The organism is Alitiscatomonas aceti (assembly GCF_025567195.1).
GTDB classification, from domain to species: domain Bacteria; phylum Bacillota; class Clostridia; order Lachnospirales; family Lachnospiraceae; genus Alitiscatomonas; species Alitiscatomonas aceti.
This window is the reverse complement of record NZ_JAOQJF010000002.1, coordinates 1-57,671: the sequence shown is the minus strand read 5'-3', so window position 1 is coordinate 57,671 and position 57,671 is coordinate 1. Positions and strand designations below refer to the sequence as shown.

Here is a 57,671-nt window from a genome sequence, read left to right as displayed (position 1 = left end):
TAGGCCCTCTGGATCGTATTGGGATTGATCGACAGCTCCATCGCCAGGCTGCGGACGGAAGGCAGCGGCTCATTCTCTCCCAGGATCCCCAGAAGCATCAGCTCTTCCAGCTTTTCAGCCACCTGCTCGTATATGGGCCTCCGGTCTTTATAATCCAGTATGATCATACGCCCCTCTCTCCTTTCCGGCCGCTTTCTGTTTCCGGCCTTTTATAAGTGTATTAACACTCTTAATACACTTAGTATAATAAAAAGACCCGGCACCGTCAATGACGATACCGGGTCAAATTTCTTACAAATTTCTAACGAAACACGTCTTATTTCTCACTGTCGTCGTAAAGAGCGACCAGCTTCTCCAGATGTGCGAATTTATCCTTGGCATTCTGCTCAGCCTGTGCGAACAGAGTCTTTGCTCTCTCCGGATTCTTCAGTGCAAGAGAGGTGTAACGAACCTCGCCATTGATGAAGTCCTGATAGGATACGGTAGCGGGCTTGCAGTCCAGAGTGAACTTCTTCTCTGCAGCCGGGTTGTAACGGAAGATGTTCCAGTAACCAGACTGAACAGCCAGCTTCTCCTCTGTCTGGGCCTTTGCCATACCCTTCTTGATACCATGGTTGATACACGGAGCGTAAGCGATGATCAGGGACGGTCCCGGATATGCCTCAGCCTCAGCGATGGCCTTGATGGTCTGGTTCATATCTGCGCCCATGGAGATCTGTGCAACGTATACATAGCCGTAGCTCATTGCGATGGCTGCCAGATCTTTCTGCTTAACCTCTTTACCGCCTGCTGCGAACTGTGCAACAGCGCCGGTGGGAGTAGCCTTGGAGGACTGTCCGCCTGTGTTGGAGTAAACCTCTGTGTTGAATACCATGATGTTGATATCTTTTCCGCTTGCAAGAACGTGGTCCACGCCGTTGAAGCCGATATCATATGCCCATCCGTCGCCGCCGAAGATCCACTGGGACTTCTTAGCTAAGAAGTCTTTGTTCTTAACGATCTCCTTGCAGGTCGGGCAGTCGCAGCCGGAAAGAACCGCAACCATCTTATCCGTTGCAGCACCGTTTAATGCGCCTACGGAGAAGGTATCTAACCATTCCTGGCAGGCTGCTTTTGCTTCCTCGGAAGCCTCAGCGCTGGCAACAATGGATTCAACCTTTGCCTTTAAGCCGTCACGGATGGCGTTCTGAGCCAGTAACATACCGTAACCGAACTCAGCGTTATCCTCGAATAAAGAGTTGTCCCATGCCGGTCCCTTGCCTGCCTTGTTGGCGGTGTAAGGTGTGGACGGAGAGGAGTTGCCCCAGATGGAGGTACATCCGGTTGCGTTGGCGATATACATTCTGTCACCGAATAACTGGGTGATCAATTTTGCGTACGGAGGCTCACCACAGCCTGCGCATGCGCCGGAGAACTCAAGGAGCGGCTGCTTAAACTGGCTGCCCTTAACGGTCGTCTCTTTAAATTTATCGATCACGTCCTGCTTGATGTCAAGCTTCTGGCCGTAATTGAATACTTCCTGCTGACCCAGGTTCTCTTCCAGGCTTGCCATTGTAAGAGCTTTTTCGCCCTTCTTGCCCGGACATACGTTTGCACAGGAGCCGCATCCGGTACAGTCAAGAGCGGAGATGGACATAGCAAACTTGTACTGCGGCATACCAGTCATGGAAACCATCTTTGTTCCTTCCGGAGCATTGGCAGCCTCTTCCTCAGTCATTACAACCGGACGGATAACTGCGTGCGGGCAGACATAGGAACAGAAGTTACACTGGATACAGTTGTCCGGATTCCATACCGGAACATTTACTGCGATACCGCGCTTCTCATATGCGGAAGAACCAGACGGTGTGGAACCGTCAACGTAATTCTTAAACGCAGATACCGGAAGATTGTTTCCTTCCTGAGCGTTTACTGCAGCCTGTACAGTATTTACGAACTCAACAACGTCTTCTCTTCCCTCTGTGGCGTGAACCATATCAAGACCTTCGTCTTCACAGTTCTTCCAGCTTTCCGGAACTTGAACCTCATGAAGTCCCTTGGCGCCTGCGTCGATGGCAGCCCAGTTCTTCATAACGATGTCCTCGCCCTTACGGCCGTAGGTTGCCTTTGCAGCAGCCTTCATTAACTCGTTAGCCTTGTCAGCCGGGATGATCTTTGTCAGCTCGAAGAATGCGGACTGAAGGATCGTGTTGATACGTGTCGGGCCCATGCCTGTTTCAATACCAAGCTTCACACCGTCGATGGTGTAGAATTTGATGTTGTGGTCAGCGATAAACTTCTTCACCTGGCCCGGTAAGTGCTTCTCAAGACCGTCCATATCCCACGGGCAGTTAAGAAGGAATGTACCGCCGTCAACCAGCTCCTGTACCATGTTGTACTTTCTGATGTATGCCGGGTTGTGGCATGCAACGAAGTCAGCCTTGCGGATCAGGTAAGTGGATTTGATCGGTGTATGCCCGAAACGTAAGTGGGACATGGTAACACCGCCGGACTTCTTGGAGTCGTAATCAAAGTATGCCTGAGCGTACATATCGGTGTTGTCGCCGATGATCTTAATGGAGTTCTTATTTGCACCTACGGTACCGTCGGCGCCAAGACCCCAGAACTTACAGTTGGTGGTTCCTGCCGGTGTGGTAACAAGCGGAGCGCCTAACTCTAAGGAGAGGTTTGTCACGTCATCGTTGATACCGATGGTGAATCTCTTCTTCGCTGTATTCTCGTAAACAGCAACGATCTGGGCCGGTGTGGTATCCTTGGAACCTAAACCGTAACGGCCAGTGTAGATCGGAACTGCGTCAAATTTTGTATTCTTTAAGGCAGCAACAACGTCCAGGTATAACGGCTCACCGATGGAACCCGGTTCCTTTGTTCTGTCAAGAACAGAGATCTGCTTTACAGTCTCCGGGATCGCTGCGATGAAAGCCTCTGTGCAGAACGGTCTGTACAGACGTACCTTTACAACGCCGACCTTCTTGCCCTGGGCCATCAGGTAGTCGATGGTCTCCTCGATGGTGTCGTTTACGGAACCCATGGAAACGATCACATGCTCAGCATCGGCTGCGCCGTAGTAGTTGAACAGCTTGTAATCGGTACCGATCTTAGCGTTCACCTTGTCCATGTACTCCTGAACGATAGCCGGAAGAGCATCGTAGTACGGGTTGCAGGCCTCTCTTGCCTGGAAGAAAATATCCGGGTTCTGGGCAGAACCTCTCTGGCACGGATGGTTCGGGTTCAGAGCATGTGCGCGGAACTCGTCGATGGCATCCAGATCAGCCATTTCCTTCAGATCCTCATAATCCCATGTTTCGATCTTCTGGATCTCGTGGGAGGTACGGAAACCGTCGAAGAAGTTGATGAACGGAACTTTGCCCTTGATGGCTGCAAGATGAGCAACCGGTGTTAAGTCCATAACCTCCTGTACGCTGGATTCACAAAGCATTGCACAGCCTGTCTGACGGCATGCGTAAACGTCGGAATGGTCGCCGAAGATGTTTAATGCGTGGGTAGCAACGGCACGGGCAGATACGTTGAATACGCCCGGAAGCTGCTCACCGGCGATCTTATACAGATCCGGGATCATCAGAAGAAGACCTTGGGAAGCGGTATAAGTGGTTGTTAAAGCGCCTGCTGCCAGGGAGCCGTGTACGGCACCTGCTGCGCCGGCCTCGGACTGCATCTCAGTGATCTGCACCGGCTGTCCGAACATATTTGTTCTTCCATCGGTAGACCACTCATCTGTCGCCTCAGCCATTGGGGAAGAAGGTGTGATCGGGTAGATGGCTGCAACATCGGTAAATGCATAGGAAGCATGAGCTGCTGCATGGTTACCATCCATGGTTTTCATTTTTCTTGCCATAGTTGATTTTCCTCCTATAAAATGTATAAATAAAATATTATTTATTTATCAGTATCGCCTTATGGACATAAGACTACCTGTATCCTATTATAGCAATTTCCCGATAAAATGCAAATGCAAAAATGCCTGTTTTAGGTATTTTATTACGAACAATATCGCTTTTGCGCCTCTGTTTTCCGCCTTCCGGGAATGATTCCGTATCGTGGAATTTACCCGCTCACTCTTCCAGGCCCCCACCCTGCTCCCTGCCCAGCGGTACCCTTATAAACGGAAAGCAGAAAACGGCACAGCCAGGCGTTTTCGTTTTCCGCCGGCCATGCCGTTTTTATCAATCTTCTCTAGGGGCAATGAAGCCCATATCGGATGGTCCACCCGGTTCCGCCGTATCCGGGGCTGCCGATGTGTCCTCAAAGCCCGGGCCCACCTGGCTGTCTCCTCCGGGACCATCGCTGCCGCCGGGGCCTGCGTTCCCGCTGGGGCTGTTATTCTCTGTGGAGGGTTCGATCACATCGCCGGGACCTGCATTCTGGGCAGCCGGCTCCGATGAGCCCTGGGCTGCGGTGGGGCCAGTCTGGCTTCCCGTCTCCTGGGATCCTGCGGAAGAAGACTGGCTCTCTCCTGCTGTGCTGCTCTCTGAAGAACTCTCGCCTTCCGGAGCTGCCACGCTTCCAGAGGTATTCCGTTTGATGGTGGCGGGCTTTCCATTATACGTACTGTTATGGAAAAACTCGTCGCTGATCACTTCGCCGTTCTTTTTAGTGATCAGGTTGGTCACCCAGCGGCTTCCGGGAGTGGCCGCCTTGGCCTCCACCTCCACGCCTGGCTGCAGGGTGGGATCCTCTTCATAGGTGGGGGCCGGAGGGTCCAGCTCCTTCACCTTTTCTGATTTCATGGACAGGGTCACACCCTCCTCCAGGATCGGATTCCCGTAAATGGAGATGGTCAGCTTCCGGTCTGAGAAGCTGGTCTTGATGCCCACTGCCGTTTTCGAATTATTCACAAATTTCATATCCGGGCCGGAATGGCCGTCATAGCTTACCATTGCGTCCTCGCCGGGAGTCACATAGGAAGGCTCATAGCTGTGGGCATGGCGCTCGGTGGTCTTCAGTCCGGAAAATACCACTGCATTATACAGGGTGGATGAAACCTGGCACACACCGCCGCCCGGCTCCTCCACCAGGACGCCGTTGACGTATGCGCCTGCCGGCCGGTAGCCCTTATCTGTGGTCCGGTTTCCAGTGGTCAGGTTAAAGGAAAACTCCTCACCCGGCTGGATGATCTTTCCATTTAAGGCAGCTGCTGCCAGACGGACGTTTTCATTCCTGTCCTTATTGGCGGTGGTGGTGGTAGTATATGTACCCAGCTTCTGGAAATTTTCCCTGGCCTGAGCTGCGGTGATCTCCGGAGCCGTTTCCTCCACCTCCGCAGTGATCACTGCGTCATACTCTCCCGCTGCGGTGCGGGCCACGATGTCATTTTTCAGTTTTTCTTCGTTGACAGCCTTCCCGTTCTCTCCCTCAGCAAAGGTAAACTTCCCACTGGCCGCATCGAATGCGGAAATTGAGCCGTTCTTCGCCTTTACATTCCAGGCTCCGGCCAGAGATGCCGCCTGGGCTGCTGCCGCTTCTTCCAGGCCGTCGGTGGGAATCTCATAATCTGCGGACTCGCCCTTTTTAAAGGCCTCATCCACCACCTTCTCCACGCTTTCTTTTAAAAGGTTCTCCAGGGCCTGCTCCTTTTCCCCACAGACCACCTTCATCTGCCAGTCCATGGATTCCAGGACCTTTTCCACTGCAGCCGTTTTCGTCATCCCATGGACAGAAACACCGTTGACGGTGATCTCTGCTTCCAGCTCAGTCTCCGGCTCTGAGGAGGTCTCTTCTGCGGAGGTTTCCGTACCGTCCGTTTTGGAGCAGCTCCGGACTCCCACGGCCACACAGAGGATCAGGATAATGATCCCGATCAGTATAAGAAGGATCTTTGCAGCATCTGGTCCCTGGCGGCGGCGTCTGCCCCGCCTCTTATTTGAGGACGTACCCCGGCCGCTTCCCAGATTTCTGGCATTCTGGACCGCCAGGATACGGTCAGCGTTACTCTGTCTGGAGGAGCTGCGGCCCCGGTTTCCCGAAGACCCTGCCCGGCTCTGGGAGCTTTTTCCTGTTCCCCGGGACGTTCTGTTTCTGTTCAAATCGCTCATTTCTTCACACCTTCAAAGGCCCCTGACGCTTTTGGGGCGCTGTTTTCTCTACATGTCAGAATCATGCGAGTACTAGTATAACACAAATAGCGAAAAATGGAATAACAGAATTCTTAAATTTCTTTCACAGTTTCAATAATTTATGTTACACTATTGTTACATAAATTTTGAAAGAAGGGATCCCATTGAAACTGATCGATCTGCACGTCCACTCCACTGCCTCCGACGGTTCCTTTACGCCGGCAGAGGTGACGGCCCTGGCCCGTGAGGCAGGACTGACCGCCATCGCCTTAACGGACCATGATACCGTTTCCGGTGTCGGAGAGGCCCTGGCGGCCGCCGGCGATTTCCCATTGGAGGTGGTTCCCGGCGTGGAGCTCTCCTGTCTGTATAAAGAAAAAGAGATCCATATCCTGGGGCTGTATATTGACCATACAGATAAAGCCTTCCTGGATTTTCTGGATCAGGCGGAAATAAAAAGAAACAGCCGCAACCAGCTCATGCTGGCCGCCTTCCAGAAGGACGGCTTTCCTATTACTATGGAGGACCTGGTCATGGAAAATCCAGACACAGTGGTCACCCGGGCGCACTTTGCCAGGGCCCTGGTTAAAAAAGGGTGCGTCTCCTCTGTGGACCAGGCCTTTAAAAAATACCTGGATCCGGACCGGCCTTATTACAGAAAACGAGAGATCATCACGCCCGCAGAAGCCATCCAGGCCATCCGGAACGCAGGAGGCTTTCCGGTCCTGGCCCACCCCTGCCTTTACAGGCTTGGCTGGATGCAGACAGAAGAGCTGGTACGGAGCCTGAAGGAGCTGGGCCTGGGCGGCATGGAATGCTGGCACTCCTCCAATTATGCAGAGGAGAGCAGCAAGCTCTGCCGGATGGCAGACCGGTACAGCCTTCTTCCCACCGGCGGCTCCGACTTCCACGGGGCGGCCAAGCCCGATATCCGGATCGGAAGCGGACGGGGGAATCTCCGGGTCCCGGCGGAATATCTGGACGCCCTGAAGCTTGCCATGTTTCTTGGACAGTAAAAGCCCGGCCTAAGCCGGGCCCTCCTGGTCCATATTCTCCATGACCGCATCCACGGCCTTTCGGACGGCCTCTGAAAGAACGGCTGCCAGCCGGTGGTCTTCGCCGCCGGAAATGACTCCCGCCACAGCCTCCCCATGCTTTGCGATCCCCGGAAAATAAAAGCTGCAGTTTTCCTTTTCTGATGCATCGTTGACCGGGATCCCCAGGAGACGGCAGTCCCGCACCACCGTTTTATTGACTCCGGCTCCTGCGGCCGCCAGAACGAAAAGGGGGCGGGTCAGAGGACGGCCATCCATTCCCAGAGGATCGGTCTCCTCATACGTTCCCTGGAGCCACCGCACAGTCTCCGGCATTTCCTTCTCCATTTCTTTTATGTCTGTTACAGCCTCCGGAGCCACTGCCAGGATCCGGCAGCCAAATTCCCTTAAGACCCGGATCCGCCGGGCAGCAATGGGGCCGCCGCCCACCACCAGGATCTCCTGGCCCCAAAGGTCGATGAATAAAGGAAAATACGCCATTGCTTACAGATCCTTCAGATACAGGTCCGTCAGACTGTACCGGGTATTCCCTTTATAGCCTGTGACCGTATGGGCTGCCGCCAGGGAATTCAGCACTGCCTCCTCAGTGGCCTCTGCCGCCGCCTCGAACACATCATCCAGCATGGCCTCGTTCATCACCGCCGCCGGGATCACGGCCCGGTCCTCTTCCTTCCTATATACATTTCCCGTGGAGAAGCCCAGCATGATATCCCCGCTTCCATGGCCCATGAAAGAACCGCACCGGGAAAGGCCCACACCGGCACGCCGGATGATCCGCTTTAACTGACGGTCGGATACAGGAAGATCCGTTCCCACCACCATCATGATAGACCCCTCATCCTTTCTGGCCTCCTCGATCTTCCCACTGAGCAGTTCTCCCATGGGCTTTCCATCCAGGACAAAATGCTTCGTCTTTCCAAAATTAGACTGGACCAGCACGCCGACCACATACGTTTTTCCATCCAGCTCCACCAGACGGGAGGCGCTGCCGATGCCGCCCTTCATCCCAAAGCAGGTGGTTCCCTTTCCGGCTCCCACGTCGCCCTCTTCAAAATCCCTGCATGCGCCGTCGATGGCGGCGCGCACCTCCGGGATCCCGATGACCCGCTCTGTGATCTTATTGAGACTGGCGTCGTTGCACTCGCCCACCACTGGATTCATGGAGGTGAGCTCCACGCCGTCCCTTTCACACTGCTCCACCATATAATCCACCAGCGCGTCATGGACCTTTCCCACGTTCAGGGTATTGGTCAGGGCAATGGGCGATTCCAGGGTGCCCAGCTCCTCGATCTGGGGGATGCCGGCGGTTTTTCCAAAGCCGTTATGGACAAAGGCCGCTGCCGTCAGCCTGGAGGCAAAGATATTCTCCTCACAGGGAAGGATCACCGTTACCCCCGTTTTATGTTCCTCTGTGTCCACCGTATAGTGGCCCACCCGTACTCCTGGCACGTCTGTCAGCTTATTTAAAGCTCCCGCAGGGTGATCTCCAATTCTGATTCCATAGTCCCGGATCCTTTTTTTCATTTTTCCTATACTCTCCTTTTCCCGTTGACCGGTTCATTCTATTTTTAATAAATTTTCCTTCTGATATTGTTAAATTTTTATCTATTTCATCCATTGCCATCTGGCACCCACTCTGGTACAATAAAGTATGTTAAATGATTAACACAAACCACAGACTTTCCAACAGGAGGCAATGACTTATGAAATTAAAGCTGAAGAACATCTCCAACCTGGACGCATTTTTCCACGTGATCAACCAGTGTGACGGTGCCGTTGAATTAAGCCTTCCGGAAGGAGGTTCCGTAAACCTGAAATCCCGACTGAGCCAGTATTTTTCCATGGCTACTGTTTTTTCCAATGGAAACATCCGGGAGCTTGATATTACCACGCATACACTCTCCGATTCGGAGCGCCTGATCAATTACATGGTACAGGGCTCATAAATCCTTTCTCTTTTAAGATGGCCTGGAGCTGGTCCTTTGTCGCGAAGAACGTGCCCTGGGCCATTTGTGCACTTCCCCCACCTCTTCCGTTTAAGAGTCCGTTGAGCTCCCTGGAGAGCCGGCGCATATCGCCGTCCCGGCTCCCCAGTACATAGAGGAAGCTGCCCTCTGCGGCTCCTCCCAGGGCCAGGACGGTTTTTCCTTTCTTTTCCTCCAGCAGCCGGTTTACCAGATGTCTGAGCTGGATGGCCTCAAAATCCGGTTCCAGAATAAAAATATCCCCATCCCCTTCTTTTATATCCCTTACCTCACTGGCAATAAGCTTATCATAGGCTGCCACAAGTTTTTCCTGGAGCTTTGCCTCTTCATCCTTAAGCTTCTCCACAGCTCTGGAGATCTCACCAGGCCGGGCTGACAGCAGTACAGAGATCTTCTGGACCTGGTCCCGTTTCCTCTCATAATCCTCCACGGCCCGTTTCCCGCAGAGAAGAGAAATACGGACACCTCCCTTATAGTGGATCATGGAAAGGAACTTCACCAGTCCGATCTCACCGGTGCGCTCCACATGGGTGCCGCAGCAGGCACAGACGTCGCCTCCCGGAATAGACACGATCCGCACCGCCCCGGTCAGCTCCTTTTTGCTCCTGTATTCCATGGCGTCCAGCTCATCCTTTTCCGGATATACAGCGGATATCTCCAGATTCTCCCAGATCATTCCATTGGCCTTTTCTTCAATGGCCATCAGATCCCCCCACTCCAGAACTCCGTTGAAATCGATGGTCACCTCATCGGTCCCCATATGAAAGCCCACGTTGTCATAGCCGAACCGCTGGTGGATCAGGCCGGATACCAGGTGCTCTCCAGAGTGCTCCTGCATATGCTGGAATCTCCGGTCCCAGTCGATGACGCCTCTGACCATCTCGCCCACAGGCAGCGGGCCGTCCGTATAGTGGACCACCTGGCCGTCCTTTTCATGGACATCCGTTACCCGGACATTTCCCAGGAGCCCTGTATCCGCTGGCTGGCCGCCGCCCTCCGGGTAAAACGCCGTGGCAGAGAGGGTGATCTCCCATCCCTTTTTCCCCTCCTGGCAGGAAAGGACCTGGGCTTCAAATTCCTTTATATACGCAGAATCATAATACAGCTTGTTCATTGGAATTGCCTCCTCGTTCAGTTTCGCTGTCCTTCATTATACCATGTCCTCCGGACATGGTATCCCTCCGGGGGATTTGGGCGCCTGGTTTTCTGCGGTGAACGCAGAAACCAGATGCGCGATGGTATAATGTCTGTTTTACAGACATTATACCATGTCCTCCCTTCTTTCTCAATTATAACGCCGGGCAAATTTTCCTGGATTTTCAAAATTACAGGAAACTATGACAAGCAGGCCCACATATCATAGGAGTGTAAACAAATAATCCTCTGGAGGACTTAAAACATGAGTGATTTAGCAGCTACAAATTGCGGATGCGGATGCGACACCAACAATACGGCCTGCGGATGTGGATGCGGGAGCAACAGCAACATTCTCTGGATCCTGATCCTTCTCTGCTGCTGCGGCGGACATAGCGGATGTGGAAATAACTGTGGATGCGGCGGCAGCTGCGGATGCGGCTTTGACAACAGCTGCATCTGGATCATCCTGCTTCTCTGCTGCTGCGGCGGCTGGGGAAACGGCGGCGGCTTCTTCTGCTGCTGATCCGTAAGATCCAAAAAGCGGGCGGGCGCTGGTCCTGCCCGCCTTTTTCTGTCCGTTCACCGGGATCCGGTTTTTCCTTCGTCTTCCCGGTCCACCCTCTTCTGCGCCTTTTCCTCCGGCTTCCTGGATCGTTTTCCATTTCCGCCTCCCATCCGGTTTTCCCTGTACCGCTCAAAGTCTTCATCGATCTCGTAAACGCTGTTTCCATCTATAACAAGTCTGTATGACATATGATCCCCTCCTGTCTATCCATACTATTCCCCGATCCCCGATCCCGTGCCAGACTTCCGGTTTCCTGTCATTTTCTCCCTTCCGGCCGCATATATTTTCACCAGTAAAAGGAGGCTTGCCAATGAATGAAAAAGATTTAATGCTGACCGATCTGGACTATGCCATCGGGGACCGCCGCATGCAGATGCTGAAGGCTGCCATCCCCTACATGGAGATCTCACAGCAGCGGGCCCTGTCCATGTTCATCAAATGGAGGGAGCTGGTGCGGACCATGGAATTTTTCAATGAGAACGGAGACGGAATGATGAGTGTCTGTTCCCTGGAGAAGGGCCACACATCTCCGGCTGATATGCTGGCAGCCGTAAAGCCCTACGCCGGTCCCGGCGAGCAGGAGATCATCGATCTTCTGGTGAACGCGGCATCCTTTAAGGGCAGCAGGAACGGGGCCGGAGGCCGCAGCCCTTTTTCCATGGACCAGCTGATCTCCCTTCTTCCGCCGGATACCCAGTCCAGGCTGGAAACGGTCCAGCTCATGATGCAGACTCTGGGACAGGTTTAATATAAGGAGGTTTTATGAGCAGAGCATTTGAAAATGATCCAAGATTAAAGCATATGGACCCGGGCAAGCTTTCGGCCCTCCAGTCCCTGGCAAGGGAACTGGAGGCAGCCCCCGGCGATCAGAAAATGGCGGCCTTCCTGTCTGCGGGCCAGAAAGCCGCCAGGGAACACGTATCCTTTTCCGCAGAAGAACAGGAGCTGCTGATCCAGATCCTGATAGAAGGCATGTCCGGCGAGGAACGGAAAAAAGCAGAGGCCGTCCGGAAGCTGGCAGGACGGATGCAGAAAAACAGGCCCGGTGCATAACAAAAAGGGGGTGCCGCGGAAACAGGCTGTATAATCCTGTTCCGCAGCATCCCCTTATCAGTATCATTTTATAAATATCCTGTTTAACCATTGTCCAGGGCCGCGCCCTGCCGGATCACATTCCCTGCAGATCCTCCACCTCTCCGGCGATCATGATCCGGGTGTCCTGGTCGATGGACTGGATCAGCATACGCACATGGGACTGGGAAAGCTGGATACCCGAAAAGGTATCGTCCTCGGTGCTGGCCTGCTGGCAGTTCACCACCAGAGCCGGATAAGCATCTCCCTCTGTCTCTGGCTTAAGGATCATCCCATAATTGGAAAAGGCCTTCATTTCACCCAGGCGGACGGCCTCCTTCGTTCCGGGACCTTCCTCCCCGGCCGTATAAATGGCTCCAAAATCTTCATCCTCCGGATCTGTGATCCAGTAATCCTTCTGGCTTAACTGGCGGTAGGAAACCAGGCTTCCCGGATCGCTTTCCAGGCCAAAGGCACTGTCCAGCCGGTATACGCCGTAAATATCCTCGTCCTCTCCGGAGCCTCCGGAAATATAGCAGTTGACGGCAAAAACCTCTCTCCATCCTCCGTCCGCACATCTGGAATAATAGAAGAGGCGGGAATTCCCAGCCAGCTCACGGCTGGAGGACTGGCCCTTTTTCCCGTTCCGGGTCTGTACAGGGATCTCCTCACCGCCCTCGGTCTCCAGATTATTGATCACCAGGATCAGGCTTTTGGAATCGCCTGCAATGCCCATCTCGTCGATCCAGCGGCCCTTATCCTGCTGGGTCTTCCAGGAAAGATCCACCGGCACCTCATCCTCCCAGAGAGTTTCCGGCTCCAGAAGGATCGTGTCCACTGCCTGCTCCTTCACCGCACCGAAAGCAGGGACCATGAGGACCGCAGATAAAACCAGGGCTGTCACGGCTGTAAGTGATGTATATAAACGCTTATGCATAAATAAAAATCTCCTCCCATCCCGACCATATTACCATACTTTCCACGAAATGTCACTGTCAAATCCTGTCTACCACAAAATTGCCACATTTTAAACAGCCTTATTTTCCATCTCTTCCCCTGGAATCCTTATACATGGAGATGGTGCCGATGCTCTCCCGGGCCTCCAGGATCTGGTTCCGCAGCCGGGTGGTATCCTCCGGGCTGCCGACAGCTGTAAAATATGCGATCAGATTGGTCAGCGAGAAAAAACCCAGGACCGAGTTGTAATAATAGAGGTCATGGTTATCATAGGTGAGCACCACCGTTGCATAGGCAGCCACCGGCGATGAGATCTTATCGGTGATCACGATCTGGGGCACCCGCTTCTCATTGAGATATTTTACTGTATTCACCACATGCTTTGCGTACCCTGGGTTACTGAAGATCACTGCCACATCCTCCGGGCCCGCATGGATCAGGTGATCGATGTAGAGGGCGCGGCTCTGGGACCCCAGATCCTCCACCCGGATCCCGATGGTCATGAGCCTCCGGGTCAGATACGCCGTCCCCACTGCTGCCAGCTCGTTTCCAATGGCATAGACCGTGCCGGCCTGGCGGATCAGGGATACTGCCGTCAGCACCTGCTCCAGCCCGCACTGGGAATATGTATTTTTAAGCACCTGAAGCTCGTTGGCCACAAATTCCTTAAACATGGCTTCATGGTCCAACTCCCTGGTTCCCGTCATGCTGTGGGCACTGGCAGGTCTCAGAGTCTCGTTTCCCAGGAGCCTGGCCTGGAGATGGTCCCGCAGATTCTTTTTCATATCCACATAGCTGTCAAAGCCAAGCTTTCTCGCAAACCTAAGGACCGTCACCTCTGTGACCCCCAGGGCGTTTGCCATTTCCCGCAGCGAATAAAAGCAGGCCTCATCGGGATATTTATACATATAATCTGCGATCCGCTTCTGTACCGGGCTCAGTTCCCCGTATTTCTCATTTACCGCCTCCAAAAAACTCATGGGTCATCCTCGCATCTTTCTGTTTTGTAATCATTATACACAATTTCTTAACAAAAAGTCCAGTATTTTTGTAACATTTTCCCTGTTATGCATAAGAAAATATAAACCTCCATGGACAGACGCAAAGAGGCCGCTGCAAAAGGATTCTGCAGCAGCCCCTCTTTATGCTTTTTAATTATTTCTGCACAATGTTTACGATCTTTCTGGGAACGTATATCTCTTTCACAATGGTGCCTGTGAGCTTATCCTTCACAGCCTCTTTTCCTGCCGCGATGGCCTCCTCTTTGGAGATCTCGGCGGGAACCATGATCACTCCTCTGGTCTTTCCATTGATCTGGACAGCGATCTCGATCTCATCGTCCTTCATGGCCTCCTCGTCGCATTCCGGCCATGTGGCATGAAATACGCTGTCTGTGCCGCCAAGCTCTCTCCACAGCTCCTCGCCCAGGTGGGGAGCAAAGGGAGCCAGCAGGATCACGAAGGTCTTTAAGGTCTCCTTGTCGATTCCGCCCTCTTTCTTTGCCAGCTCGGAAAGCTTGTTGTTGTACTCCATAAAGCCGGAGATCACTGTATTTAAGCTGAACTGGTTAAACCGGGTCTCAATATCGTAGACCAGCTTATGGCGCAGCTTCAGCATCTCCTTTGTTTCCTTCACATCCTTGTCCTTATTGTCAAGGACCAGGTTGTAGAAACGCTTTAAGAATTTGGAAACGCCCTCGATGCCGCGGTCATCCCACTCGGCGTCTAATTCCGGCGGGCCCACGAACAGCTCGTACATTCTCAGTGCATCGCAGCCGTAGTCTCTGACCAGATCGTCCGGAGACACCACATTGCCCTTGGATTTACTCATCTTGATGCCGTTCTTTCCGGTGATCATACCCTGGTTGAACAGCTTCTTAAAGGGCTCGTCAAAATCCACCACGCCGATGTCATACAGGAACTTGGTGTAGAACCTGGAGTAAAGCAGATGGAGCACCGCATGCTCTACGCCTCCGATGTACATATCCACCGGAAGATACTTGTCTGCCTTCTCCCTGGATACCAGCTCCTTATCGTTTTTGCTGTCCACATACCGTAAGAAATACCAGGAGGAACCGGCCCACTGGGGCATGGTGTTGGTCTCTCTCTTGGCCGGACCGCCGCAGCAGGGACATGTGGTGTTGACCCACCAGTCGATGGCTGCCAGAGGAGATTCCCCGGTGCCTGTGGGCTGGTAGCTGTCCACCTCGGGCAGTGTCAGCGGAAGCTGGTCCTCGGGAACCGGAACGTTGCCGCACTTGGGGCAGTGGATGATGGGGATCGGCTCGCCCCAGTAACGCTGCCGGGAGAATACCCAGTCACGGAGCTTATAGTTGACAGTCTTTCTTCCGATGCCCATTTTCTCGATCATCACCGGCGCCTCTTTTTTAAGGACAGAGGACTCCATGCCGTTCCAGTCGCCGGAATTGATCATGGTACCGGAGGCTTCCGTATAGGCCTCGGTCATATTTTCGATCTCTTTTCCGTCCTTGGCGATGACCTGGATGATCGGGATATTGAATTTCTTTGCAAATTCAAAGTCACGGTCGTCGTGGGCCGGTACGCACATGATGGCGCCGGTACCGTAATCGGCCAGCACATAATCAGACAGCCAGATGGGAACCTTTGCGCCGTTTAAGGGGTTGATGGCGTAGGTTCCTGTGAACACGCCGGTCTTTTCCTTATCCTGGAGACGGTCCACGTTGGATTTCATGGAAGCATCGAAAATATATTTTTCAACGGCCTCCCGGGTCTCGTCAGTAGCCAGGTCCTTTGCCAGCTTATGCTCCGGAGCCAGTACCATGAAGGTAGCCCCGTGTAAGGTATCCGGGCGTGTGGTGTAGACTGTGATCTTCTCATCCCGGCCTTCCACAGGGAATTCCACCTCTGCGCCGTAGGATTTTCCGATCCACTCGGTCTGCATCTTTTTAACCTTTTCCGGCCAGTCCAGCTTGTCCAGATCGTTTAACAGCCGGTCTGCGTAGGCCGTGATCTTAAGCATCCACTGACGCAGGTTCTTTTTCGTCACCGGAGTTCCGCAGCGCTCGCAGCAGCCGTTGACCACTTCCTCGTTGGCCAGACCGGTCTTACAGGACGGGCACCAGTTGATGGGGAATTCCTTTTCATAAGCCAGGCCCTTTTTGAACATCTGGACAAAGATCCACTGGGTCCATTTATAGAAGGCCGGATCTGTGGTATTGACCTCCATATCCCAGTCATAGATGGCTGCGATCTCACCGATCTGGCGCTTGATGTTGGCCACATTGGCGGCTGTGGATTTGGCCGGATGCACGCCCATTTTAATGGCGTAGTTTTCAGCCGGAAGGCCGAAGGCATCCCACCCCATGGGATGGATCACATATTTTCCTTTTAAAAGCTGGTAGCGGCTCCACACATCAGAGATCACATAGCCTCTCCAATGGCCAACGTGAAGGCCGCTGCCGGACGGATACGGGAACATATCCAGGCAGTAATATTTTTCTTTTTTTCCATCGTTTACGTTGATGGGATTCTTTTCCCAGTTTTCCCGCCATTTTTTCTCAATGGCGGCATGGTTGTACTGTGCCATGACGATTTCCTCCATTTCCTTTGGTACGGATCACCAGTGTATATGCCTCGCCGGGAACGGAACTTCCCAGTGAAACAAAAATGCCCCAGGTCTCTATCCATTCATAGAGACGTGGGGCTTGATTCACACGCGGTACCACTCTATTTCGTGAAGGCCCTGGGCTTTCACGCACTCATTTCCTGGTAACGGTCGGACCGGCTCTGCCTACCCAGAGACTAAAAAATCCCCTTCAGCATGCAACTCCGAGGCGAGTTCAGAATTTCACGGAAACCGCTTCGCACCACCCAGCGGCTCTCTGGATCCCATTCCGTCCCTACTGCTCCTCTTCTAAGTTTTTGAACTGGAATTTAATGTATCATATTTCGGTTTTTCTGTCAAGTGCCGGAATCCATTGCCCTGCGACATACTGTTTTCTCAGTGTGGATTTTGCATGGGGATTGACATATTTTCGTTTGCCGCGTATAATAATAGTACAAGACAGGCAACGGCGTGTGTCTGTCAAAGCGTTGAAGTAAGAGGGTGCGCCGGCAGGCATTGTCTTACGGAGCTTTCAGGAGGGGTTGTGCAGTGAAACCTCAAACCGGCGTAGGCTGTTAAGGCCGAAAGAAAATGCTCCAAAAGACCCTGCTATAAGGCAGGGTCTTTTTTCATTAAGAAAGAGGAATTTTGATGGATTTATTACAGGAATGTGCAGCGGGTTTTGAACGCCTGCTGCCCTATCAGTACCATATTGTTGCCGGACGAAAAGGAAAAACACTGGAGTTTACCATTTCTTTTGATCGGGCGGACTTCCATCACTTGGCAGGCTTACATAAACTGACAGACAATATCCGCTTTCTGACCGGCAGGCGGGCGAATATTATGCAGGAGATTTTATCCGGTAAGCTGACATTCGCCCAGACACAACAGAGCGTATTTTTCCAACAGATGGAGCCACGATTGAAGCCACTTGTCCATTTGGAGGAATTTCTGGCCAAGCGCACAGGGAATGATACCCAGGTGTGCCGCACTTTCTTCCCAAAAGCGGAGAAGGACTAAGCTCAGGGCCAGCCGCGCTACACACTACTGAAGAAAGAAAAAATCAACATCGTCACTGGAGAAGTCACCGTTCAGTATGATCGGCTCACTCCCAAAACAACAAAATCATAATCACCCGTTCCATGGGTGATTTGCTCCAGAGCTATAATCCCTTGTTACCAGGCCAACGTCTCAAGGCGCTGGCCTTCTCTTTTAGCTGTTGGATTTCTGTTTACATAGCCCTTCCCACATCCCCGTTCAAGCCATATTGCTCTTGACTCGTCGTCCCTTAATGGGTATTGTTACTGCTTGGCATTAACCCTTAAAAGGGTCCTCATATTCTTTTACACTTAACTTATCCATTGCAATATCATGCTTTTCCTGGTCCTGGATATACTTTTTTATTTTATCCTCATTTAATCCGACTATACGAATATAATATCCTTCTGTCCAGAAGTTTCATCAATCAATCACAACTTTTTCTCTTGTATCTGTAAAAGCTATTTCCAATTTTTTCATGTTATCACCGCAGCACAATTTTAATTGATCGGACTGTCCGTGCAGAAAAGCACCTCCCTTCGTCATAGCGGCGGAGGAAGGTGCTTTATCGTTCCGGTCCCTCCGGAAGCCCTTACCGCTTCAAGGCCATCAGCGTTCCCACGATCCCCATGATGCACAGAAAGATCGCGGCCATCCTCTTTTGTTCTTTGCTCACGCCTTCAGCCTCCTTTCCTTCCGGTCCCAGGCAGCTTCCCCGGAGGCCGGACCCGGTGATGAATCCAAAATCATTTGACTATTTCCATGAACCAGTTTATGATGGTAGGGCACAAATGATAAAAAACAAAACCACAAGGGGGATTTTACTGCTATGGAATACGTTCACAATCTGATCTGGCTCTGTCCCATGCTGTTTGTCGCCGGATTCATCGACTCCATCGCCGGAGGCGGCGGACTCATCGCCATGCCGGCCTATATGATGTGCGGAATGCCCATGTATTACGTATATGGATGCAATAAGTTCCAATGTGCCTTCGGAAGCACCGCCGCCGCATATAAATACTTTAAAAGCGGCTGTCTGGATCTTAAGATCACAGCTGTCAGCGCCGTTTCCTCGTTCCTCTGCTCCTTTTTAGGCACCCGGATCATTTTTTACCTCACCGACGCCCAGATCCGGTCCATGCTCATGGTACTGCTGCCCCTGACCGCCGTTCTGGTGATCTTCGTGAAAAACGCCTGGAGTTACACGGCAAAGGAGCAGCCTCTGACGGCCCGGAACATTCTCATGGCCCTAATCACTGGTATGACCATCGGCCTTTACGACAGCCTTTACGGCCCCGGCGGCGGCACCATCGCCATGCTGCTCTTTACATTCCTGTTCCACTATGATATCCGCACCAGCTCCGGGAATGCAAAGATGGTCCTGATCGTCTCCAACTATACCGCCCTCATCAGCTACATCCTTTCTGGAAACGTTCCCTTTGCCATCGGCATTCCATGCGCCGTATGCAACGTCCTGGGAAATTACATCGGCGCAGGCTTTGCCGTGAAAAACGGAGCAAAGATCATCCGGCCCGTGATGATCTGCGTGGTGGTGGTGCTGATCGTAAAGCTGCTGCTGGGCAAATAAAGCAGCATCCTCTGTTCTTTTATTCTATTTCCAGAAATCTTTCCACGATCTTTACAAACATGGCTGATCCGATCCAAAGCACATCCTCGTCCACATTGAACCTGGGGTTATGATGGGGGACGTCGGTGTGCTTTTCCGGGTTGGAGGAGCTTAAGAACATGAAGGCTCCCGGCACCTGATTGAGGAAATAAGCAAAGTCCTCGCCTCCCATGTTGGGCGCGTCCACATGGTCGATGACACGGCTCTCCCCGACCACCTCTCTTGCACAATCTGCTGCCAGAGCCGCCATCTCTGGATCGCTGATCACCGGCGGAGCTCCCCAGATCATCTCATACTCCACTTCACCGCGGAAGGTCCTGGCCGTGGCCTCCGCCACCTCTTTGATCCGTCTGGCCAGCTCCTGGCGGACGTCCTCCTCCAGGGCACGGATGGTCCCCTCGATCAGAGCTTCCGATGGGATCACATTGTATGCGAACCCGGCCTCCATATGGCCGATGGTCAGCACTGCCGGCTTCGTGGCCGCGATCTCCCTGGCAACGATCTCCTGGAGATTGATCACAATATGGGAAGCGATATTAATGGGGTCCACGCCCTTTTCCGGTGTGGAGCCATGACAGCCGTTACCCTTTACCCGGATCACAAATTTATCGAAAGACGCCATACAGCAGCCCGGCGTGCATACCATGGTTCCCGACGGGATGTCTTTAGAAAGTATGGTTCCGATATGGGTGCCGAACACTGCGTCCGCCCCCTGGATCCCGCCTTCCTTTATGGTGCGCTCCGCTCCTCTGGAACCCTCCTCATCGGTCTGGAATAAAAGGCGGACTGTACCTGGGATCCGGTCCTTATTTTCACTCAATACCCTGGCTGCCCCCAGGAGCATGGCCGTATGGGCGTCATGGCCGCAGGCGTGCATGATTCCTTCATGCCGGGAGATATATTCCACTTCATTGGCCTCCTGGATGGGCAGGGCATCCATATCAGCCCGGAGGGCAATGGTCTTTCCCGGCTTTCCTCCCCGGATCTCAGCCATAAGGCCGCTGTCGCTTTTATTTTCAGTAAATGGGATCCCCATTTCTGTCAGCTTCTTCATTACGTATGCCTTGGTCTCCGGCAGGTCTCCCCCGATCTCTGGGATCTGGTGCAGGTCCCTGCGCATGGTTACGATCTCATCCTGTAAATCTTTACAAATTTCCCACATATTTTTCTCCTTTTCGTGTCCGTCCGCTCCTGTATCTGCGTTCCCAGCCTTGGCGGGCGTCTGCCGGGACCGTACTGCAAAAGTCCCCTCCCCAGGATTTCTGAAATTTTCCGAAACCCGGGAAGGGGACCGCTTATTTCTGTATCTTAGGACTCGGAAGAATCAAGGCTTGCTGCCCTTGCTTCCACTTCCTTCTTCTGAACGTCGCCGGGAGCCTGCTCGTAACGGCTGAATTCATAAGAAAATACGCCGATACCGCCGGTCATGGAACGAAGGTCCGTATTATAACCATAAAGCTCAGATACTGGCACGTCCGCCACGATCTCCTGTTTTCCGCCGTGTAAGGAATTCATTCCAAGAACGCGGCCTCTTCTGCGGTTCAGATCTCCCATTACGTCGCCGGTATATTTATCCGGAACCACGACCTTTAAGGAGGCGATGGGCTCTAAGAGCACCGGACCGGCTTCCATAAAGCCCTTCTTGAAGGCCAGGGTCGCAGCCATCTTAAAGGCCATTTCGGAGGAGTCCACCGGATGGTAGGAGCCGTCCAGAAGAGTAGCCTTGATGCCGACCACCGGATATGCGGCCAGCGGGCCCTTCACGCAGCATTCCTGAACGCCCTTTTCCACTGCCGGGAAGTAGTTCTTGGGAACTGCGCCGCCGAATACTTTTTCCTCGAATACATAAGGTGTCTCCAAATCGCCGGAGGGCTCAAAGGACATCTTAACATCGCCGAACTGACCGTGTCCGCCGGACTGCTTCTTATATCTTCCGGGAGCCTCCACTTTCTTGCGGATGGTCTCGCGGAATGCAAATTTCGGTTTGGAGAGCTCTACCTCTACCTTATAACGGCCCAGGAGCTTGCTGACAACCACTTCCAGCTGCTGGTCGCCAATACCGTAAAGAAGGCTCTGACGATTCTCTGCATCGTTGACAGCCCGCAGAGTCAGATCCTCTTCCATAAGCTTGGAAAGCGCGCTGGAGATCTTGTCTTCGTCGCCCTTGGTCTTTGCCATATAGCGCATATATGTATACGGTGTGGAGATCTTCGGCTTATGGTAAACGATGGGAGCGCTCCGCAAAGCGATGGTATCGCCGGTCTGGGTAACGCTTAGCTTCGCAACAGCGCCGATGTCTCCGGCCCTTAACTCCGGAACCTCGATCACTTCCTTACCTCTTAACATATAAACCTTGGCGATCTTTTCTTCTGCATCTTTATTTACGTTATAAATGGTGCTGTCGGGCTTTAAAATGCCGGTACAGATCTTCATCATGGAGTATTTTCCGATGAACGGATCCACCACGGTCTTAAATACCTTTGCAGAAAGGGAGACCTCGTCGTTATACTTAGCTGTAAAACGCTCGCCGTTGGAAACGTCCACGCCGATGCACTCGCCAGCCTCATCCGGCGACGGGAAGTAGCGGTCGATGGCGTTTAACAGAGCGTGGAAGCCCTGGCAGTTGATACCGGAGCCCATCATGACAGGAACGATATTGCCCTGGCAGACGTTGGTCTGTACGGCTGTATAGATCTCATCCTGGGTGAATTCCTCGCCGGAGAAATAACGCTCCATATATTCCTCGCTGGTCTCAGCCACGGCCTCGATCAGGGCATCGCGGATGATCCCTAAGTTTTTCTTCGTATATTCGGGAATCTCACATTCCTCATAGTCGGACAGATTCGTAAACCGTCTGCCCTCCATCTTAACAGCGTTTACGAAGCCGACGAATTTTTCATTTTCACGGATCGGCACCTGGAACGGGGCGATCTTTCTTCCAAACTGTTTTTCCAGCTTTAAGATCAGTTCACGGAAGGATGCATGGTCATCATCCATATTGGTCACAAAGATGATCCTGGGGAGGCGGTACTCTTCGCATAACTCCCATGCCTTTTCTGTACCTACTTCGATCCCTGCCTTGCAGTTTACAACGATAATAGCCGCATCTGCAACGCTGACAGCCTCTTCCACTTCGCCCACAAAGTCGAAGTATCCGGGAGTATCCAGGAGGTTGATCTTAACTTTACCTTCTGCGCCCTGGTATTCAATGGGGACCATGGTTGTAGAAATTGAGAACTGTCTTTTAATTTCTTCTTTATCGTAATCACTGATGGTATTTCCGTCAGAGATTTTTCCCATTCTCTTGGTCACGCCGGTCAGATAAGCCAGTGCTTCAGCGACTGTGGACTTTCCGGCACCACCGTGGCCTAAAAGTACAACATTGCGGATCTGTTTTGTTCCATAAACGTCCATATTCATTCCTCCCGTACTGTTTTAGTCGTTGGTTTTCGGACAATTTCATTTTCATCTCCGAACCTATGACGATATTCTACCAAAATTCATGCAATATTACAAGTAAAATATGCAAAGTGCACAAAATATTTTTCTAAAACATCGGACTGATGGAAGATATGCTGTCATGGGCTCCAGATTTTACTCTGTTTTTACATACCTTTGATTCAATTCATACCTTTATCCATTATACTCCACTCACCGATCAGAAAAACGACAGGGGGGCACTGAAATGATGAGAAAAAAACTTTTGATCACTTTACTGGCTGCCATGACCGCGGCCGCCGCATTACCCTTTTCTGCCTCTGCGGATGAATGGAAACAGGATTCCAGCGGCTGGTGGTATGAAGTCGATGACGATGACGACCAGGATGATGACGACGATTATGTGAAAAAAAGCTGGAAGCTTATTGACGGAAAATGGTATTATTTCCATGATTCCGGATATATGGCCACCGGATGGGTGGAGCTGGACGACGGATGGTACTTTCTGAACAGCGATGGCTCCCTTTTGACCAGCGGCTGGCCCCCGGACCATTGCTGGGTGGATGACGATGGCCGGTGGGACGATGACAGGGATGACAGAGACGACCGGGACGATGACAACGACGACCGCGATGACTACAACGACGACCGCGATGACGATTGATACCCTCTCAGAACTGATGCAGTATCTGAAATAGTTACAAAAACAGAGAGTCCGCCATTTTTAAGTGGCTGGCTCTCTGTTTTTCTATCTCCTATTTTTGCATTCCAACCGGCCGGGGCACGCCCTTTCCCTGGGACAGCTCCCTTAATGATCGGATTTCAGCCCCGCTCCGCACATGGTGATCAGGCAGTCTCTGGTCTCTCCGTTTTGGCGGCAGAATTCCAGGTAGGCCGCGTAATTGGCTGCAGTGGTGTGTTCACAATAGATCCCCTTTCCGGCCAGGATCTCCCTGGCCTCCAGGATCTTCTCCTCCGGAGCATGGATGAACTGGACATGATATTTATAAGCGTACTCCAGGATCTCTTCTCCCCGCATAGGAACTCCAATGGCAATGCCCTCGGCCAGTGTGGGCTCCGGAGATACCCTGGCGGGCTCCCGGCTGCCCTCCTGGGCCGCCTTTAATAAGGGATCGCATTTTTCGCTCTGGACCGCCAGGATCCGGGGCATGGAGACAATGGCTCCACTTTCCAGCAGATGCTCCAGGGCCTTTACAGCCCCCAGGAAAAGCGTACCGTTTCCCACGGGGATCACCAGATGTTCCGGGATCCTCCCCAGCTGCTCCATGACCTCGTAGATATACGTCTTTGTCCCCTCATAGAAAAATGGATTGTATACATGATTGGCGTAGTACAGCCCTTCCCGGTCGGCCTTTTCCCTGCACACGGCGGCACAGTGGTCCCGGCTTCCGGGCACCACCGTACATACGGCTCCGTGGGCCCGGATCATGGCGATCTTTTTAGGAGAAGTTCCCTGGGGCACAAAGATCTCACAGGGGATCCCGGCCCTGGACGCATAGGCGGCAATGCTGTTTCCTGCGTTGCCGCTGCTGTCCTGGACCACATAGTCCACTCCCGCCGCCTTACAATGGGCCATCAGAACGGCCGCCCCCCGGTCCTTATAGGAAAGGGTGGGCATCATGTAGTCCATTTTTAAAAGAACGTTCCCGTCCATGCGGACCACCGGAGTCATACCCTCTCCCAGGGTCAGCTCCCTCCAGCTTTCGTCCTCCAGGGCCATGTATTTCCGGTAGCGGAACTGGCTCCACTGGCTTTTGTCAATGCCGTCCGGCCTAAAGGGAGGTGGAGTAAAATCCAGCTTCCAGAGTCCCCCGCAGCTGCATCTGGCCTGGCGGGTGGAAACAGATACTTTTTTTCCGCATTTAGAACAGATATAATCCATACTTATTCCTCCTCTTTTCTGGCGCGGAGCTCATCCATCTGCCGGATGGCTGCATCCGCCCGGTTCATACCATATCCGCTTCTTTTCTTCACACCTCTGCAATTTATCTTATCTTACATCCCGTATGAAAACCTGTCAATAGACCGGCTCACAGCGGCAGTCTCCAGGGCATGAGCCAGGCAGTTTCTGGATTTTCTCTCTAAAAAAGCCTCCGGCTGGGGCGGCCGGAGGCTGATACAAAAATAAGAGGTTGTATAATAGGAGGTTTCTATTGTTTTATAATTTCAGTCCCTCCGCGTACATCCTGTACGTTTCCAGGCCAGAGAGATCTACGTCATTCAGAGTCACCGGCTCCCCTGCCTTCACATCCTGCTGGAGTACCGCTCCGTTTAAAAGATAAAACGGTGCAGCGCTTCCCACAGCTGCCCGTTCCAGAAGCTCCGGTGTCAGGCCGTCGATTTCATGGTGATGGCCATGGACTGTGAGTACCGTCCCTGCCGGGATATCCCTCTGGGCGACGCCGGCAAGCACCGATACCTGACGGCATTCACTGTGGGTGCTGATCCCCATGAGATCTCCCTCCAGGATCGAAACCGGGGTCTCCAGCCCCATATAATGATAGGGATGGTAGATACAGCAGTATTTCCCATTCCGGCTCATCACATGGCCCTTTCCCTTTAAGATCTCCCACATTTTTTTATTCTCACAGCGGACGATGACGAATTCACCGCCGCAGAAGCTTGCCTCATTCTTTTCCCGGAGATTATAGAACACATCCACCACTCCGGTCTTATCCAGGATCCCGCCGTCCTCTTTGGGAATAAAAATATCGGCCAGCTCACTGACCCTGGCCATGGGGTAGCTTAAGAATGGAGACGCCGGGACCAGTCCTGTGATATTGGACACCAGGTTCATCTCACAAAGATCTGCAGAGATCACCTCTGCATATTTGCCCAGCAGCTTTTTCCTGGCCTCCAGGGTTTCGGTCCCCTTATAGCTCCAGCAGTCCAAAAGCTCCGGAAGCTCCTCCGGTCCGCTGTTTCCGTCCAGATATTGGAAGGTCCCTGTCTCCCGGTCCCATACCATATCATATTCGCTGGATTTGCCGGCAGCGATCACCTCCAGGCCCAAAAGCCTCGCCCAGGAATAAAGGTCCAGGAGATTTCTCGGCTGATCCCCGTTTACCAGGGCATACACCGCATGGTTCTCCTCTGCGGTCTGGTTCAGTACAGGACCGCAGACACTGTCTGTCTCCTTGGAGACCATATACACGTTGATCCCTTTCCTCAGCGCCCTTAAGGCCGCGTCGGAGCTGACTGCCGTATTGCCGGTGCACTCCACCAATGCCGTGATCCCGCATTCCGTCACCAGACGGTAATCATCCACAATAAGAATGGCATCCTCAGATGCTGCCTTGATATCCTCCAGGCTATTGCACACCGTGATCCCAGCCTCATCGTAGCCGATCTCCTTCAGTACCTCCAGGCATTCATCCGTATGTCTGGAACAAATGACCCGAAGCTTCATGTGGGCCACTGTGGGGATCTGGGCCAGCAGCGTGTACCCATAGCCCTTGGTGGCTCCCACTACTCCCACCCGGGACACCCTTCCTGATCTGTCATTGAGAAGATTTGTATAATCCATAGATTCTGCTCCTTTTCTTTTATGGACGGAATACGATCTTAATGGCCGCATCGTCCTTATCTGCCAGGTCAAAGCCGGCCCGGATATTCTCCAGCCGGAATTCATTGGTGATCAGCGGATGGATCTTTACACTGCCCTGGATAATAGGCCGCAGGGTATCGGGTACCCATACATACCGCTCCTGCCAGGTATGATGCACCAGACAGGTATTGACAAATTCCAGGCCGTCGTCATGCCACCGGCTGATATTTAAATTCACCGGAGTGGTCACCCAGCTGTAAAAAACAAACTTTCCATTGTGGCGGATCATGGTGCTGGCGGCATTGAAGGATTCTGCCGTTCCGGCGGCCTCCACCACCACGTCGGCTCCTCGTCCTCCGGTCAGTGCCTTCACCTTTGCCACCGGGTCCTCTTCTCTGAAATTGATGACCACATCAGCTCCCAGGGATTTTGCCAGATCCAGCTTTCCATCCAGCACATCCACCACGATCACCTGGTAAGCGCCCTTCAGCCGGGAACACTGGGCAATGATCTGTCCCGCGTAGCCGCCTCCCATGACCACCACCGTATCGCCCAGCTGGACGCCGGTATGAAGTCCGGAGAACATGGCGCAGGCCGTGGGCTCACCCAGGGCAGCGATATCCATATCCAATCCCTCGGGAACCGGCTGGAGCTGGAAGCTTTTTGCCTTAAAATAATCCGCAAAGTTATTATTCCATCCAAAGGCCATGACCTTGTCTCCCACCTTGTAGTCACTGACGCGGCTTCCTACGGCTGCCACCGTCCCGCCACTCTCATGGCCCAGAAGAAAAGGAAACTCCGGCGGCTGGCGGAACTCCGCCGTCTGGGGCGGAAGGAAGCCTCTGTAAAAGCTCTTATCCGATCCGCAGATCCCCATCATATGGTTCTTTACGATAATATCGTCCTCTCCGCATTCCAGTTCCCGCTCGATCAGCTCGATATCATAGGCTTTATTGAGCCTGGCTGCTCTTGTGATAAATTTTTCCATTTCTGCTTCCTTTCTGCAGTCTCTCCAGGACTGCGCCCCTTCGGGAGCAGACGCGGGCCGGCCGCTGCTGCGGCTTCCCTCCGCGCCCTGTCCCCGGCACATCAGATCACATGAAGGGCCACCAGCAGGCAGGTCACTGCGGCTCCCACAAAGCCGGCCACAGTGGATGCGCCGCCCACGGCGCGGATTCCCTGGTTCACATCCATATTGGACATGGAAACCGTTACCCAGAAGCCGGAGGAATTGGCATGCTTAAACATCAGCGCACCGGTACCGCAGGCCAGGAAGGCCGCCACCGGAGAGATCCCCAGGGTTGCCAGCATGGGCTCCACCAAGGCTGCCGCCGTCATAACGCCCAGAGAGTTGGAGCCAGTCACCACATGGATGATGGCTGCGATGATAATAGGGATCAGGATCGCCGGAAACGCGGACTGGGCAATGACTTCCGCAATCTTTTCAGCAACGCCCGCGTTCTTAACAAAGGTAGCCAGGGCTCCGCCCATGCCTGTTACCACAATGGGCATGGCCGCGGCATTGATCCCGTCGTTGACCCAGTCGTTCAGCACCTTTTTGCTCTTCCAATCCTTACCGGTCAACAGAAGGGAAAGGATACAGCCAGTGAAGAGAGCAGCCAGAGGACTTCCGATGAATGCGCAGAAATTGGCGATCTGCGTATCGGGAACCAGAACAGAGGCCGCTGTATTCACAAAGATCAGAGCCAGCGGGAACAGGATCGGGAGCAGGGATCTGGACAGGGACGGAAGCTCCATGTGCTCCGTCTCCCTGGCAGCTGCCAGGAATTCCTCCTTGGGAGCCACCGGTGTTTTTAAGGACATACAATAGAAGGTCGCCGCGATCACGCTGGGAACCGCAACGATGGCTCCCCAGAGGATGGCCTGGCCCAGCGGCACGTTCAGCAGGGCCGCAGCAGACACCGGCCCCGGTGTAGGCGGTACAAGAGACGCTGTGACCAGGGCTCCAAGATAAAGAGCCGTGCCGTAGCTCATCATGGATTTCTTCGTCTGGACTGCCAGCATGGACACGATGGGGATCAGAAGGATCACCACTGTATCGGCCCAGATGGGGATACCCAGGATGGCAGAGCTCAGGGCAATGGCCCAGATCATGTGCTTTTCACCCACAAGGCCAATGGCCCATTTGGTGATCCGGATGGCCGCTCCTGTCTTTTCCAGCACGGTTCCCATGGTACAGCCCAAAAAGATCACGATGGCCACACTTTTAATGGTACTGGAGAAACCGCTGTTGATGGTCCCCTCGATGTCCTGCCAGGGTGTCCCCAGGGCAATGGCCAGAATAAATGCCGACAGAAGGATTCCCATGGCGGCGTTGACTTTGCACTTGGAGATCAGCACGATCATCAGGACGATCACCAGAGCAAATACGATCAGTACGTACGATGTTGACATAAGTCAAACCCCCTTTTGTATTTTTCAGATATCCATGTTAAAAAGCAACCTTTATGCCAAACGGATCGTCCTGCGCAGATTTTCTTTTTGTGTCAGTATTTTCCTTGTGTGTCCTGCATGGTCTTTTCATGCTGTTTTTCCTTTTTATGTGCATATTCAATAAAATTTAGTTGCAAATATGTTGCAATGCATCATTTGCATCGTGTTTCATCGCTGCACCATCCAGATTGTTTCAGGCCGGGATCATAGATTATATTTTTTCATTTTTCTCCACAGGGTGGAGCGGTCCATTCCCAGAAGCCCGGCAGCCCGGACGCGGCTCCCTCCGCATCGTTCCAGGGCCTCCAGGATCCGCTCCCGCTCGGGCCTTAAGGGATCTGCCGGAAACGCCGTGCATGCAGTTCCGCTCTCCTTTGTTTCCGTTTTCCTTTCTTCCATGCCGGCCTCCTCCAGGTCCCTGGGATACAGGGCGCGGCTCAGGTCCTCTTTTGTCAGTATACTTCCGTCCCCAAGCACCAGGGCCCTCTCTGCAATATTCCCAAGCTCCCGTATGTTTCCCATAAAAGGATACTGGTACAGCAGCTCCAGGGCCTCCGGCTCCGTCACCGGAGCCTTCACGCCCATATCCTGGCAAAGCTTCCCCAGCAGATGGCAGAACAGAAATTCCACATCCCGCTCCCTCTGCCTTAAGGGCGGCAGAAACAGCCGCAGCACATCCAGCCGGTACATCAGATCCTTCCGGAATCCTCCTTCCTCCGACAGCCTTGTGATGCTCTTGTTGGTAGCTGACAGGATCCGCACATCGATATCGATGACCTTATTATCCCCAATGCGGCGCACCTGCTTTTCCTGAAGAGTCCTCAGGAGCTTGCTCTGGGTGGAAAGAGAGATCTCCTCCACCTCATCCAGAAACAGGGTGCCTCCATGGGCCTGCTCAAACAGCCCCATTTTTCCTCCCCTGCTGGTGCCTGTAAAGGCTCCCTCCACATAGCCGAACAGCTCGCTTTCCAGCAGATTTTCCGGCAGGGCCGCACAGTTGATGGCTACAAAGGGGCCGTTTTTCCTGCGGCTGCTGTTATGGATGCTCTGAGCAAACAGCTCCTTTCCCGTTCCGGTTTCACCCACGATGATCACGTTGGAATCCGTTGCCGCGTACCGCCGGGCCGTCTCTATGGTCTCCTTCATGGTCCCGCTCTCGTGGAGGATATCGTCAAAGGTGTATCTGGCCTTCAGCCCCCGCTCGCTGAGCTTTCTCCTGATCTGGCTCTCCAGATTCTGGATCAGGGTGATATCCGAAAGGCAGATCACTGCTCCAGATATTTCCTTGTTGGCGATCACCGGACGGCAGCTCACCGACACCCTGGTCTTCGTTCCCGGTATGGTGAGGATCCGCCCGCTCTGTTCCAGGCCTCCCGTCATGACCGTCTCAAAATCCTTATAAAGATAGGGAAGAACGGTCTTCAGCTTCCGGTCCATGAGGCTCACATCTCCATTCATCTGCCGCACCACCCGGTTTCTGACCCGGATCACTCCGTTCCTATCCACGTACAAAAGACCGTCCTCAGAGGAATAAATAATCGTCTTATACATCTGGGAGATCACCCGTTCGCCGCGGATCCGGTCCACCGTGCGCACCGCCTCATCCACAGCCCGGGCCACCGTATCCTGGCCAGTTTTTATGACCACCGACGGGATTCCTTTGTGCTCTGCCAGGATACAGGCCGAATATCCCCCGACCACAGCGTCGCAGCCAGAAGCCAGGATCCTTTCCATGGTCTTTTCCAGATCGTCATGAAGCACCGGAGCAAACACCGCCGCATTGACCCCCACCATACGGCAGATCTCCTCAGCCTCAAACAGCCGGCTCTCAAAGCCACAGATGGCGATCTTTCCGGGATGAAAGAGCTTTTGGCACTCGATCACCGCCCGCAGCATATCATAACCGGAAATATCCAGACAGATGGTGGGTATGTTCTTATATCGGGCAATGGTCTTCTGGGCTGAATAGCCCCGGGCAATGATGGCATCGTATTCGTCTGCCGGCACATCCGGCGTATCCTCCACTGTCATCACCTGGACATCCGCGTCCAGGCGCTCTCTTTCCGGGTGATGCGCAAGCACGTAGTCTACGATCTCCTTCAGCTCCGGATACGGAACGATCACTAATAATCTTATCATGGGTTCCTCCTGAATTTTATGTTGCACACTTGATTGCATTTTCGTTGCATTGTTTCAAGTATACTGCATCATGATGCGTCCCGTCAACCAGGGGAGCGGTGGGACGCGGCGGATTACCCCGGTTTCCGTCTGGCACAAAATTTGCTATTATATGTACAGCAACAGTAAATGTACCAAAACGCCGCCGGAGGAGGCAATTCCCCTCTCTGGAGGCGCAGATATAGGAGGAAACAGATATGGCAGTATTCGGATGTATTGCAGATGATTTTACCGGCGCCAGCGACGCCGCTTCATTTCTTGTAAAAGGCGGCATGAGCGTCCGCCTCTATAACGGGATCCCGGAACGCCCGGAAGACGGGGACAGCGCCCAGGCCATTGTCATTGCTTTAAAATCCAGGACACAGGAAACAGCACAGGCAGTGGATGACAGCCTGCGGGCAGCCAGGTTTCTTCTTAATCAGGGTGCACGGCAGCTCTATTTCAAGTATTGTTCCACCTTCGATTCCACCCCGAAAGGCAACATTGGACCCGTGGCCGACGCACTTATGGATCTTATGGACGTGCCCTGTACCATTCTCTGCCCCGCTCTTCCCGTCAATGGCCGCACCGTGGAGCACGGACATCTGATGGTGAATGGCGTTCCCCTTCATGAAAGCCATATGAAAAACCATCCGCTGACCCCCATGTGGGACAGCAGCATCAGCCGGCTCATGGAACCCCAGAGCCAGTGGCCCTGTATCCCGATGGAGGATCCATCTTCATTTTCCCTGGAAAAAGCGGCAGAAAAGGCCGGTGCCAGAAGGTTCTATATCATTCCCGATTATAAAACCACCGAAGATGGCCGCGCCATCGCCGCAGCCTTTAAGTCCCTCCCCCTTCTCACAGGAGGAAGCGGACTCCTGGAGCCTCTGGCAAGACTCTGGTCCCAGGAGCTGGGAGGCGCCGCAAAAATCCCGGAAAGCCTCGTCTCCGGAAAAGCGCTCCTGCTGGCCGGAAGCTGCTCCCAGGCGACCCTGGGACAGATCGCCTGGTACGAAGCCCAGAAAAAGCCCTCCTATAAACTGGATCCCAAAGCACTGCTGGAGGGAAGACAGACCGTGGATGATGCCTGGCAGTTCATCCAGGAGCATGAAAACAGTTCTGACGCCGTTCTGGTTTATAGCTCCGATACACCGGAAAAGGTAAAGGAATTCCAGTCCCTGGGCGCTGAAAAAGTCGCCTCCCTTCTGGAGGACGCTGCCGCCCGGCTGGCTGTAAAGGCAGTAAAAGCCGGCTATACCAGGATCATCTCGGCCGGAGGCGAGACCTCCGGCGCCGTCACCAGAGCCCTCGGCTTTTCTTCCTATCTGATTGGAGAAAGCGTGGCTCCCGGCGTTCCCATCATGGTTCCGGCGAGGGAGCCCGGTGTCCGCCTGATTTTAAAAAGCGGCAACTTTGGCCAGGAGGATTTCTTTGGCCGTGCCCTTTCCATGACCGGCGGCACGGATCCCGTTCTGGACCAGAAGCTGTCCGACGCCGTCTGGACAGCCCGCAGCCTTTTTGACCGGGGAAAGACCAGCGGCTCCTCTGCCAACATGAGCTTCCGCCACAAGGACAGGATCTATATCAGCGCCACCGGCTCCTGCTTCGGGACCATGAAAAAAGAGGATTTCGCTGTGCTTTCCATGGACGGCACTGTGCTTTCAGAAAAAAAGCCCAGCAAAGAATGGCCTCTGCACCTGGCACTGTACGAAAAATCTTCTGAAACCGGGGCCGTGATCCATACCCACAGCACCTTTTCCGTCCTCTGGAGCTTCGTTCCCGCGAAAAATGACCAGGACTGCATCCCGGATCATACACCTTACCTGAAAATGAAGCTGGGAACCGTGGGACTCGTCCCCTACGAAAAGCCCGGCTCCGAGGCACTGTTCCAGGCATTCCGGGAGCGGGTGGGGGCTTCCGACGGCTTCCTCTTAAAAAATCATGGACCGGTCGTTCCCGGAAAATCTGTCATGGATGCCTTTTTCCGCCTGGAGGAACTGGAGGAAAGCGCCCGGATCGCCTGGGAGCTTTTCCGGGCCGGTCTGGAATAGAAAGCCAGCCCTTCAATGGCTTTTTCGCTTTAGTGCGCTGAGTTTTTTGTTGACATTTACCAGGGGGTGATTTAAAATTTAATTCCAGGAGGACTTGATTATGAAAGATTTGACCATCGGTTTTATCGGGCTGGGACTGATCGGCGGTTCCATTGCCCGGGGAATAAAAAGAAGCCGCAGGGACGTGCGGATCATGGCATATATGAGGAGCCGGGATAAGCTGGAGCAGGCAAAAAGAGATGGCGTCGTGGACGTGATCCTGGACGGCATCGGCGAGGAGATCTCCTGGTGCGATCTGGTCTTTCTCTGCACCCCGGTGGAATATAATGCTTCCTATCTGGAGCAGATCCGCCCGCTTTTAAAGCCCGGCGCCCTGGTCACAGACGTGGGGAGCACCAAAACGGATATCCATGAGACCGTAAAGCGGCTGGGTATGGAGGAGGTCTTTGTGGGCGGCCATCCCATGGCCGGATCAGAAAAGACCGGCTATGAGAACTCCACAGACCATCTCCTGGAAAACGCCTACTATATGATCACGCCCACAGAAAAGAGCACCCCGGAGCAGATCGGACGGATCCGGCGGGTGGCCCTGTCCATTGGAGCCATTCCCATGGTCACCGATTACCGGCAGCACGATTTTTCTGTGGCCGCCGTCAGCCATCTGCCCCATCTGGTGGCCTCCAGTCTGGTGAATCTTGTAAGGGATAATGACAATGAGGAGGAGCTCATGCGGACCATCGCCGCCGGAGGCTTTAAAGACATTACCAGGATCGCCTCCTCCTCCCCGGTCATGTGGGAGCAGATCTGCATGACCAATACGGAGAATATCAAGGTACTGCTGCGCCGGTACATCCAGTCTCTTGAAACCATATATGAGGAGCTGGACCGCCGGGATGGAAGCTCCATCCACCGGCTGTTTGAAGAGTCGGGCGCATACCGCAACACCTTCTCCAGCCACAGCCGCGGCCCCGTGGCCCCGGATTATTCCTTTACCGTGGATATCGTGGACGAACCTGGCTCCATTTCCACTCTGGCCGTGCTCCTGGCCTCCAAGGGCATTAACATCAAGAACATCGGCATCAACCATAGCCGGGAAGAGGGCGAGGGCGCTCTCCGGATCTCCTTTTATAACCAGGACTCCGAAACCAGGGCCTATGAGCTGCTGAAAAAATACAACTATACGCTTATTAAATAGAAATGAGGCATTCCATGAAACTCTCTCCCGCAAAAAGCATCCGGGGCTCCGTTACAGTCCCCGGTGATAAATCCATTTCCCACCGCAGCGTCATGCTGGGCTCCATCGCCAGAGGAACCACGGAGATCCACGGCTTTCTGGAGGGGGCCGACTGCCTCTCCACCATCTCCTGCTTCCGCCATATGGGCGTGGACATTGAAAACAAAAATGGCGTGGTCACAGTCCACGGCAAAGGCCTCCGCGGTCTTTCGGCCCCCTCAGCCCCCCTGGACTGCGGAAACAGCGGCACCACCACCCGGCTCATTTCCGGGATCCTGGCGGCCCAGGACTTTTCTGCTGTTCTCACCGGCGACGCCTCCATCCAGAAGCGGCCCATGGGCCGGATCATCACCCCTCTTTCCATGATGGGGGCAGATATAAAAAGCATCCATGGAAATGGCTGCGCGCCGCTCCAGATCACCGGAAAACCTCTTTCCGGGATCTGCTACGACTCTCCTGTGGCCTCTGCCCAGGTAAAGTCGGCCATTCTCCTGGCTGGCCTTTATGCCGAAGGGGAGACCCGTGTCACAGAGCCCCAGATCTCCAGGAACCATACGGAGCTGATGCTGAAATTCTTTGGCGCGGATATCCGCACCGAGGGCTCCACCGCCACGGTCCGCCAGACGCCGGAGCTTTACGGGAACCGGATCACCGTTCCCGGAGATATCTCCTCCGCCGTGTACTTTGCCGCCGCCGGAATGATCCTCCCCAATTCTGAGGTGCTCATAAAAAACGTAGGGATTAATCCCACCCGCGCCGGCCTTCTTACGGTCTGCAAGGCCATGGGAGCTGACCTGACCCTTATAAACGAAGACCACAGCGGCTCTGAGCCCACTGCTGACCTGCTGGTACGCTCCAGCAGCCTCCATGGTACGGTGATCCAGGGCTCCGTCATTCCCGCCATGATCGATGAGCTTCCCACGGTTGCCCTTATGGCCTGCTTTGCCCAGGGCCGCACCATCATTAAGGACGCTGCTGAATTAAAGGTCAAGGAATCCAACCGGATCGCCCTTGTGGCGGAAAATCTGAGGGCCATGGGAGCCGACGTCACCGAGACCGACGACGGCATGATCATCGACGGCGGCCGTCCTCTCCACGGCGCGTCCATCTCCGCCCATAAAGACCACAGGCTCGCCATGACCTTTGCTGTCGCCGCCCTTGCCGCCGAGGGCAGCACCGAGCTTCAGGACGCCGACTGTGTTTCCATTTCCTATCCTGATTTTTATACAGATCTAAAAAGGCTGGTCCGCAGTTAAATACTGCGCCCAGCCCTTTCTTTTTCCTTCCCGTCCGGCGGGACGGGGATCAGTTAAATCCAAAAAACTTCTGTGCGATCTTATATCCGGCAATGGAGATCTGTCTTCCTCCCTTGCCGGGAAGGTTCATTCCCTGGCCCAGGAAGCCGAACCGGAGCCGTATGTACAGCCTGGGATTGGTTTTCTTCACATACTCCCAGAGCTCCTTCTTTTTCGCCATATTTTCATCGGTCCCGGACCGGATCGCCAGGATGGAGCTGACCACCATCATGATCTCCAGATACCTTGTCATATACCGCCTCAGCTTCTTATTCTGAAGCTTCGTCACGTCATAATAGCCCATCATCAGTTTTGTCACCCGGATCTGCTGGTCAATGCGGCCGATCATCACCTGCTCGTTGACCGACTGGTCCGAACGGCCGATGAAATACCGGTAAAAATTCACATCCAGATAGTACATCTTCCGTACATGGGGAAGGGGCTCGTAAACGAAGATATTGTCCACATAGAACGTATGCATGGGAAGCTCCAGGCCGCAGTCTCTTAAAAGCTCGGTCCGGTAGATGACCGAATGCATCAGGATGTACTGGCCCGCGATGAACACCTTCACATCATCCCAGGTGAACACCTCGTTTTTTGGAAGGGCTGTGTTGTAGTTCATTACTTTTTTATGCTTCGCTCCCTGCTTCTCATACACAAAGTTGGTGATCAGCATATCCAGGGTATCCTTTCCGTACACGAACCGGCGCAGCGTATTTAACACCTGCACATACGCCTGCTTATTGACCCAGTCGTCGCTGTCCACTACCTTGAAGAAAATGCCTGTGGCCTCCCGGAGGCCTGCGTTTACGGCTGCGCCATGACCGCCGTTTTCCTGATGGATGGCGCGGCAGATCCCCGGATATTCCCGTTCATACCGGTCTGCGATCTCACCCGTATTATCCTTCTTGGATCCGTCGTCCACAATGAGGATCTCCACCTCGTCACCGCCAGGCAGAAGGGACCGGATGCAGTTTTCCATATACGCTGCCGAGTTATAGCATGGGATTGCGATTGATAACAGCTTCAATTTTTCTTCCTCCTAAGGTCAGATTTTGCCATATCTTCCATCATCATAGCATACTTGTGGTAAAATTGCAAAAATTTCCTTCCACCCGCCGAAAAAATGTGATATGATAGGAGAAATAGAACAATCCAGTGAAAGGAACTGATCCATATGGCAAAAAAGAGACTTGTACTGGCCCTGGGCCACGACGCCCTGGGAACCAATCTTCCGGAACAGAAGGCAGCGGTTGCCAAAGCCGCAAAAACCATCGCAGATTTTATCCAGAACGGCTGGCAGGTGGCCATCACCCACGGAAATACTCCCCAGCTGGGAATGATCCATACAGCCCTGAACGAACTGGCCCGGGAGCATAAGGAATACACACCGGCTCCCATGTCTGTCTGCTCTGCCATGAGCCAGGGATATATCGGATATGACCTCCAGAACGCCCTGCGTACAGAGCTCATCAAGCGCGGGATCTACAAGCCCGTATCCACGATCCTGACCCAGGTGACCGTGGATCCCTATGACGAATCCTCCTACACCCCCCTTAAGGTGGTGGGCCGTACCATGACCGCTGAAGAGGCAAAGGCTGAAGAGGAAAAGGGCAATTTCACCGTTAAAACAGAAAACGGCTACCGCCGGATCGTGGCCGCTCCCAGACCTGTGGCCATCGTGGAGATCGACGCCATCAAGGCCCTTCTGGATGCAGACCAGCTTGTCATCGCCGCAGGCGGCGGCGGAATCCCTGTTATGGAGCAGGGATCCAGCTTGAAGGGCGCCAGCGCCATCATCGAAAAAGACCGGGCCGCAGGGCTCCTGGCAAAGGAAACCGACGCCGACGTTTTAATGTTCCTGACCGGCGTTGACAATGTTTCCCTCAATTACGGCACGGATCACGAGGTCCATCTGGACAAGGTCACTGCCGCCGACGCAGACCGCTACGCAAAAGAAGGCCAGTTCTCCGCAGGCTCCATGCTGCCTAAGATCGAGGCCTCCATCGACTTCATAAACGCAGGAAAGGGCCGCCACGCCATCATCACCTCCATGGATATGGCAAAAGACGCCCTGGCCGGACGGGGCGGCACCACCATCGCATAGTCCCGGAGCCGGAACATATCTGGAAAACCATGGAAGGGGCTGTATGGAAGCGCTCTGTACCAGAGCGGTGATACAGCCCCTTTATCAGCATTGGGAATATGGTATAGGATAAACCGGCTGGGCCGCAGGGTCCGGCCCTGTCTCTGCGGACCGACACTGTCTCTATGGACCTGCATTGTCTCTGCCGCCGCGCCGGAGCGCAGGCCAGCCGCATTTTATATAAGGAGAAAAGAAATGAAAAAGAGATCCTTTTTAAGAAAAAGCCTGATGGCTTTATTTCTTGCAGCTTCGCTTTTTAACGCTTCTTCTCTGCCCGCCCGGGCAGAGACAGGTATGGAACTTTTCAAGGAAGATCCTCAGTATGGTGCCACAGGCTATCCGATCGTAGTCCAGTCGCAATACCAGGACGGATTCCTCCAGCCCTACCAAGAGGAAAGAGCCTCCCAAATGTCAGGATCAATTTTTATAAACAACACAGGCCTGTATGAATATAACGGCCAGGTCATCTATCTGATGTTCTCAAAGCAACAGAAGGTGGCACTGGTAACACATAATCATAAAAATTCTGATGGAACCTTCTCCACCTACACCCTGTACTGCGATCCCCAGGGACGTATAAGAGAATACACAGAGGAATCAAGGGCTGCCATCGACGCGGAAATCGCAGAACAGCTGGCCATGCTGGAGGCGGAAATCCAGACACAGTATGGAGTCTCTATTTCCCATAGAAAGGCATTTTCTGTTGATGAGAGATATAAATTTGCGAGCACAGTGAAGGAAATCCTGGATCTCTGTCCGGCAGGAAGTATCCGGATCATTGCTGATGCCTCCCAGGCAGCCACGGGAAAACCACTGAAATTTCAATCAATCTATATCGACTCTGAAAGGAATACAGATTCTGGCTGGTGGGTTGATGGAACCTATTCGTTTGATTCCAACGTAGTCCAGACCAGCGGTTACCTATCAACAGCTGCTCATGAATTAGGTCACGCGATGGAATCAACCTTGAATAAAGCCTCCGGAAAAAAACTCCGCCAGGATTTTGCTGCAATGAACAGCGGCCACGCATATGACCTCAACTATTATTATGACGGAGCACCTCTTGCCATGCAGGAAGGAGGTGTCCCCCCCTGCTTCAAGAGCGGATATTCTGCAACATCATTTACTGAGGACTTTGCCGATACCTTTGCCGATGCCATGATCTATTCCACAGCGGAACTGCAGGAGGCAGTAAATTGTGGAGATTTGACGGCGGAGTATTTTCAGAAGGTGGTCTATGTGAAGCAGCTGTTCAACCAGTACGCCGGATCGGCCATATTCCAGTAGCCTGCCGGGACTGGCCGCGTTCCCGATGTCTTCCGGGACCAGCCATGCTCCGGATGTCCGCCGGGACCGGTGGCGTTCCAGCAGCTGGACGGGACTGGCAGCACCCCAGCGGCCCGCCGGGATCACCCCGATCCCTGTCAGCCCTGGAAAACGCCCATGACCGCCGACCCGTCCGCAGTATATGAAAAGGAGAGATCATGCTGCCCGATATCAATGTTTATAAGATCCTGGAGATCATCGGGACCATTGCCTTTGCCAGCTCCGGCGCCATGGTAGCCGTAAAGCGCCGTCTGGATTATCTGGGGATCGTGGTCCTGGGCGTCACCACCGCCGTGGGCGGAGGGATGTGCCGGGATATCCTCATCGGCCAGACGCCTCCGGGAATGTTCCTGGATCCCACCAACACCATCATCGCCTTCTGGACCGTCAACTGTATGTTTCTGACCATCCGGATGAAATGGAGCCAGCTCCTGCATCTCCAGGGGGAGACCTATGACAATATCATGAATTTCCTGGACGCAGTGGGACTTGGGCTTTTCACTGCCACCGGAGTCAACATGGCCATCAGCGCTGGTTTTGGAAACAACGGCTTCCTCTGCGCCTTTCTGGGTGTCATCACCGGCGTTGGAGGAGGGATACTCCGTGACATCCTTTCCGGCCAGACCCCTGTGGTCCTTAGGAAGCATATCTACGCCTGCGCCTCCATTGCCGGAGCCGTCTCCTATCTGCTCTTTATGCAGGCCGCAGATCACAACCTGTCCATGTTTTTAAGCTCCTCCATCGTGGTGATGATCCGTCTTCTGGCCAGAAAGTATGACTGGAACCTCCCGGGAGCCCAGTAGCTATCGCAGCTCCTTTTCCAGCTCTCCGATCTGGGATTCGCCCACCACCCGGATCCCATATCCGGATAAAAGGGCCGCGGTTTTTCCCATACCCGGGATCAGGGTATGGGAAAAGCTTCCGTTATAGATGCCGCTGCATCCGCAGGAAGGACTTTTTTCTTTTAAGATGGCGATGGTGCAGCCATATTTTTTTGCTTCCCTTAACGCCAGATCCGCTCCCAGGAGAAATTCAGCAGTCACATTCCTGTCCTCTGTATTGACAACGACTCCGTCGTTCTCCCGCACCTCAGAAGCCGGTCTCGGGGTGGAAAGCCCTCCCAGCTGCTCCGGGCAGACCGGATGGAATTCTGCCTTTCCCTTCATTCGCTCCATAAAATCCAGAAGCGCTTCATTTCTGTTATTTCCTCCATCCCACTTGCAGTTCTCGCCTGTAAGACAGGCGCTCACAAGAATCTGTATCATAATGCTCTCCCCTGTTTTCAGTATAAAAACCGGGGATGTCCCTGTGGTTCCACAGAAACATGCCCCCGGTTCCTTCCGGCGTTTTCCGCCATTTCCTTTTTGTATCCGATTACTGGTTTTTCTTGCTGATCATGGCCCTCTTTCTCAGGGTGGGATCCAGGATCTTCTTTCTGATCCTTAAGTTTTTGGGTGTTACCTCCAGGAGCTCGTCGGTGTCGATAAAATCCAGGCACTGCTCCAGGCTCATGTCCTTGGGCGGAGTCAGCTTAAGAGCCTCGTCGGAACTGGAGGAACGTGTATTGGTCAGCTTCTTTGTCTTGCATACGTTCAGCTCAATATCCTCGGCCTTGGGGCACTCTCCCACCACCATGCCGGAGTAGACCTTAACGCCTGGCCCGATGAAGAGGTTTCCTCTCTCCTGGGCGTTGAACAGGCCGTAGGTGATGGATTCGCCGGCCTCGAAGGCGATCAGGGAGCCGTTCTTTCTGTAATTCAGCTCGCCCTTAAACGGCGCATAGCCGTCGAAGATGGTATTTAAGATACCGTTCCCCTTGGTATCAGTCATAAACTCGCCGCGGTAGCCAATGAGGCCTCTGGACGGGATGGAAAATTCCAGTCTGGTATATCCGCCGTTGGCCGGGCTCATGCCCTGAAGCTCTCCCTTTCTGCTGGTGAGCTTCTGGATCACGGAACCGGAATACTCCTCCGGAACGTCCACATAAGCCAGCTCCATGGGCTCCAGCTTTCTGTTTCTCTCATCGTATTTATAGATCACCTCTGCCTTGCTGACCGCAAACTCGAAGCCCTCCCGGCGCATGTTCTCAATGAGGACGGACAGATGCAGCTCGCCGCGGCCGGAAACCTTAAAGCAGTCGGCGGAATCTGTCTCCTCCACACGCAGGCTCACATCTGTATTCAGCTCCCGGAACAGACGCTCCCGGATATGGCGGGAGGTGATGAATTTCCCCTCCTGGCCGGCCAGGGGACTGTCGTTTACCATGAAGTTCATGGAAATGGTGGGCTCAGAGATCTTCTGGAACGGGATCGCCACCGGATTTTCCGGAGAACAGATGGTGTCGCCGATGTGGATATCCGGGATACCGGACACAGCCACGATGGATCCGATCTCTGCACTCTGGACCTCCACCCGGTTCAGGCCGTCAAACTCATACAGCTTTCCGATCTTCACTCTCCGTCTCTTGTCCATGTCATGATGGTTTACGATGACGCAGTCCTGATTTACCCGCAGGGAACCGTTGTCGATCTTTCCGATCCCGATCCGGCCCACGTACTCGTTATAGTCGATGGTACTGATGAGAAGCTGGGTATCAGCCTCCGGATCTCCCTCCGGAGCCGGGATATAGCTGATGATCGTTTCAAATAACGGGCTCATATCCACTTCCGGATCATCCAGCTCTTTTTTTGCAAAGCCGGCCCTGGCAGACGCATATACAAAGGGGCAGTCTAACTGCTCGTCGGAGGCGTCCAGATCCATGAAAAGCTCCAGGGTCTCGTCGATCACGTCCGCCGGTCTTGCCTCGGGACGGTCGATCTTATTGATGCAGACGATGACGTGCAGATCCAGCTCCAGGGCCTTCTGGAGCACGAATTTTGTCTGGGGCATGGGCCCTTCAAAGGCGTCCACCACCAGGACCACGCCGTCCACCATCTTAAGGACACGCTCTACCTCGCCGCCAAAATCGGCATGGCCTGGCGTGTCGATGATATTGATCTTTACACCTTTATAAAATACTGCGGTATTCTTAGAAAGGATCGTGATACCGCGCTCTCTCTCAATGTCATTGGAGTCCATGACGCGCTCCACCACTTCCTGGTTGGCGCGGAACACGCCGCTCTGGCGCAGAAGCTGATCCACCAGAGTGGTCTTGCCGTGGTCTACATGGGCAATGATCGCTATGTTTCTGATATCCTCGCGTTTGATCTTCATAAAACTCCTCTTTCCTGACTCAAAACTGATTTACCGACTCTCGATTATAGCATCATAAGCGGTAAAATGCAATCAAATCTTATTCTTCAAACAAAATTACTTCCTTATTTAATATACCGTACCAGATCTCGTCTCCCTTTTCCAGCCTGGCGCCGCCGTTGGTCCCCTCAATGAGCTGCTTCTCCAGGTCTTCATAACGCTCCACTGGCACCAGAAGCTTAAATTCCACCTGGTCCGTATAGATACTGTCCATGACTGTTATATTTTCCTGGGCGAGGATATACTGGATCTTCCCAACGCCCGTATATCCGGTCCTTACATCCATCTGGTATGCGCGGAACTTCTCTACGATCTGGCTGTTTAAAAGACCTTCCTTCACGGCTCCCGAATAAGCGCGCACCAATCCCCCGGTCCCCAGGAGAGTTCCCCCGAAATAGCGGGTGACCACCACGCAGAGGTCATGGATATCCTCTCCCAGAAGCACATCCAGCATGGGACGTCCTGCCGTCTGGGCCGGCTCTCCGTCGTCGCTGCAGCGGGTCAGCTCATGGTTCCTTCCGATGGTAAAGGCCGAACAGTTATGGGACGCGTCCCAGTATTTCTTTTTCATTTCCGCGATAAAGCTTACCGCCTCCTCCTCGGACTTTACGGGTCTTGTGGTGGCGATGAACCGGGATTTTTTTACCTCTGTTTCACCCTCTCCGCCCTCATAAAGGATCTTGTAACGATCTGCCATACAGTGCCCTCCCTTGTGTCATTTATTTCTAAATCCGTAATTTTTTCTTACTGATTCCCCACTTTACCGTCAAAAATATCATAATACAAACAAAACTTTTCCACAATAGGTATTTATTATTCTGGAGAAGTTTGTTATAATGGGGAAATATAAAGGAGGCTTCCTGAATGAATTATGGAAAAAACGAAGTAGCCAGAAAGCTGCAGAGGTCCAGTTCAAAAACCCAGAAAGTCGCATCCAAGCTGGTCCTATGGCTTGTGAAGCTGGTTCTGGTCCTTTTTACTGTGGGAATCATACTTTCTGTGAGCCTGGGCTACGGTATCTTTAAAGGGATCATCGACGCTGCGCCGGAGATCGACGTGGCAAGCATTGAACCCAGCGGGTACGCGACCATGGTTTATGACAGCAAGGGCAATCTGACGGAGACTCTGGTGAAGTCCGGATCCAACCGTCTGGAGGCCACATACGAAGAGCTGCCCCAATGCCTGATCGATGCCTTTGTAGCCATTGAGGATTCCCGTTTCTGGTCCCATCACGGCGTGGACCTGCGTTCCATGATCCGTGCGGCCGTGGGGATCCTGACCAACAATCCCGCCGGCGGCGGCAGCACCCTGACCCAGCAGCTGATCAAAAACAATATTTTCGCCGGCGGAAACGAGGATTCCTTCGGTGAAAAGCTGGAAAGAAAGCTCCAGGAGCAGTATCTGGCCCTCCAGCTGGAAAAGATCATGGACAAGGAGATCATCCTCAAAAACTATTTAAACACCATTAACCTGGGAAATAACACCCTGGGTGTGAAATCCGCCGCCAAGCGGTACTTTGGGAAGGACGTTTCTGACCTGACCCTTTCCGAGGCCACAGTCATTGCCGGTATCACCCAGAACCCTACCAAATACAATCCTCTGTCGGAAAAAGGTCAAAAAAACAACGAGGAAAAGCGGCGGGTGATCCTCCAGTATATGTATGAACAGGGAAAGATCTCCAAGGAAGACCAGGAGGAGGCCCTGGCCGACGACGTCTACTCCAGGATCCAGAATGTGGATCTGGTAACCCAGGAAAGCCAGAACCCCTATTCCTATTTTACGGACGAGCTGACCGAGCAGGTCATGACGGCTCTCCAGGAGAAGCTGGGCTACACAGAATCCCAGGCCTCCAATCTTCTGTATGCCGGAGGACTTTCCATCTATACCACCCAGGATCCGGATCTCCAGGCCATTGTGGATGAGGAGGTCAACAACCCGGATAACTATGACGTGGTATACTACTCCGTCGATTACCGTCTTTCCATCCAGCATGAGGATGAGACCGTCACCAACTATTCTGACGAGACCATGAAGACATATTACCGGACGGATCTGGGACAGACCTCCTACGACGGCCTGTTCAAAACAAAGGAGGAGGCAGATGCCGCCATCGCCGCCTATAAGTCCGCTATGACAAAAGAGGGCGATACGGTCCTTGGAGAGGTGGTCTACTACATTTTACAGCCCCAGGTTTCCTTTGTCCTTATGGACCAGCACACCGGTTATGTAAAGGCCGTCAATGGAGGGCGCGGAACCAAGGAGATCAGTCTTTCCCTGAACCGTGCCACCAACACCCTGCGCCAGCCGGGCTCCACCTTTAAGGTATTGACCGCCTTTGCCCCGGCTCTGGATACCTGCGGAGCCACCCTGAGCACTGTTTACTATGACGCCCCCTATACGGTGGGACAGAAGACCTTCCGGAACTGGTATGCAAAGAAGGGCTATATGGGTTACAGCACCATCCGCGACGGTATCGTTTATTCTATGAATATTGTGGCCGTCCGCTGTATGATGGAGACAGTGACGCCCCAGCTGGGAGTGGAATATGCCCGGAATTTTGGGATCACCTCCCTGACAGAAACAGATTATAACGCGGCCACGGCCCTGGGCGGCATCACCAAGGGAGTTTCCAACCTGGAGCTCACCGGCGCTTATGCGGCCATTGCCAACGGCGGGATCTATACGAAGCCTGTTTTCTTCACAAAGATCCTGGATCATAACGGAAAGGTCCTTCTGGAAAATGAGCCACAGACCAAACGGGTCCTCAAGGATTCTACGGCCTTTCTTCTGACCGACGCCCTGGCAGAGTCCATGGAAAGCAGCCGCATGTACGCCTCTCCCGGCGTCAGCTTGAATTCCACCAGCGTTCCGGCCAATATCCCAGGCATGTCCAATGCAGGAAAATCTGGTACGACCACCAGCAATGTGGATATCTGGTTCGTGGGCTATACGCCGTACTATACTGCCGGCATCTGGTCCGGCTGCGATGATAACCAGAAGATCTCGGCCATCGGGAGCAGCACTTCCTACCACAAACGGATCTGGAAGCAGATCATGGCCCGGGCCCACGAGGGGCTGGCAGACACTGGCTTCCCGGTTCCCGACTCAATTGAGACCGCCAGCGTGTGCCGGAAGTCCGGAATGCTTCCAAACCCCGGTGTCTGTGAAGCAGATCCCAGAGGAAGCGCCGTTTATACCGAGTATTTTGCCAAGGGTACCGTTCCCACCCAGGTCTGTGACCACCATGTGGCCATCACCGTCTGCGGCGAATCCGGCGGGCTTCCCACGGAATTCTGTCCGCTGGAATCCAGGCACAGCCGGACTGTACTGGTAACGCCGGAGGGAGAATCCGGCGGCACCGACGACTCCCGGTACGCAATGCCCGGACCGTGTACAGTCCATACCCAGTCTGCTGTGGTGCTGCCCTCGGAAAACGAGACCGCAGCCCCCGACACCGAAACTGTTCCGGAGACCACCGCTCCCTTTATCCCCAGCTCACCGCTGGATGATATCTACATCCCTGTGGGACCCGGATACATGTAAAAGCAGATATAAAATGCGCCCCAGCCCTTCAGTGATCTGAAGCAGCCGGGGCGCATTTTTATCTGTATCCGGATTTCTGCACGTTTCTTTTTACGGAACCGGATCCTGACAGATCCCCACAAACAGGATCTGGCCTTTATTTTTTACTGCATAGAGGAACGGCCGGTTTAAGATCATTTCGGCCCGGCCCTGGGGAAGGGCGGCTCCTGCCCATAGGATCTCTGTAAACGCAGCCGCCTCCACACCGTTTTCATCGATGCCGATATGTACCTCCTGGGCAACGTCTGAAAGCCCCAGGGGCTTCTGGTCTGAGATCCCGGAAAAATCTGCGCTTTCCCCAAAGGCCTCATTTAATCCCAGTGTCTGAAGCATTTCCTTCATCCCCTCCGCCTTATACCCATAAGAGAATTTCGGTACCTTCCAGACCACCTCTCCCACGCTCTGGCCATTGGTCCCGGAAAGGGCCTCCCTCAGGGTTTCTGCCGACTGGACCAGCTCCTGGACACCGACGCCCTCATCCGGCAGAACGAATACCACGGCTCCGTTTTTCAATGCCAGCTCTGAGGCAGTAAAGTTTTCTCCTTTCCGGAAACCGGTGGAGCCGTTCTCCCGGTTCATAAAATCACAAACGATCTCCTGTCCGTCATCCGTATAAAACACATCCTCCTCTGTGGTCTCCGGAGAAAACCGGTCCTGCCACTGATCGTAAAAATAAATGGTATTCCTTAAAGAAAGCTGCACATTTTCCGGAAGTGGAGCCGGCTCCGGCTGGATCAGTCCTCCAGTGCGCTCCTTCACCCAGCCGGCCATGGCCTCTCCAGCCTCTCCGCTCTGGAGATCCCCCTGGAACACGTCCGTATAGAAATATTCCGAAAGCCGTCCGGCAAATGCTTCCTTTAAAGGAAGGCTGTCGTCGGCCCACAGGGAGTTGGCGATCTGAAGAGAATAGAGAGACGAGGTATGGGGCTCCTCTCCGGCTCCTGTCCTGTTTTCCTTATTGGGCACGTGATAAAGGATGTCAAAGGAGCTTTTGCAGTCCTTTGCCAGCTCCTGGACGCTGTCATATCCCAGAAGGGACAGGAACTCCTCTTCGGTTTTTCCCTCAGCTCCCTGGGCCGCTGCCGCCAGGGCGTAATAAAGGCCCAGGGGTGAATAGGCTGTATTCTCCTTTTTGTCCTTAAGGAGCTCTGCGGCTGTTCCATAGGAAAAATCTGAATACGCAGCCAGGAAGGCTTCCGGGAGGCTTTGATTCCGCTCTGCCTCCCACCGTTCCTCACTATTTTTATACACCGGCTCCGCCGGGAACCGGACCTCTTCCAGGCGTCTTACGGCCTGTGTGCCGTTTCCCGGGCTGCATCCGCAAAGCGCAGTCCCTGCTCCGATGGCAGCCAGCAGACAGCAGATCCTTTTATAGCTTCTCTTCCATTCCTCCCGTTTCATGGTTTTCTCTCCTTTCTTTTACATATGCGGGACCTTCTTCTATTTTCATTATACCGGATCTGCTGCCCGGATGCTTTAAATTTTATTTACAGTTTTCTGTGGATTTCACTTTGAAGCTGCGGAACACAAAAAAACGCAGTGGCCGAGTAAGCAACGCAGAATTATTTACTCGACTTTTGTATCACGGCATTGCCACCTTCATCTGTCACAGGATGAGGTGTGGTCGATACCGTCTGGCTTATTACCGGACCTTTGGGAATGGCAAAACCGAAGCGTGAAGTGTAGATCGACGCCATTATCCCGGACGGAATCTAAGGATTGACCTTATACTTGCGACGCAAATGTCGTAACTTTATTATGAACTTTCTACGGTTCTGTTGATAATTTGAGAAAATCGCGGTATACTATCAGTTCTCTGACCAATCCTACGAATATAGCCAATGCACTGACCAGTATGAAGAACGAAAAGGTCAACTCCACTCTGGTTTCCAACTATGTGCAGCACATCATCGATTCGTTCCTCATTTCCATGGCAAAGCGCTATGATGTGAAAGGAAAGACCTATTTCAAATATCCAAACAAATACTACTATACAGATATCGGCCTCCGTAATGCCCGATTGAACTATCGTCAATACGATCCCGGCCACATTATGGAAAACATCATCTACAACGAACTTCTGCGCAGAGGCTATTCCGTTGATGTTGGTGTTGTAACGGATCGTACCGGCGGTGCAAATACGCAAAAAGAAATTGACTTCGTTGTAAATGATGCAGATAAAAAAATCTACATCCAGTCAGCTTTCCAGATGGATGCGGATAAAAAGGAATCCTCTGAGCTTGCATCGTTAATCCTGACAAAAGACTTTTTCAAAAAAATCATTGTTCGCATGGATATCCCTCATAACTTCTATGCTGACAACGGAATCTTCCATTGCAATCTGATTGACCTGCTGCTTGGTCGTGTAGAGTTGTTCTAACCAGCAAACCAGGCTGATACTGCAAATACCATTTAGGAGCAGCCCTTCGGAGCTGCTCCTATTTTTACATCATTCGGCACCGTCCGCTGTATTCTTGTGGTGTGGTATAAAATGCATTCGGGAATGAAAAAAGGACGCCCGCCAGGAACGCCCTTTTCGTCATACTATCTGATTCTGCCAGCCTCTGTCCGGCTATAAGATCACCTTCGCCGGACACTTCTCTGCGCACTTTCCGCAGTTGGTGCACTTTTCATAATCAATAACAGCCACATTGTTGTCCATACGGATGGCGTCGGCTTCGCACTGCTTCGTACACAGGGTACAGCCGATGCATCCGGCGTCGCATTTCTTCTTTACGTCAGCGCCCTTATCGTGGGAATTACACTGAACCAGATGCTCTGCCTTATAGGGCACCAGATCGATCAGATGGCGGGGACATACGGCCGCACAGGCGCCGCAGGCCACGCATTTCTCCTTATCGACCACAGCCACGCCGTCCACGATATGGATGGCATCGAACTGACAGGCCTTTACGCAGCTTCCAGAACCCAGACAGCCATAGGAGCATGCCTTATCTCCAGCTCCCGGCACGGCTGCGGCGATCTTTACGCAGTCGTCCATACCGTAGTAGTTATACTGGACGTTTGCCTTATCGCAGGTGCCCTTACACTTTACAAAGGCCACCATCTTTTCCGCAGCGCCGGCTTCCACGCCCATGATGGCCGCGATCTTATCGCCCACTGAAGCGCCGCCCACCGGACACTGGTTTACTTTTGCCTTGCCTTCCACAATGGCCTTAGCCAGTGCGTCGCAGCCTGCGTATCCGCAGCCGCCGCAGTTATTGCCCGGAAGCTCTGCACGTACAAGGATCTCTCTCTCATCCACCTCGACCTTGAATTTCTCACTGGCGATCCCCAGCAGAATACCGATGACGATACCGACGATACCGACCACGGCGGCCGCGATGATAATACCTGTAATATTCATCCCTCGCCCCTCCTTAAATCAGACCGGAGAATCCGAAGAATGCGATGGACATCAGGCCTGCTGTGATCAGAACGATGGGAGATCCCTGGAAAGAATGGGGCACATCGTTATACTCGATCTTTTCACGGATACCGGAAAGCAGGACGATGGCGATCGTAAATCCAACAGAAACGCCGATACCATTGACAACGCTCTCAACAAAGTTATATTTCTCCTGCACATTGGTCAGGGCCACGCCTAAAACGGCGCAGTTGGTGGTGATCAGAGGCAGGTATACGCCCAGGGCCTCGTAAAGGCTCACCATGTTCTTCTTTAAGAACATCTCAACGAACTGTACCAGAGCGGCGATCACAAGGATAAATACGATGGTCTGGAGATACTCGATCCCCAGCTTTACCAGCACAAAGTCATAGATCAGGCTGGTACAGGCCGATGCGATGGTGATAACGAATACGACCGCAGCGCCCATGCCAGCCGCAGTCTCCGTTTTCTTGGATACGCCAAGGAACGGGCAAAGACCGAGGAACTGGCTTAATACAACGTTATTTACCAGGGCGGAGCCGATGGCGATCAATAATAGTTCTTTCATTACTCCACTTCCTCCTTAATTTTCTTTCTTTGCTGCGTCTGCCGCTTTTGCTTCTTCAGCGGCCTTTTTCGCCGCCAGTGCCTTCTCTGCCGCCGCCTTTTTGGCTGCCGCTGCTGCTGCCGCCGCTTCTGCCTTCTTCTCCGCCAGCACTGCATGGTTCGTCATGCCCGTGCAGCCGGAACAATGGAGACAGTCACCGCCGCAGGCCAGGTCAGACCTGGGAGCGTCGCCGTTGGTAGCGCTGGGAAGACGGAGCTTGTTCTGGAGTGCAGAAAGCATGGCCAGGGTAAATAAAGCGCCGGGAGCCAGGATCATGATGGAGATATGGAACTGCTCCGGAATGATCACATGGCCAAATACGGCTCCTGCACCGATGAGCTCACGGCACATTCCAATGACTGTCAGGGACAGGGAAAAGCCCAGGCCCATTCCAAGACCGTCAAAGAAGGACTCGGCCGGGCCGTTCTTGCAGGCGTAGGACTCGGCGCGGCCAAGGATGATGCAGTTTACCACGATCAGCGGGATATAGATGCCCAGGGATGCGTAAAGAGACGGAACGTAGCCCTGCATCAAGAGCTGTACGATAGTAACCAGGCTGGCCACGATTACGATGAAGGCCGGAATACGCACCCGGTCCGGAATGATCTTTCTCAGAAGAGAAATGATCAGGTTGGAAAACATCAGTACTGCTGTGGTGGAAAGGCCCATACCCAGTCCGTTGATGGCCGATGTGGTGGTGGCCAGGGTCGGACACATACCTAACATCAGAATGAAGGTCGGGTTTTCCTTAATAATACCGTTATATAGACGTTCTGTGCATTTATTCATGAATCCCCACCTCCTAGTTCATGCAGTTATGCAGGTAAAATAAGGCTGCATTCACTGCGTTTGTCACGGCATTCGAAGTAACGGTGGCGCCGCTGATGGCGTCGATCTCATTGTCTGCGGAGGCTCCGGTCTTTGTGACCGTTAAGGAATCCGCATTTTTCCCCACATACTGGTCCCGGAAGTCCGCCTCCTTTGCCTTTAAGCCAAGGCCCGGGGTATCGTTGATCTCACGGATCCCCACGCCGGTGATAGCTCCGTCTGCGTCAAAGCCCACGGAGATCTTCACGGCTCCTCCGTAGCTGTTGTTGGAAAGGGAGTTGATGACATGGCCGATGACGGCTCCGCTCTCGTCCTTTCCTTCAAGGACGGACTCGATGGCAACGCTGCCGTAGCCCAGTCCCTCCAGCTCGCCGCTTTCTGTCAGGGCAGCGATCTTTTCGGCAGAGCCCTCCACCTCGGAGAATTCTGCTGCGGTGGAAAGCACCTCTTTATACGTTCTGTTGTTTGCCTCGATGGTGGCCCGTTCGATGGGCGCCTTGGTGATGTCGTAGACAAAGCCCAGGCAGACGCCGGAGATCAGAGTGATCGCGAACAGGATCAGGGCATCTTTCATAAAACCGGATTTACTTGCCGCCATGTTTCTTACCCCCTTTGCCGAATGCTGTCGGGATCGTTACCCTCTCGATCAGCGGAACCAGCATATTGCAGAAGATGATCGCATAGGAAACGCCCTCTGCGCTACCGCCGAAGATACGGAAAAGCCCTGTGAGGATACCAAGACATACGCCGAAAATGATCTGGCCTCTGGGAGTGATGGGGCTTGTGACATAATCCGTAGCCATGAAGAATGCGCCGAAGATCAGGCCGCCGCCGCAGAGCTCAGCCAGCACATAGCCCATGTCCTGCCGTCCAAAGATAAATGCGAACACAGCGAAGGTCAGGATATATGTAGCAGGGATCCGGATGGAGATCACCTTTCTCACCAGAAGGTACGCCGCACCGATCAGAAGGGCGATAACGGATACCTCACCGATGGTTCCCGGGATCTTGCCGATGAACATGCTCATCAGGTCATATTCGCCTCCGGCCTTGATCACTGCCAGGGGAGTCGCTCCCGCCACAGCGTCTGTCACAGGATCTGTGAACCGGGTCATGGAGCCTGCAAATGAGATCAGAAGGAAGCATCTTGCTGCCAGGGCCGGGTTCATCCAGTTCTGGCCAAGGCCGCCGTAAAGCTGCTTTACGACAATAATGGCAAACATGCCACCCAGCACCGGGATCCATAAGGGGATCGTCGGGGGCATATTAAGGCCCAGGATCATACCTGTTACCAGGGCACTGCCGTCGCTGATGGTGATGGGCTTTTTCATCAGTGTCTCAAACACATACTCACTCAGGACACAGGACAGCACCGTCGCTGCAACCACCACCAGGGAATAGAATCCAAACTGCATCACGCCCCAGATGGTGGCCGGGAGCATGGCGATGGCCACGTCATACATCAGGTTCTGTGTGGACACGCTGCTGCGTACATGAGGCGATGATGATACATTCAGTAATTTACTCATTTCTTCCACCTCCTACGCTTTCTTTTTTCTCTCAGCCATCACAGCCTTACGCATTTCCTTAAATGCCTGGGTAAGGGGTCTGTGGGCCGGGCAGATAAAGGTACAGGAGCCGCACTCACAGCACTCCATACCGTTTAATTTTTCAAAGGCTGCCAGATCGTGATGCTCCGCGGCCGTCATTAACATCTGCGGCACCACCCGTCCGGGACATACGTCCACGCAGCGTCCGCAGCGGATACAGGCCGTTTCAGCATTGGCTGCCACCTGGTCCTTTGTAAGGCAGGTCAGGGCCGATGAGGTCTTCATCACCGGGATATCGTAGGAGAAAAGCGCCTGGCCCATCATGGGACCGCCGGAAAGGACCTTCTCCGGCTCTTCCTTAAAGCCGCCGGCCGCCTCGATCAGCTCCTGGTAGTTGGTGCCCAGCCGTACCTCGAAGTTCCTGGGCTCCCGGATGGCGTCGCCTGTGACCGTGATGATCCTCCGGATCAGCGGCGTGGTCTCGCACACAGCATTATAAATAGATACCACCGTGTCGATGTTGTCCACGATGCAGCCTGCGTCTGCCGGGAGCATGGTGGAATTGATCTCACGGCCTCCGGTGACGGCATAGATCAGGAAGCGCTCGCCGCCCTGGGGATACTTGGTCTTTAAGGTGCACACCTGGATCCTGGGCTCATCCTTTACAAGCTCAGACAGGATCCGGATGGCCTCCGGCTTGTTTTCCTCGATGCCGATGACGCCCTTTGCCTTATCAAACAGCTGGAGGATCACCTTAAGGCCTCCAACGACCTTCTCCGGCTGTTCTAACATGACCCGGTAGTCCGAGGTCAGATACGGCTCACACTCTGCGCCGTTTACGATCACGTAATCGATCTCCTCTTCGTTTTTCGGAGCCAGCTTGACGTTGGTGGGGAAGCCTGCGCCTCCCAGGCCCACGATACCGGCTTCCTTTACGATGTCGCGGATCTCCTGTTTGGAGAGAGCTGTGTAATCCCGCTTCTGGCCAAAGCCCTCCACGGTCCTGTACTCTCCGTCATTTTCAACGATAATGGACTGCACCATGCTGCCGTTGGCCATAAGACGGGGCTCGATCCCCTTTACGGTCCCGGATACAGAACAGATCACATTGGCAGAAATGAAGCCGCCGGCCTCTGCGATCTTCTGGCCTGCCAGAACAGTGTCGCCCTTGGCCACCAGCGGTTTTGCAGGAGCGCCGATATGCTGGGAAAGAGGGAATACCAGCTCGCCTTTCGGCTGGATCACCTGAATCGGCTTATCGGAAGACAGTTCTTTTCCCTCATAAGGATGAACGCCGCCTATAAATGTGCTCAGACCCATTTAACAAACCTTCTTTCTCTAAATATTCGTAATACCATCAGACTTTAGTATAGCATATTTCAATAAGATGTACAATTAGTAAACCCTTTGCATATTAACAAAATCGTAAGTTTTAGGCCCTTGTACTTAAAAAAATGCAAAATCAAAGGCCATGGACTTAACAATCTTAAGTCTGCACTTAAAAATGTTAAGTCCATGTTCAGGTTTATTCCAGTTCTGCCCTGCCCGTATACAGGCTGTAATACCGTCCCTTCTGGGCCAAAAGATCGTCGTGGTCCCCCCGCTCGATGATCTCTCCGTTCTCCAGCACCATGATGGCGTTGGCGTTCCTCACGGTGGAGAGCCGGTGGGCGATGACAAAGGTGGTCCGGTCCGCCATGAGCCGGTCCATGCCCCGCTCGATGTGCTTCTCTGTCCTGGTATCCACGGAGCTTGTGGCCTCGTCCAGGATCAGGATGGGAGCCCTGGAGACCGCCGCCCGGGCGATGTTTAAAAGCTGGCGCTGGCCCTGGCTCAGATTGGCTCCGTCGCTTTCCAGTACCGTATCATAGCCCTTGGGAAGACGCATGATAAAGGAATGGGCCGACGCCGTTTTCGCCGCCTGGATCACCTCTTCATCCGAGGCGTCCAGCCGTCCGTACCGGATATTTTCCATGACCGTTCCCGTAAACAGATGGGTATCCTGGAGCACCACAACAATGTTCCTCCGCAGCTCCTCCCGCTTTATATGGCGCACATCCACGCCGTCGATGGTGATGGAGCCGGACTGGATATCGTAAAACCGGTTCAGCAGGTTGGTGATGGTGGTCTTTCCAGCCCCGGTGGAGCCCACAAAGGCGATCTTCTGTCCCGGTCTGGCGTAAAGGCTGATGTCCTTTAAGATCAGCTTCCCGGGATCGTATCCGAAATATACATGCTCCAGGGAAACATGGCCCTTCATCCCTTCCATGGAAACGGCATCCGGATCGTCCTCTGGCTCCGGCTCCTCATCCATCACCGCAAAAACACGCTCCGCGCCGGCCAGGGCCGAGAACACGTTGGAAACCTGCATGGAGATCTCGTTGACCGGTCTGGAAAACTGTCTGGAGAAGTTTAAGAACACGGTGAGTCCGCCCACGTCAAAATTCTTTATAACGCACAGGAGGCCGCCCACACAGGCCGTCAGGACGTAGTTGATCTGGCTCAGATTATTCATCACCGGCCCCATCATCCCGCCCAGGAACTGGGCGCGGATCTGCTTATCCTTCAGATCACTGTTTAAGATCTCAAACTCCTCCTCCGCCACGTCCTCATGGCAGAACACCTTCACTGCCTTCTGGCCGGAAATGGTCTCCTCAATATAACCGTTTAAGGCTCCCAGGGCTGACTGCTGGGCATTGAAATATTTCTGGCTCCGGGAGGCCACGGCCCCTCCGGCCTTCAGCATCAGAGGGATCAGCACAAGGGTGATCACCGTCAGATACACGTTTGTATACAGCATGAGCCCCAGGGTGCCCACAATGCTCAGTGCCCCGGAGAAAAGCTGCACCAGGGTGCTGCTCAGCATATTTCCTATGGTGTCCACGTCGTTGGTGAACCGGCTCATCAGATCTCCGCTGCTGCTGGTATCATAAAACCGCACCGGCAGCCTCTGCATCCTGGAAAACAGGTCGCCCCGGATCCGCAGGAGGGCATCCTGGGCCACAGTCAGCATGATCCTGGACTGGAGATAGCTGGCGGCCACACTGGCCATGTATACGGCCGCCATGACCGCCAGTCCCCCTGCCAGACCAGAAACGCTCCCTGCGCTTCCGTCCGCAGGAGCGATAAACTGGTTGATGATGGGCCGGAGCATGTAAGCGCCGGCCAGGGATGTTACAGTACTGATGAGGACGCAGAAAAATGCCAGCCCCATTTTCAGCCTGTCCTGCTCCAGATAAGCCATAAGCCGCTTTAATACTGCCTTCATCTCCCTGGGCTGTCCGCCTCCCCGGGCATTGCCGCCCCCTCTGGGGCCTCCGGGACCGGGGCCATGCCCATGGACAGGCCTCTGGGCGGTCCGGCTGCCGTAACGCCGTCTTAAGCTCTTCTCCCGTTCTGCTCTCAGTACGCTGCTCATGCTTCCGCCTCCTCTGCTCTATTTTCTCCAATCTGGGTCGCATAGATCTCCTCATAGGCCCGGCATGTCCTTAAAAGCCCCTCATGGGTGCCGGAGCCGATGATCTTTCCGTCGTCCAGTACCAAGATCCTGTCTGCGTCCTGGACCGAAGAGATCCTCTGGGCGATGATGATCCTGGTGGTATCCTTTAATTCATTTTTAAAGCTTTCCCGGATCGCCGCCTCTGTGGCCGTGTCCACGGCGCTGGTGGAATCATCCAGGATCAGGATCTTCGGCTTCTTAAGAAGGGCTCTGGCAATACAGAGCCTCTGCTTCTGGCCGCCGGACACACCGGCCCCGCCCTGGCCGATCTCTGTGTGATAGCCATTCTTAAAGGCCGTCACAAAGCCGTCAGCCTGGGCGTTCACTGCCGCCTTCACAAGCTCTTCCCGGGAGGCGTCCTCGTCTCCCCACCGGAGGTTTTCCTCAATGGTCCCGGAAAAAAGCACGTTTTTCTGCAGTACCATGCCAACACCATTCCTCAGGTTTTTAAGGGAATAATCCCTCACATCCACTCCATCCACCAGGACCGCTCCCTCTGTCACATCATAAAGCCTGGGGATCAGCTGCACCAGGGAAGTTTTCCCGCTTCCAGTGGCTCCGATGATGCCGATGGTCTGGCCCGGCTCCGCCTTAAAGCTTATGTGCTCCAGGACCCGGTCGCCGCCCTTTCCATAACCAAAGGACACGTCTTTAAATTCCACGCTTCCCTTTTCCACCCTCAGTTCCTTCCTGGCCGCCTGGTCATCGTTAAGATCCACCACCGTATCCAGTACCTCTGTGATCCTCTTTAAGGACGCCCTGGCCCTGGAGCTCTCTAAAAATACCATGGAAAGCATCATCAGGGACATGAGGATCTGGACGATGTAGGTGGTAAAGGCCGTCAGGTCGCCCACAGGCATGGAGCCTCCGATGATCAGGTTTCCGCCATACCAGACCACCGCCAGGGTGGTCACGTTCATAGCAAACATCATCACCGGCATGGTGGCGATAACGATCTTTAACGCCCTCATGCCGCTGTCCCTCAGATCCTGGTTAAGGCCGGAAAACTTCCCGATCTCAAAATCCTCCCGCACGAAGGACTTGACCACCCGCACGTTGGTAAGGGATTCCTGGATCCCGGAATTCAGCCGGTCCAGCTTTTTCTGCATGGCCTCAAACCGCGGGAAGGCCGTTTTCAAGATCAGCCCGATGGCCAGGGAAAGAAGGGGGATCACCACCAGCAGGATAGCCGCCAGCCTTCCATTCATCATAAATGCCATAAATAATGCCCCCACAAACATCCCAGGAGCCCGCAGGGCCATTTTTAAGCCCATGGTCAGTACATTTCTGCACCTGCTGGATATCATTGGTCAGGCGGGTCACCAGGGAGCCCGTGCTGAAGCTGTCTATGTTGGCAAAGGAAAACTGCTGGACCTTTTTAAATACGTCCCTGCGCAGATCCGTGGTGAAGTTTATGGACGCCTTTGCCGCAAAATAGGAGCCCAGGATGCCTCCCACTGCCATACATACCACCACTGCCGCCATCAGAAGTCCTGTTTTTAAAATATATCCCGTATCTCTTCCGGCCACGCCGTTGTTAATGATCAGGGACATGAGCTTGGGCAGCGCCACCTCGCCCGCCACCTCTGTGAGCATCATGAGGGGGCCCATGAGAAAAGCGCCCAGGTACGGGGTGATGTATTTCTTATAACGCTTCATATCAGTTCCAATCCTCCTTTTTTGCCTGCTGGAGCATCTGCTCGAGATTTCCGGAAAGCTTCTGGAGACAGCTGTAAAAGCACTCCTTTTCCTCAGAAGAAAAGCCTGCGAACATTCCCTTTTCCACCCGCTTAAAAAGGTCGATGCTCCGCTCCACTTCCTTCCGGCCCTTCTCCGTGATCCGTATCTTATTGTAACGGTTATCATCCCGGTCCACGATCCGTCCCACATATCCGCCCTTTTCCAGTTTCTTTAAGGTCACGGCAACAGCTGCCGTGGACACGTTCTGGATCCTGGCCAGCTCCTTCTGGGATGCGTCCGGATATTTATAGACGCACATCAGAAGCTGGTGCTGGACCCGGTACAGGCCGTCCTTATTTAAGTAGTGCTCCAGAAGCGTCCGGTGGCATTTTCCCACCCGCATGAACGCTTCTACGATCTTGTGATCCATGGTCTCCCTCCTCGTATAATAAGTTTGTAAGCAAGAAAACAGCTTACAGACTTATTCTTTTTTTTGGTATAAATGGTAAGGATTTCTAC

General features: G+C 53.5%; 47 protein-coding genes, 3 pseudogenes and 1 other annotated feature (1 of these 51 running past the window's edge). Of the genes and pseudogenes, 17 read left to right on the top strand and 33 right to left on the bottom strand.

The genetic code is table 11. From position 1 onward, the window contains the following. The 3 genes from OCV69_RS01160 to OCV69_RS01150 form a co-directional block, all read right to left on the bottom strand. A protein-coding gene (locus OCV69_RS01160; RefSeq protein ID WP_158357034.1) for a GntR family transcriptional regulator crosses the window boundary here: on the bottom strand, positions 1-167 show its beginning. The gene continues 223 nt to the left of window position 1, outside the view; only the first 167 of its 390 coding nucleotides appear in the window; its start codon is at positions 165-167; its stop codon lies off the left edge, out of view. Positions 168-316: 149 nt separating this feature from the next. Next, the gene (gene nifJ / locus OCV69_RS01155; protein WP_158357033.1) at positions 317-3,856 is read right to left on the bottom strand and encodes a pyruvate:ferredoxin (flavodoxin) oxidoreductase; all 3,540 of its coding nucleotides are present in this window, start codon (positions 3,854-3,856) and stop codon (positions 317-319) included. 328 nt (positions 3,857-4,184) lie between these two features. After that, positions 4,185-6,053, bottom strand: coding sequence for a VanW family protein (locus OCV69_RS01150; protein WP_158357032.1), 1,869 nt, complete (start codon positions 6,051-6,053; stop codon positions 4,185-4,187). Between the two features lie 185 nt (positions 6,054-6,238). On the opposite strand from OCV69_RS01150, the gene OCV69_RS01145 reads away from it, so the two are divergent. Continuing rightward, on the top strand, positions 6,239-7,090 hold the full coding sequence (locus OCV69_RS01145; RefSeq protein ID WP_158357031.1) for a PHP domain-containing protein: 852 nt from the start codon (positions 6,239-6,241) through the stop codon (positions 7,088-7,090). A 9-nt stretch (positions 7,091-7,099) separates the two neighbouring features. Here the strand turns inward: OCV69_RS01145 and OCV69_RS01140 are convergent, their stop codons facing one another. The 3 genes from OCV69_RS01140 to OCV69_RS01130 are packed head-to-tail and all read right to left on the bottom strand — an operon-like array spanning position 7,100 to position 8,753. Then, a complete protein-coding gene (locus tag OCV69_RS01140; RefSeq protein WP_022274660.1) occupies positions 7,100-7,609 on the bottom strand; it encodes a precorrin-2 dehydrogenase/sirohydrochlorin ferrochelatase family protein in 510 nt (169 codons plus the stop codon). Positions 7,610-7,612: 3 nt separating this feature from the next. Beyond that, positions 7,613-8,653, bottom strand: a complete 1,041-nt coding sequence (locus tag OCV69_RS01135; RefSeq protein ID WP_022274659.1) for a P1 family peptidase — start codon at positions 8,651-8,653, stop codon at positions 7,613-7,615. Continuing rightward, positions 8,589-8,753, bottom strand: a complete 165-nt coding sequence (locus OCV69_RS01130) for a hypothetical protein (protein WP_262562912.1) — start codon at positions 8,751-8,753, stop codon at positions 8,589-8,591. Before OCV69_RS01130 ends, OCV69_RS01135 begins: the two co-directional genes overlap by 65 nt. 79 nt (positions 8,754-8,832) lie before the next feature. Between OCV69_RS01130 and OCV69_RS01125 the strand changes: the two genes are divergently transcribed. Beyond that, the gene (locus tag OCV69_RS01125; RefSeq protein ID WP_022274658.1) at positions 8,833-9,075 is read left to right on the top strand and encodes a hypothetical protein; all 243 of its coding nucleotides are present in this window, start codon (positions 8,833-8,835) and stop codon (positions 9,073-9,075) included. Here OCV69_RS01125 and OCV69_RS01120 read toward each other — a convergent pair. Then, positions 9,050-10,228: an alanyl-tRNA editing protein gene (locus OCV69_RS01120; RefSeq protein WP_158357030.1), complete on the bottom strand. Its 1,179-nt coding sequence runs from the start codon at positions 10,226-10,228 to the stop codon at positions 9,050-9,052. The two genes, OCV69_RS01125 and OCV69_RS01120, sit on opposite strands and share 26 nt — an antisense overlap. 285 nt (positions 10,229-10,513) lie before the next feature. Here OCV69_RS01120 and OCV69_RS01115 point away from each other — a divergent pair, with 285 nt between their 5' ends. Next, positions 10,514-10,774, top strand: a complete 261-nt coding sequence (locus tag OCV69_RS01115) for a hypothetical protein (RefSeq protein WP_022274656.1) — start codon at positions 10,514-10,516, stop codon at positions 10,772-10,774. Between the two features lie 56 nt (positions 10,775-10,830). Here OCV69_RS01115 and OCV69_RS01110 read toward each other — a convergent pair whose 3' ends face one another. Further along, complete coding sequence (locus tag OCV69_RS01110) at positions 10,831-11,004, bottom strand: hypothetical protein (protein WP_022274655.1); 174 nt, start codon at positions 11,002-11,004, stop codon at positions 10,831-10,833. A 122-nt stretch (positions 11,005-11,126) separates the two neighbouring features. Here OCV69_RS01110 and OCV69_RS01105 point away from each other — a divergent pair, with 122 nt between their 5' ends. Beyond that, positions 11,127-11,564 (top strand): hypothetical protein, encoded by a 438-nt coding sequence (locus OCV69_RS01105; RefSeq protein WP_022274654.1) that lies wholly within the window; start codon positions 11,127-11,129, stop codon positions 11,562-11,564. Between the two features lie 14 nt (positions 11,565-11,578). Then, positions 11,579-11,869, top strand: coding sequence for a hypothetical protein (locus tag OCV69_RS01100; protein WP_158357029.1), 291 nt, complete (start codon positions 11,579-11,581; stop codon positions 11,867-11,869). A gap of 115 nt (positions 11,870-11,984) precedes the next feature. Here OCV69_RS01100 and OCV69_RS01095 read toward each other — a convergent pair whose 3' ends face one another. The 3 genes from OCV69_RS01095 to leuS all read right to left on the bottom strand — a co-directional run bounded on the left by OCV69_RS01095 (position 11,985) and on the right by leuS (position 16,411). Beyond that, entirely contained in the window at positions 11,985-12,824 is an 840-nt protein-coding gene (locus OCV69_RS01095) for a hypothetical protein (protein ID WP_158357028.1), read from the bottom strand. Between the two features lie 100 nt (positions 12,825-12,924). Next, positions 12,925-13,824, bottom strand: coding sequence for a MurR/RpiR family transcriptional regulator (locus OCV69_RS01090; protein ID WP_022274651.1), 900 nt, complete (start codon positions 13,822-13,824; stop codon positions 12,925-12,927). Positions 13,825-13,999: 175 nt separating this feature from the next. Continuing rightward, positions 14,000-16,411 (bottom strand): leucine--tRNA ligase, encoded by a 2,412-nt coding sequence (gene leuS / locus OCV69_RS01085; RefSeq protein ID WP_022274650.1) that lies wholly within the window; start codon positions 16,409-16,411, stop codon positions 14,000-14,002. Positions 16,412-16,513: 102 nt separating this feature from the next. Further along, positions 16,514-16,750, bottom strand: a binding site (T-box leader). A 330-nt stretch (positions 16,751-17,080) separates the two neighbouring features. Between leuS and OCV69_RS01080 the strand changes: the two genes are divergently transcribed. Continuing rightward, positions 17,081-17,449, top strand: a complete 369-nt coding sequence (locus tag OCV69_RS01080) for a PBECR4 domain-containing protein (RefSeq protein ID WP_262562911.1) — start codon at positions 17,081-17,083, stop codon at positions 17,447-17,449. Positions 17,450-17,743: 294 nt separating this feature from the next. On the opposite strand, the pseudogene OCV69_RS01075 reads toward OCV69_RS01080, so the two are convergent. Continuing rightward, positions 17,744-17,884, bottom strand: a pseudogene (locus tag OCV69_RS01075) (IS200/IS605 family transposase); the annotation flags it as partial. A 412-nt stretch (positions 17,885-18,296) separates the two neighbouring features. Here OCV69_RS01075 and OCV69_RS01070 point away from each other — a divergent pair. Further along, positions 18,297-19,055 carry a sulfite exporter TauE/SafE family protein gene (locus tag OCV69_RS01070; protein WP_022274648.1) on the top strand — a complete coding sequence of 253 codons (759 nt, stop codon included), beginning with the start codon at positions 18,297-18,299 and terminating at the stop codon, positions 19,053-19,055. 19 nt (positions 19,056-19,074) lie between these two features. Here the strand turns inward: OCV69_RS01070 and OCV69_RS01065 are convergent, their stop codons facing one another. Both OCV69_RS01065 and OCV69_RS01060 read right to left on the bottom strand, forming a co-directional pair. After that, positions 19,075-20,256 (bottom strand): M20 metallopeptidase family protein, encoded by a 1,182-nt coding sequence (locus tag OCV69_RS01065; RefSeq protein WP_158357027.1) that lies wholly within the window; start codon positions 20,254-20,256, stop codon positions 19,075-19,077. A 146-nt stretch (positions 20,257-20,402) separates the two neighbouring features. After that, on the bottom strand, positions 20,403-22,508 hold the full coding sequence (locus tag OCV69_RS01060; protein ID WP_158357026.1) for an elongation factor G: 2,106 nt from the start codon (positions 22,506-22,508) through the stop codon (positions 20,403-20,405). A 271-nt stretch (positions 22,509-22,779) separates the two neighbouring features. Between OCV69_RS01060 and OCV69_RS01055 the strand changes: the two genes are divergently transcribed. Next, positions 22,780-23,196: a hypothetical protein gene (locus OCV69_RS01055; protein WP_262562910.1), complete on the top strand. Its 417-nt coding sequence runs from the start codon at positions 22,780-22,782 to the stop codon at positions 23,194-23,196. A 144-nt stretch (positions 23,197-23,340) separates the two neighbouring features. Here OCV69_RS01055 and OCV69_RS01050 read toward each other — a convergent pair whose 3' ends face one another. The 5 genes from OCV69_RS01050 to OCV69_RS01030 all read right to left on the bottom strand — a co-directional run bounded on the left by OCV69_RS01050 (position 23,341) and on the right by OCV69_RS01030 (position 30,693). Further along, positions 23,341-24,435, bottom strand: a complete 1,095-nt coding sequence (locus OCV69_RS01050; protein ID WP_022274644.1) for a threonine synthase — start codon at positions 24,433-24,435, stop codon at positions 23,341-23,343. Positions 24,436-24,711: 276 nt separating this feature from the next. Beyond that, complete coding sequence (locus OCV69_RS01045; RefSeq protein ID WP_158357025.1) at positions 24,712-26,079, bottom strand: SAF domain-containing protein; 1,368 nt, start codon at positions 26,077-26,079, stop codon at positions 24,712-24,714. A gap of 19 nt (positions 26,080-26,098) precedes the next feature. Continuing rightward, complete coding sequence (locus OCV69_RS01040; protein WP_262562909.1) at positions 26,099-27,088, bottom strand: zinc-dependent alcohol dehydrogenase; 990 nt, start codon at positions 27,086-27,088, stop codon at positions 26,099-26,101. 101 nt (positions 27,089-27,189) lie between these two features. Continuing rightward, the gene (locus OCV69_RS01035) at positions 27,190-28,515 is read right to left on the bottom strand and encodes a GntP family permease (protein ID WP_022274640.1); all 1,326 of its coding nucleotides are present in this window, start codon (positions 28,513-28,515) and stop codon (positions 27,190-27,192) included. A gap of 243 nt (positions 28,516-28,758) precedes the next feature. Beyond that, entirely contained in the window at positions 28,759-30,693 is a 1,935-nt protein-coding gene (locus tag OCV69_RS01030) for a sigma 54-interacting transcriptional regulator (RefSeq protein ID WP_022274639.1), read from the bottom strand. A 236-nt stretch (positions 30,694-30,929) separates the two neighbouring features. Here OCV69_RS01030 and otnK point away from each other — a divergent pair. The 4 genes and pseudogenes from otnK to aroA form a co-directional block, all read left to right on the top strand. Then, positions 30,930-32,168: pseudogene (gene otnK, locus OCV69_RS01025) on the top strand (3-oxo-tetronate kinase); the annotation flags it as partial. Continuing rightward, positions 32,163-32,765 (top strand): class II aldolase/adducin family protein, encoded by a 603-nt coding sequence (locus tag OCV69_RS16915; RefSeq protein WP_252207579.1) that lies wholly within the window; start codon positions 32,163-32,165, stop codon positions 32,763-32,765. The pseudogene otnK and the gene OCV69_RS16915, both read left to right, overlap by 6 nt. 100 nt (positions 32,766-32,865) lie before the next feature. Then, positions 32,866-33,960 carry a prephenate dehydrogenase gene (locus OCV69_RS01015; protein ID WP_022274637.1) on the top strand — a complete coding sequence of 365 codons (1,095 nt, stop codon included), beginning with the start codon at positions 32,866-32,868 and terminating at the stop codon, positions 33,958-33,960. A gap of 14 nt (positions 33,961-33,974) precedes the next feature. Further along, positions 33,975-35,255: a 3-phosphoshikimate 1-carboxyvinyltransferase gene (aroA, locus tag OCV69_RS01010; protein ID WP_158357023.1), complete on the top strand. Its 1,281-nt coding sequence runs from the start codon at positions 33,975-33,977 to the stop codon at positions 35,253-35,255. Between the two features lie 49 nt (positions 35,256-35,304). Here the strand turns inward: aroA and OCV69_RS01005 are convergent, their stop codons facing one another. Continuing rightward, positions 35,305-36,324, bottom strand: coding sequence for a glycosyltransferase family 2 protein (locus OCV69_RS01005; RefSeq protein WP_158357022.1), 1,020 nt, complete (start codon positions 36,322-36,324; stop codon positions 35,305-35,307). 147 nt (positions 36,325-36,471) lie between these two features. On the opposite strand from OCV69_RS01005, the gene arcC reads away from it, so the two are divergent. The 3 genes from arcC (at position 36,472) to OCV69_RS00990 (ending at position 39,569) form a co-directional block, all read left to right on the top strand. Further along, entirely contained in the window at positions 36,472-37,401 is a 930-nt protein-coding gene (arcC, locus tag OCV69_RS01000; protein WP_158357021.1) for a carbamate kinase, read from the top strand. 234 nt (positions 37,402-37,635) lie between these two features. Further along, positions 37,636-38,727: a hypothetical protein gene (locus tag OCV69_RS00995; RefSeq protein WP_158357020.1), complete on the top strand. Its 1,092-nt coding sequence runs from the start codon at positions 37,636-37,638 to the stop codon at positions 38,725-38,727. A gap of 197 nt (positions 38,728-38,924) precedes the next feature. Continuing rightward, on the top strand, positions 38,925-39,569 hold the full coding sequence (locus OCV69_RS00990; RefSeq protein WP_158357019.1) for a trimeric intracellular cation channel family protein: 645 nt from the start codon (positions 38,925-38,927) through the stop codon (positions 39,567-39,569). On the opposite strand, the gene OCV69_RS00985 is transcribed toward OCV69_RS00990, so the two are convergent. The 3 genes from OCV69_RS00985 to OCV69_RS00975 all read right to left on the bottom strand — a co-directional run bounded on the left by OCV69_RS00985 (position 39,570) and on the right by OCV69_RS00975 (position 42,715). Beyond that, the gene (locus tag OCV69_RS00985) at positions 39,570-40,031 is read right to left on the bottom strand and encodes a 2-thiouracil desulfurase family protein (RefSeq protein ID WP_022274630.1); all 462 of its coding nucleotides are present in this window, start codon (positions 40,029-40,031) and stop codon (positions 39,570-39,572) included. Positions 40,032-40,140: 109 nt separating this feature from the next. Continuing rightward, complete coding sequence (gene typA, locus OCV69_RS00980; protein WP_022274629.1) at positions 40,141-41,979, bottom strand: translational GTPase TypA; 1,839 nt, start codon at positions 41,977-41,979, stop codon at positions 40,141-40,143. A 79-nt stretch (positions 41,980-42,058) separates the two neighbouring features. Further along, on the bottom strand, positions 42,059-42,715 hold the full coding sequence (locus OCV69_RS00975; protein ID WP_158357018.1) for a YigZ family protein: 657 nt from the start codon (positions 42,713-42,715) through the stop codon (positions 42,059-42,061). Between the two features lie 167 nt (positions 42,716-42,882). Here OCV69_RS00975 and OCV69_RS00970 point away from each other — a divergent pair, with 167 nt between their 5' ends. Continuing rightward, the gene (locus OCV69_RS00970; RefSeq protein ID WP_158357017.1) at positions 42,883-45,561 is read left to right on the top strand and encodes a transglycosylase domain-containing protein; all 2,679 of its coding nucleotides are present in this window, start codon (positions 42,883-42,885) and stop codon (positions 45,559-45,561) included. 90 nt (positions 45,562-45,651) lie between these two features. Here the strand turns inward: OCV69_RS00970 and OCV69_RS00965 are convergent, their stop codons facing one another. After that, positions 45,652-47,001, bottom strand: a complete 1,350-nt coding sequence (locus OCV69_RS00965; protein WP_158357016.1) for a serpin family protein — start codon at positions 46,999-47,001, stop codon at positions 45,652-45,654. A 385-nt stretch (positions 47,002-47,386) separates the two neighbouring features. Here OCV69_RS00965 and OCV69_RS00960 point away from each other — a divergent pair, with 385 nt between their 5' ends. Beyond that, entirely contained in the window at positions 47,387-47,980 is a 594-nt protein-coding gene (locus OCV69_RS00960) for a DUF4143 domain-containing protein (protein ID WP_262562908.1), read from the top strand. A gap of 192 nt (positions 47,981-48,172) precedes the next feature. On the opposite strand, the gene OCV69_RS00955 is transcribed toward OCV69_RS00960, so the two are convergent. From OCV69_RS00955 to OCV69_RS00915, 9 genes and pseudogenes are all read right to left on the bottom strand, one after another. Beyond that, entirely contained in the window at positions 48,173-48,967 is a 795-nt protein-coding gene (locus OCV69_RS00955) for an RnfABCDGE type electron transport complex subunit B (protein WP_158357015.1), read from the bottom strand. Between the two features lie 13 nt (positions 48,968-48,980). Next, on the bottom strand, positions 48,981-49,556 hold the full coding sequence (gene rsxA, locus OCV69_RS00950) for an electron transport complex subunit RsxA (protein WP_022274623.1): 576 nt from the start codon (positions 49,554-49,556) through the stop codon (positions 48,981-48,983). A gap of 15 nt (positions 49,557-49,571) precedes the next feature. Next, positions 49,572-50,384, bottom strand: a complete 813-nt coding sequence (gene rsxE / locus OCV69_RS00945) for an electron transport complex subunit RsxE (RefSeq protein ID WP_022274622.1) — start codon at positions 50,382-50,384, stop codon at positions 49,572-49,574. Positions 50,385-50,397: 13 nt separating this feature from the next. Continuing rightward, a complete protein-coding gene (locus tag OCV69_RS00940; RefSeq protein WP_158357014.1) occupies positions 50,398-51,021 on the bottom strand; it encodes an RnfABCDGE type electron transport complex subunit G in 624 nt (207 codons plus the stop codon). After that, complete coding sequence (locus OCV69_RS00935; protein ID WP_158357013.1) at positions 51,008-51,952, bottom strand: RnfABCDGE type electron transport complex subunit D; 945 nt, start codon at positions 51,950-51,952, stop codon at positions 51,008-51,010. Before OCV69_RS00935 ends, OCV69_RS00940 begins: the two co-directional genes overlap by 14 nt. Before the next feature lie 12 nt (positions 51,953-51,964). Then, complete coding sequence (rsxC, locus tag OCV69_RS00930) at positions 51,965-53,293, bottom strand: electron transport complex subunit RsxC (RefSeq protein WP_158357012.1); 1,329 nt, start codon at positions 53,291-53,293, stop codon at positions 51,965-51,967. Positions 53,294-53,498: 205 nt separating this feature from the next. Next, a complete protein-coding gene (locus tag OCV69_RS00925) occupies positions 53,499-55,391 on the bottom strand; it encodes an ABC transporter ATP-binding protein (protein ID WP_158357011.1) in 1,893 nt (630 codons plus the stop codon). Next, a pseudogene (locus tag OCV69_RS16910) lies at positions 55,388-57,131 on the bottom strand (ABC transporter ATP-binding protein). Before OCV69_RS16910 ends, OCV69_RS00925 begins: the two are co-directional and overlap by 4 nt. Before the next feature lies 1 nt (position 57,132). Further along, a complete protein-coding gene (locus OCV69_RS00915) occupies positions 57,133-57,582 on the bottom strand; it encodes a MarR family winged helix-turn-helix transcriptional regulator (protein ID WP_022274616.1) in 450 nt (149 codons plus the stop codon). Between the last annotated feature and the right edge of the window lie 89 nt (positions 57,583-57,671).

Excerpts from the sequence above, each read along its gene's own strand:
- nifJ (WP_158357033.1), bottom strand. The coding sequence starts at position 3,856 with ATGGCAAGAAAAATGAAAACCATGGATGGTAACCATGCAGCAGCTCAT.
- OCV69_RS01150 (WP_158357032.1), bottom strand. The coding sequence starts at position 6,053 with ATGAGCGATTTGAACAGAAACAGAACGTCCCGGGGAACAGGAAAAAGC.
- OCV69_RS01140 (WP_022274660.1), bottom strand. The coding sequence starts at position 7,609 with ATGGCGTATTTTCCTTTATTCATCGACCTTTGGGGCCAGGAGATCCTG.
- OCV69_RS01135 (WP_022274659.1), bottom strand. The coding sequence starts at position 8,653 with ATGAAAAAAAGGATCCGGGACTATGGAATCAGAATTGGAGATCACCCT.
- OCV69_RS01130 (WP_262562912.1), bottom strand. The coding sequence starts at position 8,753 with ATGGCAATGGATGAAATAGATAAAAATTTAACAATATCAGAAGGAAAA.
- OCV69_RS01125 (WP_022274658.1), top strand. The coding sequence starts at position 8,833 with ATGAAATTAAAGCTGAAGAACATCTCCAACCTGGACGCATTTTTCCAC.
- OCV69_RS01120 (WP_158357030.1), bottom strand. The coding sequence starts at position 10,228 with ATGAACAAGCTGTATTATGATTCTGCGTATATAAAGGAATTTGAAGCC.
- OCV69_RS01115 (WP_022274656.1), top strand. The coding sequence starts at position 10,514 with ATGAGTGATTTAGCAGCTACAAATTGCGGATGCGGATGCGACACCAAC.
- OCV69_RS01110 (WP_022274655.1), bottom strand. The coding sequence starts at position 11,004 with ATGTCATACAGACTTGTTATAGATGGAAACAGCGTTTACGAGATCGAT.
- OCV69_RS01105 (WP_022274654.1), top strand. The coding sequence starts at position 11,127 with ATGAATGAAAAAGATTTAATGCTGACCGATCTGGACTATGCCATCGGG.
- OCV69_RS01100 (WP_158357029.1), top strand. The coding sequence starts at position 11,579 with ATGAGCAGAGCATTTGAAAATGATCCAAGATTAAAGCATATGGACCCG.
- OCV69_RS01095 (WP_158357028.1), bottom strand. The coding sequence starts at position 12,824 with ATGCATAAGCGTTTATATACATCACTTACAGCCGTGACAGCCCTGGTT.
- OCV69_RS01090 (WP_022274651.1), bottom strand. The coding sequence starts at position 13,824 with ATGAGTTTTTTGGAGGCGGTAAATGAGAAATACGGGGAACTGAGCCCG.
- leuS (WP_022274650.1), bottom strand. The coding sequence starts at position 16,411 with ATGGCACAGTACAACCATGCCGCCATTGAGAAAAAATGGCGGGAAAAC.
- OCV69_RS01080 (WP_262562911.1), top strand. The coding sequence starts at position 17,081 with ATGGATTTATTACAGGAATGTGCAGCGGGTTTTGAACGCCTGCTGCCC.
- OCV69_RS01070 (WP_022274648.1), top strand. The coding sequence starts at position 18,297 with ATGGAATACGTTCACAATCTGATCTGGCTCTGTCCCATGCTGTTTGTC.
- OCV69_RS01065 (WP_158357027.1), bottom strand. The coding sequence starts at position 20,256 with ATGTGGGAAATTTGTAAAGATTTACAGGATGAGATCGTAACCATGCGC.
- OCV69_RS01060 (WP_158357026.1), bottom strand. The coding sequence starts at position 22,508 with ATGGACGTTTATGGAACAAAACAGATCCGCAATGTTGTACTTTTAGGC.
- OCV69_RS01055 (WP_262562910.1), top strand. The coding sequence starts at position 22,780 with ATGATGAGAAAAAAACTTTTGATCACTTTACTGGCTGCCATGACCGCG.
- OCV69_RS01050 (WP_022274644.1), bottom strand. The coding sequence starts at position 24,435 with ATGGATTATATCTGTTCTAAATGCGGAAAAAAAGTATCTGTTTCCACC.
- OCV69_RS01045 (WP_158357025.1), bottom strand. The coding sequence starts at position 26,079 with ATGGATTATACAAATCTTCTCAATGACAGATCAGGAAGGGTGTCCCGG.
- OCV69_RS01040 (WP_262562909.1), bottom strand. The coding sequence starts at position 27,088 with ATGGAAAAATTTATCACAAGAGCAGCCAGGCTCAATAAAGCCTATGAT.
- OCV69_RS01035 (WP_022274640.1), bottom strand. The coding sequence starts at position 28,515 with ATGTCAACATCGTACGTACTGATCGTATTTGCTCTGGTGATCGTCCTG.
- OCV69_RS01030 (WP_022274639.1), bottom strand. The coding sequence starts at position 30,693 with ATGATAAGATTATTAGTGATCGTTCCGTATCCGGAGCTGAAGGAGATC.
- OCV69_RS16915 (WP_252207579.1), top strand. The coding sequence starts at position 32,163 with ATGACCGGCGGCACGGATCCCGTTCTGGACCAGAAGCTGTCCGACGCC.
- OCV69_RS01015 (WP_022274637.1), top strand. The coding sequence starts at position 32,866 with ATGAAAGATTTGACCATCGGTTTTATCGGGCTGGGACTGATCGGCGGT.
- aroA (WP_158357023.1), top strand. The coding sequence starts at position 33,975 with ATGAAACTCTCTCCCGCAAAAAGCATCCGGGGCTCCGTTACAGTCCCC.
- arcC (WP_158357021.1), top strand. The coding sequence starts at position 36,472 with ATGGCAAAAAAGAGACTTGTACTGGCCCTGGGCCACGACGCCCTGGGA.
- OCV69_RS00995 (WP_158357020.1), top strand. The coding sequence starts at position 37,636 with ATGAAAAAGAGATCCTTTTTAAGAAAAAGCCTGATGGCTTTATTTCTT.
- OCV69_RS00990 (WP_158357019.1), top strand. The coding sequence starts at position 38,925 with ATGCTGCCCGATATCAATGTTTATAAGATCCTGGAGATCATCGGGACC.
- OCV69_RS00985 (WP_022274630.1), bottom strand. The coding sequence starts at position 40,031 with ATGATACAGATTCTTGTGAGCGCCTGTCTTACAGGCGAGAACTGCAAG.
- typA (WP_022274629.1), bottom strand. The coding sequence starts at position 41,979 with ATGAAGATCAAACGCGAGGATATCAGAAACATAGCGATCATTGCCCAT.
- OCV69_RS00975 (WP_158357018.1), bottom strand. The coding sequence starts at position 42,715 with ATGGCAGATCGTTACAAGATCCTTTATGAGGGCGGAGAGGGTGAAACA.
- OCV69_RS00970 (WP_158357017.1), top strand. The coding sequence starts at position 42,883 with ATGAATTATGGAAAAAACGAAGTAGCCAGAAAGCTGCAGAGGTCCAGT.
- OCV69_RS00965 (WP_158357016.1), bottom strand. The coding sequence starts at position 47,001 with ATGAAACGGGAGGAATGGAAGAGAAGCTATAAAAGGATCTGCTGTCTG.
- OCV69_RS00955 (WP_158357015.1), bottom strand. The coding sequence starts at position 48,967 with ATGAATATTACAGGTATTATCATCGCGGCCGCCGTGGTCGGTATCGTC.
- rsxA (WP_022274623.1), bottom strand. The coding sequence starts at position 49,556 with ATGAAAGAACTATTATTGATCGCCATCGGCTCCGCCCTGGTAAATAAC.
- rsxE (WP_022274622.1), bottom strand. The coding sequence starts at position 50,384 with ATGAATAAATGCACAGAACGTCTATATAACGGTATTATTAAGGAAAAC.
- OCV69_RS00940 (WP_158357014.1), bottom strand. The coding sequence starts at position 51,021 with ATGGCGGCAAGTAAATCCGGTTTTATGAAAGATGCCCTGATCCTGTTC.
- OCV69_RS00935 (WP_158357013.1), bottom strand. The coding sequence starts at position 51,952 with ATGAGTAAATTACTGAATGTATCATCATCGCCTCATGTACGCAGCAGC.
- rsxC (WP_158357012.1), bottom strand. The coding sequence starts at position 53,293 with ATGGGTCTGAGCACATTTATAGGCGGCGTTCATCCTTATGAGGGAAAA.
- OCV69_RS00925 (WP_158357011.1), bottom strand. The coding sequence starts at position 55,391 with ATGAGCAGCGTACTGAGAGCAGAACGGGAGAAGAGCTTAAGACGGCGT.
- OCV69_RS00915 (WP_022274616.1), bottom strand. The coding sequence starts at position 57,582 with ATGGATCACAAGATCGTAGAAGCGTTCATGCGGGTGGGAAAATGCCAC.